This is a genomic window from Sinorhizobium sp. 6-70 (genome assembly GCF_030124375.1).
Classification (GTDB): domain Bacteria; phylum Pseudomonadota; class Alphaproteobacteria; order Rhizobiales; family Rhizobiaceae; genus Sinorhizobium.
Map to the genome: position 1 here is coordinate 230,179 of NZ_JASKLS010000005.1, position 56,226 is coordinate 286,404.

General features: G+C 62.1%; 56 protein-coding genes (2 of these 56 cut by a window edge). 23 read left to right on the forward strand and 33 right to left on the reverse strand.

What is annotated here, in order from left to right; genetic code table 11:
- The 3 genes from QN222_RS12655 to QN222_RS12665 form a co-directional block, all read right to left on the reverse strand.
- Positions 1-21: the start of a sarcosine oxidase subunit alpha gene (locus tag QN222_RS12655; protein WP_283961291.1), read on the reverse strand. Its footprint begins 2,973 nt before the window's first position; the window shows 21 of its 2,994 coding nt (coding positions 1-21); it begins with the start codon at positions 19-21; the stop codon falls past the left edge of the window.
- On the reverse strand, positions 18-359 hold the full coding sequence (locus QN222_RS12660; RefSeq protein WP_180939100.1) for a sarcosine oxidase subunit delta: 342 nt from the start codon (positions 357-359) through the stop codon (positions 18-20). The genes QN222_RS12655 and QN222_RS12660 overlap by 4 nt, the downstream gene beginning before the upstream one ends.
- Positions 360-426: 67 nt before the next feature.
- Positions 427-1,680: a sarcosine oxidase subunit beta family protein gene (locus tag QN222_RS12665; protein WP_284005457.1), complete on the reverse strand. Its 1,254-nt coding sequence runs from the start codon at positions 1,678-1,680 to the stop codon at positions 427-429.
- Positions 1,681-2,025: 345 nt separating this feature from the next.
- Here QN222_RS12665 and rpsU point away from each other — a divergent pair, with 345 nt between their 5' ends.
- The 4 genes from rpsU (at position 2,026) to QN222_RS12685 (ending at position 5,442) form a co-directional block, all read left to right on the forward strand.
- Positions 2,026-2,238, forward strand: coding sequence for a 30S ribosomal protein S21 (gene rpsU, locus QN222_RS12670; RefSeq protein ID WP_012709405.1), 213 nt, complete (start codon positions 2,026-2,028; stop codon positions 2,236-2,238).
- A gap of 274 nt (positions 2,239-2,512) precedes the next feature.
- Positions 2,513-3,379 (forward strand): tetratricopeptide repeat protein, encoded by an 867-nt coding sequence (locus tag QN222_RS12675; RefSeq protein WP_283961289.1) that lies wholly within the window; start codon positions 2,513-2,515, stop codon positions 3,377-3,379.
- Between the two features lie 148 nt (positions 3,380-3,527).
- On the forward strand, positions 3,528-4,007 hold the full coding sequence (locus tag QN222_RS12680) for a DUF992 domain-containing protein (RefSeq protein WP_283961288.1): 480 nt from the start codon (positions 3,528-3,530) through the stop codon (positions 4,005-4,007).
- Positions 4,008-4,221: 214 nt separating this feature from the next.
- Entirely contained in the window at positions 4,222-5,442 is a 1,221-nt protein-coding gene (locus tag QN222_RS12685; protein WP_283961287.1) for an adenylate/guanylate cyclase domain-containing protein, read from the forward strand.
- Positions 5,443-5,444: 2 nt separating this feature from the next.
- Here the strand turns inward: QN222_RS12685 and QN222_RS12690 are convergent, their stop codons facing one another.
- Positions 5,445-6,353: a LysR family transcriptional regulator gene (locus QN222_RS12690; protein WP_283961286.1), complete on the reverse strand. Its 909-nt coding sequence runs from the start codon at positions 6,351-6,353 to the stop codon at positions 5,445-5,447.
- Between the two features lie 113 nt (positions 6,354-6,466).
- Here QN222_RS12690 and QN222_RS12695 point away from each other — a divergent pair, with 113 nt between their 5' ends.
- On the forward strand, positions 6,467-7,207 hold the full coding sequence (locus QN222_RS12695) for an SDR family oxidoreductase (RefSeq protein ID WP_283961285.1): 741 nt from the start codon (positions 6,467-6,469) through the stop codon (positions 7,205-7,207).
- A 154-nt stretch (positions 7,208-7,361) separates the two neighbouring features.
- Here the strand turns inward: QN222_RS12695 and QN222_RS12700 are convergent, their stop codons facing one another.
- The 6 genes from QN222_RS12700 to QN222_RS12725 all read right to left on the reverse strand — a co-directional run bounded on the left by QN222_RS12700 (position 7,362) and on the right by QN222_RS12725 (position 14,419).
- Positions 7,362-8,762 (reverse strand): NAD(P)(+) transhydrogenase (Re/Si-specific) subunit beta, encoded by a 1,401-nt coding sequence (locus tag QN222_RS12700; RefSeq protein ID WP_283961284.1) that lies wholly within the window; start codon positions 8,760-8,762, stop codon positions 7,362-7,364.
- A gap of 9 nt (positions 8,763-8,771) precedes the next feature.
- A complete protein-coding gene (locus QN222_RS12705; RefSeq protein ID WP_066878745.1) occupies positions 8,772-9,182 on the reverse strand; it encodes an NAD(P) transhydrogenase subunit alpha in 411 nt (136 codons plus the stop codon).
- The gene (locus tag QN222_RS12710) at positions 9,182-10,330 is read right to left on the reverse strand and encodes a Re/Si-specific NAD(P)(+) transhydrogenase subunit alpha (RefSeq protein WP_283961283.1); all 1,149 of its coding nucleotides are present in this window, start codon (positions 10,328-10,330) and stop codon (positions 9,182-9,184) included. Before QN222_RS12710 ends, QN222_RS12705 begins: the two co-directional genes overlap by 1 nt.
- A 238-nt stretch (positions 10,331-10,568) precedes the next feature.
- On the reverse strand, positions 10,569-10,793 hold the full coding sequence (locus QN222_RS12715; protein WP_180939111.1) for an aa3-type cytochrome c oxidase subunit IV: 225 nt from the start codon (positions 10,791-10,793) through the stop codon (positions 10,569-10,571).
- A 324-nt stretch (positions 10,794-11,117) separates the two neighbouring features.
- On the reverse strand, positions 11,118-11,894 hold the full coding sequence (locus QN222_RS12720) for a hypothetical protein (RefSeq protein ID WP_283961282.1): 777 nt from the start codon (positions 11,892-11,894) through the stop codon (positions 11,118-11,120).
- A gap of 215 nt (positions 11,895-12,109) precedes the next feature.
- Entirely contained in the window at positions 12,110-14,419 is a 2,310-nt protein-coding gene (locus QN222_RS12725) for a bifunctional diguanylate cyclase/phosphodiesterase (protein ID WP_284005458.1), read from the reverse strand.
- A gap of 513 nt (positions 14,420-14,932) precedes the next feature.
- Between QN222_RS12725 and QN222_RS12730 the strand changes: the two genes are divergently transcribed.
- Entirely contained in the window at positions 14,933-15,685 is a 753-nt protein-coding gene (locus QN222_RS12730; RefSeq protein WP_283961281.1) for a gamma-glutamyl-gamma-aminobutyrate hydrolase family protein, read from the forward strand.
- A gap of 135 nt (positions 15,686-15,820) precedes the next feature.
- Here the strand turns inward: QN222_RS12730 and QN222_RS12735 are convergent, their stop codons facing one another.
- From QN222_RS12735 to QN222_RS12745, 3 genes are all read right to left on the reverse strand, one after another.
- Entirely contained in the window at positions 15,821-16,798 is a 978-nt protein-coding gene (locus QN222_RS12735; protein WP_283961280.1) for a 2-hydroxyacid dehydrogenase, read from the reverse strand.
- Between the two features lie 23 nt (positions 16,799-16,821).
- Positions 16,822-17,844, reverse strand: coding sequence for a LacI family DNA-binding transcriptional regulator (locus QN222_RS12740; RefSeq protein WP_283961279.1), 1,023 nt, complete (start codon positions 17,842-17,844; stop codon positions 16,822-16,824).
- A gap of 205 nt (positions 17,845-18,049) precedes the next feature.
- Positions 18,050-18,547 (reverse strand): MarR family transcriptional regulator, encoded by a 498-nt coding sequence (locus QN222_RS12745; RefSeq protein ID WP_283961278.1) that lies wholly within the window; start codon positions 18,545-18,547, stop codon positions 18,050-18,052.
- Positions 18,548-18,659: 112 nt separating this feature from the next.
- Here QN222_RS12745 and QN222_RS12750 point away from each other — a divergent pair, with 112 nt between their 5' ends.
- The 3 genes from QN222_RS12750 (at position 18,660) to QN222_RS12760 (ending at position 21,724) form a co-directional block, all read left to right on the forward strand.
- Positions 18,660-19,451 carry a creatininase family protein gene (locus QN222_RS12750; protein ID WP_283961277.1) on the forward strand — a complete coding sequence of 264 codons (792 nt, stop codon included), beginning with the start codon at positions 18,660-18,662 and terminating at the stop codon, positions 19,449-19,451.
- A gap of 136 nt (positions 19,452-19,587) precedes the next feature.
- On the forward strand, positions 19,588-20,691 hold the full coding sequence (locus QN222_RS12755; protein ID WP_283961276.1) for a GTP-binding protein: 1,104 nt from the start codon (positions 19,588-19,590) through the stop codon (positions 20,689-20,691).
- Positions 20,692-20,734: 43 nt separating this feature from the next.
- Positions 20,735-21,724, forward strand: coding sequence for a WD40 repeat domain-containing protein (locus tag QN222_RS12760; protein ID WP_283961275.1), 990 nt, complete (start codon positions 20,735-20,737; stop codon positions 21,722-21,724).
- A gap of 198 nt (positions 21,725-21,922) precedes the next feature.
- Here the strand turns inward: QN222_RS12760 and QN222_RS12765 are convergent, their stop codons facing one another.
- A complete protein-coding gene (locus QN222_RS12765; RefSeq protein WP_283961274.1) occupies positions 21,923-22,369 on the reverse strand; it encodes a glyoxalase superfamily protein in 447 nt (148 codons plus the stop codon).
- Between the two features lie 268 nt (positions 22,370-22,637).
- Between QN222_RS12765 and QN222_RS12770 the strand changes: the two genes are divergently transcribed.
- A complete protein-coding gene (locus tag QN222_RS12770) occupies positions 22,638-23,273 on the forward strand; it encodes a LysE family translocator (protein WP_283961273.1) in 636 nt (211 codons plus the stop codon).
- Positions 23,274-23,295: 22 nt separating this feature from the next.
- Entirely contained in the window at positions 23,296-23,706 is a 411-nt protein-coding gene (locus QN222_RS12775; protein WP_283961272.1) for a VOC family protein, read from the forward strand.
- Between the two features lie 101 nt (positions 23,707-23,807).
- On the opposite strand, the gene QN222_RS12780 is transcribed toward QN222_RS12775, so the two are convergent.
- The gene (locus QN222_RS12780; RefSeq protein ID WP_283961271.1) at positions 23,808-24,398 is read right to left on the reverse strand and encodes an N-acetyltransferase; all 591 of its coding nucleotides are present in this window, start codon (positions 24,396-24,398) and stop codon (positions 23,808-23,810) included.
- A 90-nt stretch (positions 24,399-24,488) separates the two neighbouring features.
- Positions 24,489-25,628, reverse strand: a complete 1,140-nt coding sequence (odc2, locus tag QN222_RS12785; RefSeq protein WP_283961270.1) for an ornithine/lysine decarboxylase — start codon at positions 25,626-25,628, stop codon at positions 24,489-24,491.
- A gap of 695 nt (positions 25,629-26,323) precedes the next feature.
- On the opposite strand from odc2, the gene QN222_RS12790 reads away from it, so the two are divergent.
- The 3 genes from QN222_RS12790 to QN222_RS12800 all read left to right on the forward strand — a co-directional run bounded on the left by QN222_RS12790 (position 26,324) and on the right by QN222_RS12800 (position 29,082).
- Complete coding sequence (locus tag QN222_RS12790; RefSeq protein ID WP_283961269.1) at positions 26,324-27,214, forward strand: LysR family transcriptional regulator; 891 nt, start codon at positions 26,324-26,326, stop codon at positions 27,212-27,214.
- Between the two features lie 195 nt (positions 27,215-27,409).
- Positions 27,410-28,054, forward strand: a complete 645-nt coding sequence (locus QN222_RS12795; protein WP_283961268.1) for a DUF1007 family protein — start codon at positions 27,410-27,412, stop codon at positions 28,052-28,054.
- Entirely contained in the window at positions 28,048-29,082 is a 1,035-nt protein-coding gene (locus QN222_RS12800; protein WP_283961267.1) for a nickel/cobalt transporter, read from the forward strand. The genes QN222_RS12795 and QN222_RS12800 overlap by 7 nt, the downstream gene beginning before the upstream one ends.
- 41 nt (positions 29,083-29,123) lie before the next feature.
- Here QN222_RS12800 and QN222_RS12805 read toward each other — a convergent pair whose 3' ends face one another.
- The 4 genes from QN222_RS12805 to QN222_RS12820 all read right to left on the reverse strand — a co-directional run bounded on the left by QN222_RS12805 (position 29,124) and on the right by QN222_RS12820 (position 31,795).
- Positions 29,124-29,339, reverse strand: a complete 216-nt coding sequence (locus tag QN222_RS12805) for a hypothetical protein (protein ID WP_283961266.1) — start codon at positions 29,337-29,339, stop codon at positions 29,124-29,126.
- The gene (locus QN222_RS12810; RefSeq protein WP_283961265.1) at positions 29,336-30,028 is read right to left on the reverse strand and encodes a GNAT family protein; all 693 of its coding nucleotides are present in this window, start codon (positions 30,026-30,028) and stop codon (positions 29,336-29,338) included. The genes QN222_RS12805 and QN222_RS12810 overlap by 4 nt, the downstream gene beginning before the upstream one ends.
- A 142-nt stretch (positions 30,029-30,170) precedes the next feature.
- Positions 30,171-30,875, reverse strand: coding sequence for a tellurite resistance TerB family protein (locus QN222_RS12815; protein ID WP_283961264.1), 705 nt, complete (start codon positions 30,873-30,875; stop codon positions 30,171-30,173).
- Positions 30,876-31,156: 281 nt separating this feature from the next.
- A complete protein-coding gene (locus QN222_RS12820) occupies positions 31,157-31,795 on the reverse strand; it encodes a 2-dehydro-3-deoxy-phosphogluconate aldolase (protein WP_283961263.1) in 639 nt (212 codons plus the stop codon).
- 201 nt (positions 31,796-31,996) lie between these two features.
- Here QN222_RS12820 and QN222_RS12825 point away from each other — a divergent pair, with 201 nt between their 5' ends.
- The 3 genes from QN222_RS12825 (at position 31,997) to QN222_RS12835 (ending at position 34,431) form a co-directional block, all read left to right on the forward strand.
- Positions 31,997-32,470: a CYTH domain-containing protein gene (locus QN222_RS12825; protein WP_283961262.1), complete on the forward strand. Its 474-nt coding sequence runs from the start codon at positions 31,997-31,999 to the stop codon at positions 32,468-32,470.
- Entirely contained in the window at positions 32,467-33,375 is a 909-nt protein-coding gene (locus QN222_RS12830) for a CHAD domain-containing protein (RefSeq protein ID WP_283961261.1), read from the forward strand. The genes QN222_RS12825 and QN222_RS12830 overlap by 4 nt, the downstream gene beginning before the upstream one ends.
- Positions 33,376-33,486: 111 nt before the next feature.
- Positions 33,487-34,431 carry a rhodanese-related sulfurtransferase gene (locus QN222_RS12835; protein ID WP_283961260.1) on the forward strand — a complete coding sequence of 315 codons (945 nt, stop codon included), beginning with the start codon at positions 33,487-33,489 and terminating at the stop codon, positions 34,429-34,431.
- Positions 34,432-34,516: 85 nt separating this feature from the next.
- Here QN222_RS12835 and QN222_RS12840 read toward each other — a convergent pair whose 3' ends face one another.
- From QN222_RS12840 to xylA, 8 genes are all read right to left on the reverse strand, one after another.
- Positions 34,517-34,915: a GFA family protein gene (locus QN222_RS12840; protein ID WP_283961259.1), complete on the reverse strand. Its 399-nt coding sequence runs from the start codon at positions 34,913-34,915 to the stop codon at positions 34,517-34,519.
- A 111-nt stretch (positions 34,916-35,026) separates the two neighbouring features.
- Positions 35,027-35,803 (reverse strand): MetQ/NlpA family ABC transporter substrate-binding protein, encoded by a 777-nt coding sequence (locus QN222_RS12845; RefSeq protein ID WP_283961258.1) that lies wholly within the window; start codon positions 35,801-35,803, stop codon positions 35,027-35,029.
- Positions 35,804-35,840: 37 nt separating this feature from the next.
- Complete coding sequence (locus QN222_RS12850; protein WP_283961257.1) at positions 35,841-36,506, reverse strand: methionine ABC transporter permease; 666 nt, start codon at positions 36,504-36,506, stop codon at positions 35,841-35,843.
- Positions 36,496-37,575 carry a methionine ABC transporter ATP-binding protein gene (locus QN222_RS12855; RefSeq protein WP_180939135.1) on the reverse strand — a complete coding sequence of 360 codons (1,080 nt, stop codon included), beginning with the start codon at positions 37,573-37,575 and terminating at the stop codon, positions 36,496-36,498. Before QN222_RS12855 ends, QN222_RS12850 begins: the two co-directional genes overlap by 11 nt.
- A 347-nt stretch (positions 37,576-37,922) precedes the next feature.
- Positions 37,923-39,296: a GH1 family beta-glucosidase gene (locus tag QN222_RS12860; protein ID WP_283961256.1), complete on the reverse strand. Its 1,374-nt coding sequence runs from the start codon at positions 39,294-39,296 to the stop codon at positions 37,923-37,925.
- A gap of 203 nt (positions 39,297-39,499) precedes the next feature.
- A complete protein-coding gene (locus QN222_RS12865; protein ID WP_283961255.1) occupies positions 39,500-40,684 on the reverse strand; it encodes a Gfo/Idh/MocA family oxidoreductase in 1,185 nt (394 codons plus the stop codon).
- Between the two features lie 173 nt (positions 40,685-40,857).
- Positions 40,858-41,910 carry a sugar phosphate isomerase/epimerase gene (locus tag QN222_RS12870; protein ID WP_283961254.1) on the reverse strand — a complete coding sequence of 351 codons (1,053 nt, stop codon included), beginning with the start codon at positions 41,908-41,910 and terminating at the stop codon, positions 40,858-40,860.
- A gap of 255 nt (positions 41,911-42,165) precedes the next feature.
- Positions 42,166-43,476, reverse strand: a complete 1,311-nt coding sequence (gene xylA / locus QN222_RS12875; RefSeq protein ID WP_283961253.1) for a xylose isomerase — start codon at positions 43,474-43,476, stop codon at positions 42,166-42,168.
- 134 nt (positions 43,477-43,610) lie between these two features.
- Here xylA and QN222_RS12880 point away from each other — a divergent pair, with 134 nt between their 5' ends.
- A complete protein-coding gene (locus tag QN222_RS12880; protein WP_283961252.1) occupies positions 43,611-43,970 on the forward strand; it encodes a nuclear transport factor 2 family protein in 360 nt (119 codons plus the stop codon).
- Between the two features lie 26 nt (positions 43,971-43,996).
- Here QN222_RS12880 and xylB read toward each other — a convergent pair whose 3' ends face one another.
- The 5 genes from xylB to QN222_RS12905 form a co-directional block, all read right to left on the reverse strand.
- On the reverse strand, positions 43,997-45,451 hold the full coding sequence (gene xylB, locus QN222_RS12885; RefSeq protein WP_283961251.1) for a xylulokinase: 1,455 nt from the start codon (positions 45,449-45,451) through the stop codon (positions 43,997-43,999).
- 10 nt (positions 45,452-45,461) lie between these two features.
- Entirely contained in the window at positions 45,462-46,499 is a 1,038-nt protein-coding gene (locus QN222_RS12890; protein ID WP_283961250.1) for a LacI family DNA-binding transcriptional regulator, read from the reverse strand.
- A gap of 106 nt (positions 46,500-46,605) precedes the next feature.
- Positions 46,606-47,655 (reverse strand): metallophosphoesterase, encoded by a 1,050-nt coding sequence (locus QN222_RS12895; RefSeq protein ID WP_283961298.1) that lies wholly within the window; start codon positions 47,653-47,655, stop codon positions 46,606-46,608.
- Between the two features lie 185 nt (positions 47,656-47,840).
- Positions 47,841-49,424 (reverse strand): DHA2 family efflux MFS transporter permease subunit, encoded by a 1,584-nt coding sequence (locus tag QN222_RS12900; protein ID WP_283961249.1) that lies wholly within the window; start codon positions 49,422-49,424, stop codon positions 47,841-47,843.
- Between the two features lie 29 nt (positions 49,425-49,453).
- Positions 49,454-50,665 (reverse strand): HlyD family secretion protein, encoded by a 1,212-nt coding sequence (locus QN222_RS12905; RefSeq protein ID WP_283961248.1) that lies wholly within the window; start codon positions 50,663-50,665, stop codon positions 49,454-49,456.
- A 243-nt stretch (positions 50,666-50,908) separates the two neighbouring features.
- Between QN222_RS12905 and QN222_RS12910 the strand changes: the two genes are divergently transcribed.
- The 5 genes from QN222_RS12910 to lysS form a co-directional block, all read left to right on the forward strand.
- The gene (locus QN222_RS12910) at positions 50,909-51,604 is read left to right on the forward strand and encodes a TetR/AcrR family transcriptional regulator (protein ID WP_283961247.1); all 696 of its coding nucleotides are present in this window, start codon (positions 50,909-50,911) and stop codon (positions 51,602-51,604) included.
- 270 nt (positions 51,605-51,874) lie between these two features.
- Complete coding sequence (locus QN222_RS12915) at positions 51,875-52,714, forward strand: AraC family transcriptional regulator (protein WP_283961246.1); 840 nt, start codon at positions 51,875-51,877, stop codon at positions 52,712-52,714.
- 212 nt (positions 52,715-52,926) lie between these two features.
- Positions 52,927-53,682, forward strand: a complete 756-nt coding sequence (locus QN222_RS12920) for a TerC family protein (RefSeq protein WP_283961245.1) — start codon at positions 52,927-52,929, stop codon at positions 53,680-53,682.
- 522 nt (positions 53,683-54,204) lie between these two features.
- Entirely contained in the window at positions 54,205-55,662 is a 1,458-nt protein-coding gene (gene gltX, locus QN222_RS12925; RefSeq protein WP_283961244.1) for a glutamate--tRNA ligase, read from the forward strand.
- Positions 55,663-55,672: 10 nt separating this feature from the next.
- Positions 55,673-56,226: the start of a lysine--tRNA ligase gene (gene lysS / locus QN222_RS12930; protein ID WP_283961243.1), read on the forward strand. Its footprint extends 943 nt past the window's final position; only the first 554 of its 1,497 coding nucleotides appear in the window; the start codon lies at positions 55,673-55,675; its stop codon lies off the right edge, out of view.

Below are 56,226 nucleotides of genomic sequence, written 5' to 3' on the forward strand. Positions count from 1 at the left end.
AATGCGATTGGCTCCACTCATTGCGCTGCTCCTTCCAGGGGCTCGTAGGTCTCGACCGTCGCGCTCGTCTTGGGCTTGGCATCGAGGTCGGGCTTCGGCTCGCCGGCCTTGTAGGTGGTAAGGAACCGGTCGCTCACCGTGTCACGGGCCGCATTGAAGAAACGACCGCAGCCATGGATGTGCCGCCATCTTTCGAAGATCACGCCTTTCGGATTGTCGCGCAGGAAGAAATAGGCTTCGAACTCTTCGTCGCTGATCTCGGCGATGTTGGTCGGACGGGCGATATGGGCATCGCCGGCATTGCGGAATTCGAGCTCGGAGCGCTCTTCTTCGCAATAGGGGCAGTAAATCAGAAGCATCTGGAATGTCCTCGCATTAGAGCGCCGCGCGTTCCGTCGAACGCGCAAAGGTCGCTCCACCTTCCTTCTAGTGCGCAACGGCGGCGGCGGCCGCCTCGTCGATGAGCCGCCCGGTGCGGAAACGCTCGAGCGTCAGGCCGGCAGCGAGCCTGTGCGGTTCGCCGCGTGCGATGAGATGGGCGAAGAGGTTGGCCGAGCCCGGCGTCGCCTTGAAGCCGCCCGTTCCCCAACCGGCATTGAGGTAGAGACCCGGCACCGGCGTGACGCCCTGGATCGGCGAACGGTCCTGCGTCACATCGACGATACCGCCCCATTGCCGCATCATCTTGACGCGGCGGAACATCGGGAAGAGTTCGCAGATCGCATCGAGCGTATGGGTGATGATCTGCAGGCCGCCGGTCTGCGAATAGGAATTGTACTGGTCGGTGCCGGCGCCGATGACGAACTCGCCCTTGTCCGACTGCGAGATATAGGCGTGCACCGAATTCGACATCACGACGCAGGGGAAGATCGGCTTCAGAGGCTCGGAGACGAGCGCCTGCAGCGGCTGGCTCTGCAGCGGCACGCGCACGTCGGCCATCTGCATCAGTACCGACGTGTGGCCCGCTGCAGAAATGCCGACTTTCTTCGCGCCGATAAAGCCGCGATTGGTATCGACGCCAATCACACGGCCGGTCGCATCGCGGCGAATCCCGGTCACTTCGCAGTTCTGGATGATGTGAACGCCGCGGTCGGAAGCCCCGCGCGCATAGCCCCAGGCGACCGCGTCATGGCGGGCCGTGCCGCCGCGCCGCTGCAGCGCAGCGCCGTTGATCGGATAGCGAGCGGTCTTCGAAATATCGAGCGGAGGACAATAGGCTTTGGCCTGCTCCGGCGTCAGCCACTCGTTGTCGATGCCGTAGAGCCGGTTGGCATTGATGTGCCTCTTGAAGGACTGCTGGTCATGGATGTTGTGCGACAGCATCATGACGCCGCGCGGCGAATACATGACGTTGTAGTTGAGGTCCTGCGACAGGTTCTCCCAGAGCTTCAGCGAATGCTCGTAGATGTCCATGCTCTCTTCATAGAGGTAGTTGGACCGGATGATCGTCGTGTTGCGGCCGGTATTGCCGCCACCGATCCAACCCTTTTCGAGCACCGCGACATTGGTGATGCCATGCTCCTTGGCGAGGTAATAGGCAGCACCCAGGCCATGCCCGCCCCCACCGATGATGATGACGTCATATTCCTTGCGCGGCTCCGGCGAGGTCCAATGCGGCCCCCAGCCCTTGTGGCCGCGCAGCGCCTCGCGCGCCACGGCAAAAACAGAATATTTGCGCATCCGCCTGCTACTCCATGAACCCCGAGAAAACGTATCGTTGGCGTTAGAAATCGCAAATCTGAGAGCCATGCAACGTTTCTTTTGCGACGCGATTCGGCGAACTTGGGCGGAGTTGCGACATCGTGTAAACACCCCGCGGAGGGCAAAGTTCAGGCCCGCCATGCCCAGCGGAAGCCGCGCTCGTGCATTTTTCCGGTCCACTCGCACTGTCGTCGCTGGACTTTCCCGGCACGATCTGGTATCCGCTCCTCTAATCGTAGAGCTTCCAGCTCAGCGAACACATATTCTTTGCCTCACATACCTGACGGTGAGGCTGACAACTCGAAACAAAGGAACGGGATTCACGTGCAGGTACTTGTCCGCGATAACAATGTCGACCAGGCGCTCCGCGCTCTCAAGAAGAAGATGCAGCGCGAAGGCATTTTCCGCGAAATGAAGATGCGTGACTTCTACGAAAAGCCGTCCCAGAAGCGTGCGCGCGAAAAGGCTGAGGCCGTCCGCCGCGTTCGCAAGCTGGCTCGCAAGCGCGCACAGCGTGAAGGCCTTCTGGCTCGCTGATTTGTCGTTTTTTCGACGCTTTCCAATGTAAGTCGTGGCGGGGGCGAGGTATCGCCACCGCCTTTTTAGTATGGACACCATGTCCGTCGGCAAGCTAGCGTGACGTGTCAGCTTGCGACGGTCAGCCGCCCGGACGGGATAAGCCGGTCGGATCGCCGGAGGATCTGATGAACCCCTGGCTGGAGCCCCGCGCATTCGCCGGTCTCCGTGAACGGAAAGCCGACGGCTTTCGGGATCTTGTCGCATTGAGGGATCGACTTTGACATTTGCTGCCATGACTGCGGACGTCTCCGCCATTAACGAGGCGCACCGCCGCCACCAGCGCAGGCCGAAGCTTGCTGCCATGCTCATCCTCGGCTCCACCCTGCTTCTTGCAGGCTGCCAGACCGACAACTCCGAATCGATGATCCGCGTCGAGCGGGCGCAGGGCTCGGAGGAAAACATCGCCTCGCTTTCGAACGTCATCGCCTCCAATCCGAGCGACCCCGAAGGATACAATGTACGCGGCTCGGCCTATGGCCGCGCCGGCGAGTTCCGCCGCGCGCTCGCCGATTTCGACAAGGCGATCGAGCTCAATCCGCGCTTCTACCAGGCCTTTGCCAACCGCGCGCTCGTCCAGCGCAACATGGGCAACCAGCAGGCGGCGGTCTCCGACTACAATACCGCGCTGCAGCTTAACCCGAACTACGATGTCGCCTATATCGGCCGCGGCAATCTATACCGGCAGGCCGGCCAGCTCGACGCCGCCTTCAACGACTTCAACAAGGCGATCCAGCTCGACACGACCGACCCCCGCGCCTACCACAATCGCGGCTTGATCTATCAGGCGCGCAACCAGCACGGGCAGGCGATCGAGGATTTCTCGACGGCGATTTCGCTCTCGCCGAGCTCGCCGGAACCCTATAACGGCCGCGGCATTTCCTATGTCGCGCAGGGCGACGACGACAATGCCTTTTCCGATTTCAACACCGCCATCAACCTGAACGGCAAAGTGGCGGAGTCCTGGGCAAATCAGGCTCTGATCTACGAGCGGCGCGGGGACAAGGCAAAGGCGTCGAAGTCCTATTCGCATGCGCTTTCGCTCGATCCCAAATACGAGCCGGCCCGGGCGGGTCTTGCCCGTGTGAAATCGATGACCTGATCGGAATTTCCTGATCTTTCGACGCCCGCGACAATCTCGCGGGCGTTTTTTTTGCGCGCGCTTGGGTACGGCGGCACATAACCCGCCGGTGGAACCTTCACGGTCTCGAAGCCGTTTGACCAATGGCTTCAATAACGGAGACTGAGCCATGATCAAGCAAACCTTCATCGCAGCGGCCGCCCTTGCTGCCCTTTCGGGCGCTGCACCCGCTGCTGCGCAAAGCTATGTCACGCTCGGCCGCCTTACCTGCGGCTCGGAAGGCGGCACAGGTCTCATCATCACTTCGACGAAGAACCTGATGTGCACCTACACGCCGGCCAATGGCGCACCGACGGCCGTCTATGCGGGCATGATCAGGAAGTTCGGCCTTGACGTCGGCACGACCGGCAAGAGCGTGATGGTTTGGGATGTGCTGGCCAAGACCGGCACGCCGATAACCGCACACGCCCTCGCCGGCGAGTATTACGGCCTCGGGGCCGATGCGAGCTTTGCGGTCGGCGGCGGTGCCAAGGTGATCGCCGGCGGCACCAACAAGGCCTTCATGCTGCAGCCGGTGAATGTCCAGGTCCAGGAAGGACTGAACATTGCCGTCGGCGTCGACCAATTGATACTGGCGCCCGCAGGCTGATCACCACGCTGGAAAAACCGCGATATGGCGGAAAAGACGTTCGGGGCCCCGGTCGAGACCGGGGCCTTTGTCGTTCCGCACATTCGTGCTCGCAAGCCGATCGGTCAGAGTGCACTGCAACTGGTCGAATGACCAAATCTCGAATAGTTTATGGCATCGGCCATTTGCCCACGGGTGGCAGTAAGAAGCAGATGTCATCTCGACAGGAAGAATGATGAACGACCAGCAGATCCGCGAACTGGTGCAGTGGACATCCGAGCAGGGTATCCGGGGGAGCGAGGAACCTGAGTTGCTCGCCGGCTTCTGCGAAAGGTGCCAACAGGCCGGACTTCCGATCAAGCGCGCGCTCGGCCTGATCGACACGCTTCATCCTGAAATCGAGGGCCGATCCTTCACCTGGGACAGCGAAAGCGGGGACGCCCCGGAGGTCACTCCCTATGGATCGACCGCCACCGGCGAGATGCAGGCGAGCTGGCACCGCTCGATCTTTTATCACATGCTCGTGGAGCACCAGGCCGAGCGGCGCATCCGGCTCGCTGCTGAAACGTCCGTTCCCTATAATTTCCTCGATACGCTGAAGGCGGACGGCTACACGGATTGCATCAGCATGATCCATTATTTTACCGACCAGGGCCGCGTCGGCGAGATGGACTGTTTTTATTCCTATTGGACGACGAAGAAGGCGGACGGCTTCAGCGAGGATGAGGTCGACGCGTTGAGAGTGCTGCTGCCGACGCTCGCGCTCGCCGTCAAGGCAGCCTCGTGCGTGCGCATCATCAGCACGCTTGCGGATGTCTATCTCGGTCACGACGCCGGCCAGCGGGTCGTCAAGGGCAGCATCGAGCGCGGTGCCGCCGAGAAAATCGAGACCGTCATGTGGTTTTCCGACCTGCGCAACTATACGCGGATATCCGAAACGGTCGCGCCGGAGGAGGTTATTCCGCTTCTCAACGACTATGCCGGTACCGTGATCACCGCCATACACGATCATGGCGGCAGCGTCCTGAAGCTGATCGGCGACGGCGTTCTGGCGATCTTCAACGCCGGCGACCGGGCCAGCGCCTGTGCCTCGGCCGTCGCCGCCGAGCGGCAGTTGCGGCTGATGCTGAACGAGTTGAACGCAAAGCGGCTCGAGGACGGAAAACCGACAACCGACGTCTACCTGGGCCTCCACATCGGCGAAGTCTTTTACGGCAATATCGGCAGCCAGAACCGGCTCGACTTCACGGTCGTTGGTCCGGCGGTCAACGAGGTGAGCCGGATCTCTTCGATGTGCCGGTCGGTCGAACGGCATGTCATTATGTCCTCGGAATTTGTCGAGGCCTGTCCGCCCATCCTGCGCGCCGATGCCGTTTCGCTCGGCCGCTTCGCGTTGCGCGGCATCGCCCGGGCAAAGGAGCTGTTCACCTGGGACCCGGAGATTTCCGGCACCTGATGCTACGGTGTCGGATCGGCGGAACGCTTCTCGGCGAACACCTTGACCAGCCAATCGATGAACACGCGCACGCGCGGAGAAAGCTGACGGCTACGCGGATAAAACAGCGAGACGGGCGTCGGCGTCGGCCGGCAATGCCTCAGCACCTCGACGAGCGCGCCGTTCTGCAGATCGCCCTCCACGTGGTAGCGGGGCACCTGAATGAGGCCGAGCCCCAACCGTGCCGCTGCCACGAAGCTTTCCGCCGCATTGACGGCGATGGTGGCCGGAAGCGTGGCCGTGCGAACGTCCCCCTCCTCGACGAACTCGAGCGGCAACAGGTTGCCTGTCGCCGACGAGCGAAACCCGATCATCCTGTGTCCATCGAGCTCGTCGAACGCCTTGGGCACCCCGAACCGGGCGATGTAGCCAGGCGATGCACAGGTGATCTCATCGAGCATTGCGACCCGACGCCCGATCATGTCGCTGGTTTGCGGCTCGCCGACACGCAACACGCAATCGATGCCTTCGCGGACCAGATCCACCAGCCGATCCCCCTCGCTCATGTAGAGTTCGATGTCCGGATAGGTTTCGAGAAAGGCGGGCAGACTCGGCAGAACGAAGTGCCGTGCCAGCGTGCCATGAACATCGACCCTGAGAAGCCCCTTCGGCTTCGCTCCGGCAAACGCCCCCTCGGCGTCCTCGATATCGTCCACAATGGTGATGCAGCGCTGATAGTACGCTTCGCCGTCGAGCGTCGGGCTCACATGCCGCGTCGTGCGCTGCAGGAGCCGTACGCCAAGCCGCGCTTCGAGCTGCTTGACCGCATCGGTGACGGTCGAGCGCGGCAGACCGAGATCTTCCGAAGCAAGCGTGAAGCTCCTCCGCTCAACGACGCGGGAAAAGACCCGCATGGCGTCCAATCTGTCCATTGTTCGACAAGTCCGGATAGTGTTGACGGATAACGCGTGATTATCCGCAATAGAAACCGAGGCATCTTCTCTCTGTCAACGGCGCACAGCGGTTCAATCGAAGGAGAAACGAGATGTCTGCAAACACCAACAAGGTCGCAATCGTCACCGGCGCCTCCCGCGGCATCGGCGCCGCCATTGCCGAACGCCTGGCAAAGGACGGGTTTATCGTCGTCATCAACTATTCCGGCGATCCCGAACCCGCCGAGGCGCTGGCGCGCGGGATCGAGCAGAGAGGCGGCAAGGCCCTGACCGCCAGGGCGGATGTCAGCAGCGTCGAAGCCGTCCGCCGGATGTTCGATGCTGCCGAAGCGGCCTTCGGCTGCGTCGATGTGCTCGTCAACAATGCCGGTATTCTCAAAACCATGGCGTTGGCCGACACGACCGACGAGGAATTCGACCGGCACTTTGCCATCAACGTGAAAGGCACGTTCAACACGATGCGCGAGGCCGCAAGGCGGATGCGGGATGGCGGTCGGATCGTCAACTTTTCATCGACGACACTGGCGCTGAACATGCCGGGCTATGCCGCCTACAACGGCACCAAGGCCGCGGTCGAAGCCTTTACGCCTGTCTTCGCCAAGGAGCTGCGCGGCCGCAACATTACCGTCAACGCCGTGGCCCCCGGCCCGATCGCGACCGATCTTTTCCTTGCCGGCAAGAGCGACGAATTGATCGCACAGTTCACCAAGATGCCGCCGCTCGAACGGCTCGGCCAGCCGGAAGACATCGCCAATGTCGTCGCTTTCCTCGTCGGCCCCGATGCCGGCTGGATCAATGGCCAGATCCTGCGCGCAAACGGTGGCATCGCCTGACCGGTCGTCCTACTGAAGCCGTACGCCATCGGCTGACGTTCAGGAGCTCGCGCTCGAATAGCAGGCGATTTCCGGTCCGGGATGGGCTTCGGGATGGACATATGCAAAATGCCCGCCTCTCGGCGGGCATTTTCGTCTGAATGGTACGGATCCGTCAGTGGTTGATCGCCTTGACGATTTCCTCGGTGACCTTCTTGGCGTCGCCGAGCAGCATCATCGTGCCGTCCTTGTAGAACAGCGTGTTGTCGATGCCGGCATAGCCCGAGCCGAGCGAGCGCTTGACGAACAGGCAGGTCTTGGCCTTGTCGACGTCGAGGATCGGCATGCCGTAGATCGGCGAGGTCTTGTCGTCGCGCGCCGCCGGGTTGGTGACGTCGTTGGCGCCGATGACATAGGCGACGTCGGCCTGGGCGAATTCCGAGTTGATGTCTTCCAGTTCGAACACCTCGTCATAGGGCACGTTCGCCTCGGCGAGCAGCACGTTCATGTGCCCCGGCATGCGGCCGGCCACCGGATGGATCGCGTATTTGACCTCGACGCCATTCTCCTTGAGCTTGTCGGCAAGCTCGCGGAGCGCGTGCTGCGCCTGCGCCACCGCCATGCCGTAGCCCGGCACGATGATCACCTTCGAAGCGTTCTGCATCAGGAAGGCGGCATCGTCGGCCGAGCCCTGCTTGACCGTCCGCTGGATGCCGTCGTCGCCGCCGGCAGCCGCAGTTTCGCCGCCGAAGCCGCCGAGGATCACCGAGACGAACGACCGGTTCATGCCCTTGCACATGATGTAGGAGAGGATCGCACCGGACGAGCCGACCAGCGCGCCGGTGATGATCAGCGCCAGGTTGCCGAGCGTGAAGCCGATGCCGGCGGCCGCCCAGCCGGAATAGGAGTTGAGCATCGACACGACGACCGGCATGTCGGCGCCGCCGATCGGGATGATGATCAATACGCCGAAGACGAGCGACAAGAGAACGATCGCCCAGAAGTCGAAATGGCTTTCGGTCAGCGCCAGCCCGACGATGAAGAAGACGACGAGCGCGACCAGCGCGAGGTTGATCAGATGGCGGTAGGGCAAGAGGATCGGCTTGCCGGACATGCGACCATCGAGCTTCAGGAAGGCGATGACGGAGCCGGTGAAGGTGATCGCACCGATCGCGACGCCGAGCGCCATCTCGACGAGCGCCTGGGCGTGGATCGCGCCGATTTCGCCGATGCCGTAGGAGGACGGCGCATAAAGCGCGCCGGCGGCGACCAGCACCGCGGCAAGACCGACCAGCGAATGGAAGCCGGCGACGAGCTGCGGCATCGCCGTCATCGGGATGCGCTTGGCGATAAAGGCGCCGGCGCCCCCGCCGAGCGCAAGCCCGAGCACGATCAGCAGGAAGCCGCCGATCGAAGGCATGGCTAGGAAAAGCGTCGTGGCGATGGCGATGCCCATGCCGATCATGCCATAGGCATTGCCCTTGCGGCTGGTGGTCGGATGCGACAGGCCGCGCAGCGCCATGATGAAAAGGACGCCGGAGACGAGGTAGAGGAAGGCTGCGAAATTAGCGTTCATCGGCCCGCCTCACTTGTCTTTTTTCTTGTACATGGCGAGCATGCGCTGGGTCACCAGGAAGCCGCCGAAGATGTTGACCGAGGCCAGCACCAGCGCCACGAAGCCGAAGCCGGTGGCAAGCCCCGAGGCCGAAATGCCGACCGCCAGCAGCGCACCGACGACGATCACCGACGAGATCGCATTGGTCACCGCCATCAGCGGCGTGTGCAAGGCCGGCGTCACCGACCAGACGACGTAGTAGCCGACGAAGATCGCCAGCACGAAGATTGCCAGGCGGAAGACGAAAGGATCGATCGCACCGCCGGTCGCACCGTGCGCCACTGCGCCGGCGGCATCCGGCACGTATTCGGCCGCGGTCCTGACCGCTTCGACCGCCCGATCGAGATCGGCCAATGCCTTGTCGAGAAGTTCATTCGCCATTACTTGTCCCCCTCTTTCGCGCCGCCGAAGGCCGGATGCACCACGGCGCCGCCGTGGGTCAGCGCCGTCGCCTTGACGAGCTCGTCCTCCATGTTGAGCGCCAGTGCCTTGGTCTCCTTCGAGACCATCGTCTCGAGGAAGGTGACGAGGTTCTTGGCATAAAGCAGCGAGGCGGAAGCGGCGATACGGCCCGGCACGTTCAGGTGACCGACGACCTTGATGCCTCCGACCTCCACGACCTTTCCGGCTTCCGCTCCCTCGACATTGCCGCCGCGCTCGACGGCGAGGTCGACGACGACCGAGCCGGGCTTCATGGAATCAAGCATCGCGCGGGTCACGAGCCGTGGCGCCGGGCGGCCCGGGATCAGCGCCGTGGTGATGACGATGTCCTGCTTGGCGATATGGTCGGCGACGAGCGCCGCCTGCTTGACCTGGTAGTCCTTCGACATTTCCTTGGCGTAGCCGCCGGCGGTCTCGGCCGCCTTGAACTCCTCGTCCTCGACGGCGATGAACTTGGCGCCGAGCGAGGCGACCTGCTCCTTGGCCGCGGGGCGGACGTCGGTGGCCGACACGACCGCGCCGAGGCGCCGCGCGGTGGCGATCGCCTGCAGCCCGGCGACACCTGCGCCCATGACGAAAACCTTCGCCGCCGGCACCGTGCCCGCCGCCGTCATCATCATCGGCAGTGCCCGGTCGTATTCGCCGGCCGCATCGACGACCGCCTGATAGCCGGCAAGGTTAGCCTGGGAAGAAAGCACGTCCATCGACTGCGCCCGGGTGATGCGGGGCATCAGTTCCATCGCAAAGGCAGTGAGCCCTGCTCCCGCCATCGCCGCAATCGCTGCCTCGTTGCCATAGGGATCCATGATCGCGATGACGATCGCGCCGGACTTGTAGCCGGCAAGCTCGGCGTCGGTCGGTCGCCGCACCTTGAGCACCACGTCGGCGCTCTTGGCATCTGCCGACGAACCGATGCGCGCGCCAACCTTCTCGTATTCGGCATCGAGGATGCGCGACCTGAGGCCCGCGCCTGCCTCGACGACCACGTCGAAGCCCAGCGACTTCAGTTTCTTGACGCTTTCGACCGAACCCGCGACGCGCCCTTCGTGCGCATCCGTTTCCTTCGCGATGAAGACAATCTCGCTCACAAGTCCCCTCCCGACTCGCAGTCGAGCCGAAGCCGGGCCGCGAGCATCTTGTTCGACTGCTGGAGCGCCCCCATAAGGCGGCGGCATCCGTGGTGACAGGCACTCTTCCGTCGAAGGCAGGCGCTGCCCGCCGTCGAAAATGCTCCTCACGCGGTGAGGTAAAGCCGGATTACGTCCGACGGCCGAAGGCGGGGCACCCTCCTGCCCCGCGTCCGGCAAGAAATGTCAGAGAAACCGGTTAGCGAAGAAGGAGGAAACCGGCCACGTTGAGGATGATCAGCAGCACGAGCGAGCTGAAGAAGCCCATTGTCGTGAAGAAGGCTGCAGCCATCGCAATCAGCATCGTGGCACAAAACAGCGTGCCGAATTTCGTCGCGTTCAGGAAGAGGTTGTAGGTCTTCTCATGCTCGGAATAGTCCATCGGAGCGCCCGTCTCGACCGGTCCCGAATGATGCTCTGCCATCTTCCAATTCTCCCAGAATGCTGCGGCGCGGCCAGTGGCCACATCCGCCTTTCAACCTTGATCCACGAACGGAGCCGCCTGCCAAGCGGGTGAAGCAGACAGTCCTTTAGCTCCGCATACACAATGCGCAAGCCATGCGCAACGAAAACCCGCCCACAAGGACTGCGGCATAAACGATATCCTGTTTGCGCTCTTCCGTTGGCTACGGCCGACGTACCTACGGCGCCGCGCGTTTGATCAGACGCGCAAAAGGACGCTGTAGCACTTTGAGTTACTGCGTGTTTTTGTCCTTAAATCGATACGATTTAAGGAAACATGCAATAATCAGCCGCTTGCGAATGCACGGGCGTAAGCGCGGCCGTAGCTGCCTTGCGCAATTCGCGCGGTGGGCAGGATCGTCAGCGGCGCGAACGGCACTTCGTTACGGTCCGCAAACATCATCCGGCGCTCGAACGGTTCGGAGTCGAAAATCGGATAACGATCGAGAATCGAGGGACGCTGTCCGCGAACGCGCGCGACCAGGAGGGCACCGTCGGCATTGTAGATGCCGAGGTTTTCCCGGCACGCCACGACCGTCTCCGAAGCGAAGATCCGCTTGTAGAAAGCCGTATGGCGCGGTCGGCAAGCCGTCAGGCAACGGTCGGCGGAGAAATATTCACAAGCCATCGCAACCGGCCTGAGCGTCAGATAGGGCAGCGCCCGCATCTCGTCACCGAGCACCTCGGGATCCACGGCGAGCCTGCCCGGATCGATCAACACCATGCCCGCGTCCAGGAAGGTATCGATCTCCGGACCGAAGATAATTCCGGACGTGCTTGCCCGGTGGTCCGGCGTCACATGGTGTACACGCACCGTACTGACCAGGTTCTCATCGAGATAGATGCCGAACACATAGGCATGACTATCGAAGTCAAGGTCGTCTATCAGCGTTGATCCCGTCAGCTCCATCAGGTTGACGGCCTTGTAGGCCTTGTACCTGAGCCGCGCGATGTCTTCCATGTCCTCGCCGGTTTCGACGCGCCTGTATTCGACGCGGTCGAGCAGCTGCATCAGCTTCTCGGAAAAAATTCCAGGCTCCGCCTGGCGCCCATCAGCACCCATCAATCGCCCCCATAGTTAACAAAGGGTTAACCTATTGACGGCTGAGGAGCTGGCAACAACAAAATGATACAGGCTGCACTTAACCTTTTGTTAACCTTAACAAATGGTTAAATTCCATGGTGAATCGTGGGGGCGAAGGCCGCAAATGTTGTTGGGAGCCCGATGCGGGGCAGATGGCGGAGCAGACCCGCGCCTTGAAACGAAGCGATGGGACGTCAGGCGATGCGCTGGCTGGACGACTTCGTGGTTCGTTTGCGTACACCTTGCTTGCACAAGGCGTCGATCGCGGAGGCCGGCATCGGCGCTGCGAACACAAAGCCCTGTATCAGGTCGGCGCATTTGAATTCGTTGATCAGCTGGAGCTGGTCCGCAGTCTCTACCCCTTCGACCACCGTCTTCAGGCCAAGGGCGCGCGCGAGGTTGACGGTGCCCCGCAAGAGCTTGAAGCGCCGTGCGTCTTCGCGAATGTTGCGGACGAAAGACCGGTCGATCTTGATGATGCCGGCAGGCAGCGTATCGAGATAGCTGAGGCTCGAATAACCGGTGCCGAAATCGTCGATGGCGATGGTTATGCCCCGCTCGTGCAGCTCGCTGAGTATGCCCTGGACCTTGGCCGGCTCGTCCATCAGGCAGCTTTCCGTCACCTCGAGGTGCAGTCGCGCCGGATCAAGTCCCGTTTCCTTGAGCGCCTCGGCGACCATCGCGACGATCTCGTCGCCCTTGAGATCGAGGACCGAGAGATTGACCGACACCGACACGTCCGCCGGCCAGTTCGTGCAGTCCCTGCATGCCTGGCCTAGAACAAAGCGCGTGATGTCGGTGACGACTCCCATCTCTTCGGCAAGCTGGATGAACACATTCGGGGGGACGGGCCCACGCTCCGGATGTGTCCAGCGCGCCAGCGCCTCGCAGCATTCGATCCGCGATCCATCCGGCGTGAACATCGGCTGGTAGGACAGGCTCAGGCTATTTGCGTTGAGCGCCTCGCGCAGATCGCTCTTCAGCTTCTGGCGATCGAGATAGCGGGCGTCCATCTCGGCTTCGAAGGCGGTGCAGCCACTCTTGTTCCTTGCCTTGGTTTCCGAGAGCGCCAGATCCGCCTTGATCTGCAATTCTTCGAACCGGAAATCACCACTCTGCTCAATGACGAAGCCGGCGCTCATGGTCATGGCAAAGGTGAAGCCGCCAGCCACATAAACGCCGCGCAGACCGGCATGCACGGCCCGGATCCGCTCCTCCAGATCGGCGACATCTGCCTTGTTGGGAAAGAAGACCACGAACTCGTCACCCATCAGGCGAGCGGCGATCGCATCGTCGCCGGTGAGGCCCTTGAGGCGTTCGGCGATCGCCTGAAGCAATTTGTCGCCGACGACATGCCCTCGCGTATCGTTGACATGCTTGAATTCCGCCACATCGACGAGGAGAAGGCCTATGTCGCGCCCGTGCCCGCCATTGGCAGCCATCGCATTGTGGGCAAGTTCAGAAAAATAGTCTCGGCTCGGCAGCCCCGTCAGCGTATCGAAGCGCACCATCTGCAGGACCTGCTTCTCCGCCTGCACACGCGCCGTCACGTCTTCGAAGATCAATACGATCTCGCCGTTCTCGCGGCGATTTGCCGAGAACTCGAGGAAGAGGTCTTGCGAGGTGGAGATCAGCGCGCGAGAGCGCTTTCCCTCGATCAGAAGGTCAAGCTGTCGCGCGATCTTCTCCTTGCTGTCCGCGCCAAGCGCCATGCGGTCGGCGGCGCGCTGCAGCACTTCGTCGAGCAGGCGATCCTTGAGATCGGCCTTGTCGCCGAGACTGAGGAGCTCGCAGGCGCGTTCATTCGCGACCACGATACGGTTGTGGCCGTCGAGCATGAAAAGCCCATGCGTCATATTGTTGAGTGCCGCGTCGAATTGCCCGGCAATGGTCGAGATTTCCCGCGCCGCGAGGACATTCTCATAGAGGAAGGAGCGCACATTGTTTGCCATCGTCCAGGTGGTCAGGATGAACGGCAGTATCAGCACCGCCAGGACGAGCATGTAGGGATCCCGCAAGGTCAAGAGACCGATCACGATCGGCAGGCACGCCGACGATGACAGCAAGAGGACCGCCCGTTCGGAACCATAGTTCCGGCCCACCAACGAAATCATCGATGCCAGCGTCACCGAAATGCACGCCAGTTCCGCGAAGGAATCCTGACTGACGACGATGGCATATCCGCAGGCAATGCCGCAGGTCAGCGTCACGCTGACGCCACCGACGATATACCGGTTCTCCCATTTTCTGACCATGGCGTTGTCGGCGCGGGAAAAATCCTGTCGGTCGAACCGGGCCATGTCGAGGTTGCGGAGCGCCCAAACGACGACGATGGTCGCGGCGCAGATCAGGTAGAAGGGATCGGAGGTCTTGACGAAGACAAGCAGGAAGGTCACGACGTGCGACAGCATGCCGATTACCAACGTCCGGCGATGTTCATAGAGCGAACTCACAGACGACAGGTAGACATCTGTCGGAAGAGCGCCCCGTTCATTGGGCATCATGAACCAAGCTCCGGGTTTGCCGGATTGTTAGGGTCGAGGACTTAACGAAAGATTTCGTCTAACCCCCCGAAAGATCTGCCGAATTGCAGGATAGCAGCAAAACGGCACTGGGCTACACGCACCGATTCAACCCAATATTGCAGAAGACTGGTAATAATAGCGGCTTTCTACAACCACGCATAGGTATTTGCGACTTGCACACTTCTTCAACTGACGCGGGCGCCAGCCCCGTTTTCCCGATGAGATGGTTACCCGACCTTGAAGAAATGCCCTTAATTCCTCCCGCGTTCTTATCCTACAGCGCCGCGCGTCTTATCAGACGCGCAAAGGTCGTTGTAGCATTTTGAATTGCTGCATGTCTTTGTCCTTAAATCGAAGTCGATTTAAGGAGACATGCAGTAGCCTGCCAGAAAAGCCCAGTCACCGGTGGCGGATCGTCGAGAGCGATTCTCGATAGTTGACTTTAAACGGGATCTGACTGCAAGGCTTTCCGAACAGAAACGGAGTTTGATGATGTCGAGGCCTGTCGTTGCGATTCCCTGCGACTTCCGCGAATTCGACGGCAATGTCTGGCACGTTGCCGCCCATCAATATGTGCGCGCGGCCGTCGAGGGCTCCGGCGTCATGCCGTTCCTCATTCCGGCGCTCGAAACCGGCAATGACATCGACGAGATCCTCGACCGTGTGGATGGCGTTCTCGCGAGCGGGGCGCGCTCCAATGTCCACCCTGCGCTTTACGGAAGGCAAGCGACGGATGCGGACGGTCCGTTCGATCCGGGCCGCGACGCCACCAGCCTGCCGCTGATCCGCCGTGCGCTTGATCGCGGCATTCCGCTGCTCGCGATCTGCCGAGGCATACAGGAGCTCAACGTTGCGCTCGGCGGTACGCTCGCGACCGAAATTCAGGACCAGCCCGGCATCTGGGATCATCGCAAGCCCGATGTTCCCGAACTCGACATTGCCTATGGCATTCGCCAGGACGTGATCGTCAAGGAAGGAAGCTGCCTGGCGCCCGTTCTCGGCGCCGGCCGTATCAGGGTCAATTCGCTGCACCGGCAGGCAATCGCCGCAACCGCGCCGCGCCTCGCCATCGAAGCGGTTGCCGATGACGGCACGATCGAGGCGGTGTCGGTCATCGGCGCCAAAGCCTTTGCCGTCGGCGTGCAATGGCACCCGGAATACTGGGTGAAAACCGACACGCCTTCGGCCTCACTTTTCAGGGCCTTCGGCGACGCGGTGCGTGCCTATAGAGAGGCAAAGGCCTGATCTCGTCTTCCGGGTCATTTCATCGTTTCATTGAAACAGTGAAATGACCTGAGCGCGTCGCGTTTAAAACCGCTGCACACTTTTGGGCCACATGCATTAATTCGTTGAGCCCAAGCAGTTCCGGACGGAAGACCGTTACACGCTTTTCCTGGAATTGCGCCGGAAGGGCGTTTCAACGACCGGAGTAAGGGCCTCTCCCGTCGAAAACCAGGCCTTCAGATTGTCGACGACGAGATCGGACATCGCGTTGCGGGTCGCCACCGAAGCGGAAGCCACATGCGGCAGAAGTGATACGTTCGCAAGCGTGAGCAATGCCTCCGGCACATGCGGCTCATTCTCGAAAACATCGAGCCCCGCCCCGGCGATAACGCCATTCTGAAGGGCGGCAACGAGCGCCGCCTCGTCCACCGTCGAGCCGCGGCCGACGTTGATCAACACACCGCGAGGGCCGAGCGCGGCCAGAATGTCGGCGTTGACGGCCTTCAGTGTGCTCGGCGTGCCGGGCACGATCACGATCATCGTGTCGACGGCTTCGGCAAGGCCCTTGAGGCTCGAATGATAGGCATAGGCAAGCCCCTCGCGTGGCGTGCGTGTGTGGTAGGCGATTGGAACAGCGAAAGCCTCCAGTCTCCTGGCGATTGCAAGACCGATCCGCCCCAGGCCGAAAAGCCCGACCTTGCGCCCCCTGAGCGAGAGAGGCGAGAGAGGAAACGCCCCTTCCCGCACCCAGCGCCCCTGCCGCAGCCATTGCTCGGCCTGAGGTAGGCGCCGCAGCGTATTGAGGAGCAGGCCGATCGCAGTGTCCGCAACTTCCTCCGTCAGGACATCGGGCGTATTGGTGACGGCAATCCCTCGCGCTGCCGCGCGGGCAACATCGACACCGTCATAGCCAACGCCGAAATTACCGATGATCTCGAGGTGGGGTAACGCGTCCATCAGGTCCACCGGCAGGCGGCCGGAAACTGCCACGCCGGCAACGTCTGCCATGTCCGGCGTCACCAGTTCCACATCGGCCCGCTCGATGCGCACGGTCTCGAACATTTCCGGGAGCCGGTCGAGAATGCGCTGGTTGATCTTGCCGGGCACGAGAATTCTGGGGCGGCTCTCGGACATCGTTACTCCTTCGGAAGATGCACTCAGGCGGTGACGCGGAGCGGGCCGGTCGACTGGCGTATGCGCATCTCCGGCTTTATCAGATGGATTCCATCCGGCTCGTGGCTGCCGGAAAGCTTGTCGAGAAGCGCCCGCGCCGCGCTGCGCCCGACGTCGGCCTGGCCGTTCCAGACGGTCGTCAGCGCCGGGGTCGCGATCGACGCCTCCTCAAGATCGTCGTAGCCGGTGACCGAGATGTCAACGCCCGGCACGAGCCCGGCGCGGGCAATGCCGTTCATCATGCCGATTGCCACCAGATCGTTCCAGCAGACGACCGCCGTGGGCTTTTGCGGCAGCGACAAGAGATGCACGGCCGCCTCGAAACCACCCTGCTTGGAGCGCGGTCCGGGAATGCGCAAGTCCGGATCGACCTCGATATTCGCCTTGCGCAGCGCATTCACATAACCCTGGTAGCGATCGCGGCCGGTCGAGGTCTGGTCGGTGCCGCCGACCATTGCGATGCAGCGGTGGCCAAGGCCGATAAGGTGATTGGTTGCAAGCGAAATGCCATAGGCATCGTCGCCGCGGAAAATCGGCACGTCGAGTCCCTCGATCGACCGGGCAATCAGGATTGCCGGCATGCCGTTGTCCTCGGCAAGCTGTATGTCTTCCGGCGGGGTGCCGATCGCCGGCGACATGATCACGCCGTCACCGCCAAGCTGCAGCAGCGTCTCGATGAAATCGCGCTGCTTCTCGACGGAATCATAGTGATTGGAGAGGATGAAGGTCTGCTTGTCGCGATCGAGTTCCGCCTCGATCGCCTTGAGGATTTCGCCGTAGAACGGGTTCATGATGTCGTGCACGACGACACCGATGATGCCGGACCGCGATGTCCTCAAGCTCGCGGCGCGGCGATTGTAGATATAGCCGAGCGCGCGTGCCTGTTCCTTGATCTTGTCGCGGGTGACGGTCGCCACCAGCGGGCTGTCTCGCAATGCCAGGGATACTGTCGCCGTCGAAAGGCCGAGTGTTTCCGCGATTGTCGAAAGCTTGACCTTTTGCGCCACTATGTTCCCCCTGATTTCGCCGATCTCGTCAGCCCGTTTTAAATCCTCTTTAAACTGTTTAAATCATCGCCGCAATCGGGAAGTGCCACCCTACAGCGCCGCGCGTCTTACCAGACGCGCAAAGGACGCTGCAGCCTTTGAATTGCTGCATGTTGCCTTTAATCGGCTACGATTGAAGGCGGCAATATGCCGTAGCGGCATGGGATCAATCGGGCGCCCTTGCCGCCTGCAGATTACTGTCGACCGCCTTGAGCAGTTTCAGAAGCGTACGCACCTGTTTGTCGGTCAAACCCCGTGTGGCGAGCTCTTCGGAATGCTGACCGGCCTCCGCAATGGTCTGCAGCCGTTCGCGCCCGGGCACGGTCAGATAGACCTTGGTCAACCTGGCATCTTCCTCGTCCGGCCGGCGTTCGAGGAAGCCTTGCGCCTCCATGCGACCAATGGTGCGCGTCATAGTCGGCGCCTTGACGCCAAGCTTTGCAGCGAGCGCGCCTGCCGTCAGGCCATCGGTCTCGGCCAGCGCGAGCATGACGCCGTCCTGCCCCGCATAGAGGCCGCTCTCAAGCAGATTGCGGGAAAGTACGGTGCGCATCGAGCGCGCCGCCTGCACAAGAACCGAAGCAAGATCGTGCGGCTCGACAGCAAGCTCGTCCCTCTTCTTGCCGTTCTTGCCCTTCTTTTCGGCCCTGCTCTTCTTGCCCATTGGACCTCCCGCCGAATCCCGTACACTCTGTTATAGCAATACAGCTTGTGATTACGAACTGTATGACTCAAATAACAATTTTACGACACTCGGGATGGAGAACCGAAGAGAAATGTTGATGCCCGAGCCCAACTGGAACGACAACCTCGCCGATCTCGCTCCTTCCGAGCGGCGGCAGTGGATCGCGGTGCTGCCGCTCGGCGCGCATGAGCAGCATGGACCGCATCTTCCCTTCGAAACCGATCGGCTGATTGCCGAGGGCATCGTTCGGCGCGTCACGGCCGCGCGGCCGGCGGACCTCCCGGTAACGTTCCTGCCGGTCGAGCCCGTCGGCTATTCGATCGAACATATGGATGTGTCCGGCACGCGCACGCTCGCTTTTGACGAAGCCATCGGCCGTTGGCTCGGGATCGCCGAAAAGCTCCATCGTCTCGGCATCCGCAAATTCGTCATGCTGAACGCCCATGGCGGCAACTCGCCGCTGATGACGATCGTCGCGACGGAGGCGCGGGTGCGCTTCGGTATGCTCGCCGTCGCGACGAGCTGGACGCGTTTCGGGCAACCGGAAGGCTGGATCAGCGCCGAGGACAAGGCGCTCGACATCCATGGCGGCGACATCGAGACGTCGGTGATGCTGGCGCTTCACCCCGACAAGGTGGACATGACGCGGGCCACCCGCTTTCCTTCCCGCCAGAGCGACTTCATCGCCCGGTTCACGCATTTGCGCGCCTACGGCCCGCACGCGTTCGGCTGGAAAATGTCGGACCTCAACCGGCAGGGTGTCGCCGGCAATGCCGGCGCCGCGACTGCCGCGCGTGGCGAAGTGCTCGTTGCACACGCGGTGAAAGGCATCATCGAACTGCTCGAGGACGTGGAGGCCTTCGACGTCGACGAACTTTCCTGATCGCTCTCGGCTCGCCGAATGGCGGACCGGTTCCGGCAGTGAATTCGGCTGCCGCCATTTGCGCATCGTCGCTTCATCTCCTATATGAGGACGCGACATAGATGCCCGCGGCGCATCGCCAATCCTCGAGGCTCCCATGACCGAAACATCCACGCAGAAGCCGATCCCCGTCACCGTGCTCACGGGTTATCTCGGCGCCGGCAAGACGACGCTCCTCAACCGTATCCTCAGCGAAAATCACGGCCGCAAATACGCGGTGATCGTCAACGAGTTCGGCGAAATCGGCATCGACAACGACCTGATCGTCGAGTCCGACGAGGAAATCTACGAGATGAACAACGGCTGCGTCTGCTGCACGGTGCGTGGCGACCTGATCCGTGTCGTCGAGGGCCTGATGCGCCGTCCCGGTCGCTTCGATGCGATCATCGTCGAGACCACCGGCCTTGCCGATCCGGTACCGGTCGCCCAGACCTTCTTCATGGACGACGACGTGCGCGCCAAGACCGAGCTCGATGCCGTCGTGGCACTGGTCGATGCCAAGCACCTGCCGCTGCGTCTCAAAGACAGCCGCGAGGCCGAGGACCAGATCGCCTTCGCCGATGTCGTGCTCTTGAACAAGACCGACCTGGTGACGCCGGAAGAGCTGGAGCGGATCGAGGCAACGGTGCGCGTCATCAATCCGTCCGCTCGCATCTATCGCACGCAGCGCTCCGAGATCGACCTGACGAAGGTGCTCGACCAGGGTGCCTTCAATCTCGAAAAGGCACTCGAAAACGATCCGCACTTCCTCGATCAGGATGAGCACGACGATCACGTCTGCGGCCCCGACTGCGACCATGATCACCATCATCACGACCACCATGCTCATGATCACGATCACCATCATCATCACGATCACCATCATCATCACCATGACCATGGGCCGTCGCCCATTCATGACGTGACGGTGCAGTCCATCTCGCTGCGCGGCGGCGAGATGAATCCCGACCGCTTCTTCCCGTGGATCCAGAAGATCACCCAGACCGATGGGCCGAATATCCTGCGGTTGAAGGGCATCATCGCTTTCGCCGGCGATGCCGAGCGTTACGTGGTCCAGGGCGTGCACATGATCATCGAGGGCGACCATCAGCGCGCCTGGAAGGACGGCGAGAAGCGCGAGACCCGGCTGGTCTTCATCGGCCGCGATCTCGACCGCGAGAAGCTCGAGCGCACCTTCAGGGCCTGTGAGGTCCAGGCATGATCGCCGGTAAGATCATGCTGAAACAAGAGAGCCTGACCAACTGATGCCGACAGTCGCTCCGCTCGATCTCGAAGGTCACGTCGTCGGCGTAGCCTTCCTCAAGGACACCCCCTTCTTCGCCGAAGCCTCCGGCACCATCCATCGCCTCGATCATGGTCTGAAGACCATTGAAGCCCATGACGGCCTGCTCTCGCTCGACCATGACGATGCGAGCGACAGCCTGCTGACCGGCGGCGAGGACGGCAAGGTAGTGCGCATCTCCGCCGACGGCACCATGAGCCTCGTCGCGGAAGCGCCGCGCAAATGGATATCGCAGGTCGCGGCCGGCCCTCAGGGCGCGGTCGCCTACGCCTATGGCAAGACGACCCATGTTCGCCTGGCGGACGGTACGACAAGGGATTTTCCCGAAGAGCGAACCGTCGAGGGCATAGCCTTTGCCCCGAAGGGCCTGCGCATCGCCGTTGCCCGCTACAACGGCGTGTCCATGCACTGGGTGGCGATCGCGGGCCAGCCCGCCGACCTCGAATGGAAGGGCGCTCATACCGGCATCACCTTTTCCCCGGACGGCCGTTTCGTCGTCACCTCCATGCAGGAAAACGCGCTGCACGGATGGAAGCTCGATGCCAAGGCGGACGCCGAAGCACGCCACATGCGCATGACCGGCTATCCAGCCAAGGTGAAGTCGCTGTCCTGGTCCGCCAAGGGCAAGTGGCTCGCGTCTTCCGGCGCGCCGGCGGCGATCGTCTGGCCGTTCCAGGGCAAGGACGGACCGATGGGCAAGGCCCCGCTCGAACTCGGTACGCGTGGCAACATCATGGTCACGGCAGTCGCCTGCCATCCGGCCGAAGACATCGTCGCCATCGGCTACGACGACGGCATGATCCTCGCCGCCCGCTTCGCCGACAGCAAGGAAGTGCTGCTGCGCCGACCCGGCAAGGGTGCGATCACCGCCATGGCCTGGAGTAAGAACGGCCGCCAACTCGCCTTCGGTTCGGCGACCGGTGATTGCGGCGTGGTGGATCTTGCAGGGTAGCGTCTGCACCTCTCCGGTCCGACGCAATACGATGCAATAGCCCCTCACCCTAGCCCTCTCCCCGCTTGTGGGGAGAGGAGACGCGCAACCACGGTTCGCCCCTGGTTTGATGAACGCGGCGCCACGAGTCTCTTCTCCCCGCCTGCGGGGAGAAGGTGGCGGCAGCCGGATGAGGGGCAAGCCGCAATCCGCTTCACCTCACCATTCAAGTTCCAGATGCGGACGCCCGTTCGAGGTCTTTTCGACCGTCCGTCCGGTCCCGTCTATCGTCGCCGTTACCCTCTGGCGAAAGGCCGAAAAGCTTTCGAACGTGACGACGTCGACCGGTTCATCGAACTTGAACGTCAGGCGATAGCGTCCCGGCTCGGCACCTATCGCGTGAGCCGAAAGGATTTCCGCATTGAAGGCCTGGCCGAGATAGTGGCCTTTCACCCGCGACCCCAGCACCCAGGGATTGACGGGAGGCCGGTTGCCGACGGCGGCGTGAAGCGTATTCCAGTCGCGGTAGCCGTATTGGGCGGCGACGAGTTCGAGCGATTTGGAGTGGCTGATCTGCTCGCCCTCGGACGCGAGCCGGGAGCGCAGGCGCCGTGCCTGGTCCTTCAGCGCGTCAAGCGCGGGAAGCGTCGGTTTGTCATTCGTCATGACAGGGTCTCCTGTTGCGGCATGCAATTTCAGGATGGGTGCCCGCATTGCCATCGGTTCGCATGCCGTTGCGGCGTGACCGTGTCGGAAAAGAGGGACTTCACCAAAGCTTGAAGCTCGCGGACGGCTGGGGCCCTCGCCCGCCGCCTCCATAGGGGAAGCCGGGCAGGCTGTCAAACGGGTGCGCGTCAACGATGGCCACGACCTCACCGATGCTTGCGCGCACGCCAAAGCTGTGAGACGACTTGCGTCCCGAAGGGAGGACATCATGAGCGAAGTCACCATTCTTGCATTCGCGCTCGTCGCGTTCATCGGCATCGTGACTCCGGGTCCGACCGTGCTTCTCGCGCTTACCAATGGCTCGCGCTATGGCGTGAAACCGGCGATGGCAGGCATGATCGGCGCCGTCCTGTCGGATTTCGTACTGATCAGTGCGGTGGCGCTCGGCCTCGGCGCGCTCTTGGCCGCGTCCGAATTCTGGTTCACGGTCGTCAAATGGCTGGGTGCAGCCTATCTCGCTTTCCTGGGCATCATGCTGCTGCGCTCGCGCGGCACGCTGGAAATTGCCGCCGAGAGCAAGAGCCCAGCCTGCGCCGCCACGGTACGCACGATCTTTCTCAAGAGTTTCCTTGTCGCGGTCACCAATCCCAAGGGCTATCTGTTTTTCTCCGCCTTCTTGCCGCAATTCATCGTGCCGGCCCTGCCGCAGACGCCGCAATATACCGTCCTGGCCGTCGTGTTCGCATCGATCGACCTGATGGTGATGTTCGGCTACGCCCTGGTCGGTTCGCAGGCGGTTCGTTTCCTCGAACGTTCAGGAGCGATCTGGCTCGATCGGCTGTGCGGTGGCGCCCTGTTGGTGCTGGCAGGATCGCTCGCACTTTATCGACGGGCCGCCAACTGACACGGGGAAGCGAGGACAACGCATGATCGGGTACACGATGGTCGGAACGACGGATCTGAGGCGGGCCGAGCGATTTTACGATCCGCTGATGGCCCTGATCGGCCAGGAGCGCTGCTATTGCGACGAACAGGTTTCCTCCTGGGGCCGGCGGGATGACGGCAGGGCTCCGCGCTTCTTCGCGTGTTACCCTTTCGACGGCAACAGAGCCTCGATCGGCAACGGAACGATGACGGCCTTTCTCGTTGAAAGCGCGGACGTGATCGAGCGGATGTTCGAAATCGCCCTCGAACGGGGCGGTCGGAGCGAAGGGACACCGGGCTTCCGCCCGCAATATGGCGATGGCTTTTACGCAGCCTACGTGCGTGACCCGGACGGCAACAAGCTTGCCTTCGTTTGCTACGACGCGAAGAAGGCGCTCACGCCCGACGCGTGAGAGCCGCTCGAACAAGCCCTCTCGAAAACGCTACAGCGCTCCCGCCGACGCGGCAGGAGCGCTGTTTGTTATCCGCCTCCGCAGGGTTGGAGGCGGCGAAGTCACGCGGCGCGCTTGAGCGGCGGCATGGCGAGCTTGCGGCCGCTCGCCACCAGCATCCCGGCGGCGCCATCGAGCCAGCCGCTCTTGACCTCGAGCGCCAGGAAGCGATTGCGCTCGAACGGTCCCGGCATGACGAGATGCTGTGCCCGCTCGGCGAAGAAGCCGAACCGCTCGTAGTAGGCAGCGTCGCCGACGAGCAGGATCGCCCCGTGGCCGCGATTCTTGGCCTCCTGGATTGCCGCACGCATCAGCATGCCGCCGATGCCCCTGCCCTCGTGCGCCGGATCGACGGCAAGCGGGCCGAGAAGAAGCGCGGGCACCCCATGGCCCTCCCGGTCGACACCAGCCTCGACATTCCAGAGGCGCACGGTGCCGATCACATGACCGTCCTCGTCGCGTGCGACAAGGGCGAGCCCCTCGGCCGGCACGCGGCCGCGACGCAGCTTTTCCGACGACTTGCGCCGGCGATCGGGACCCATGGCACGGTCGAGCAGGTTTTCACGCGCGACGACATCGCCCGGGTTTTCGGAGTCGATCACAAAGGTGGACGGCGCGAAGAACGCGCGCATGGCATCAACAACAGCGGCCATCGGGGCCTCCCGCCATCAAAACCGCTTCAGGCGGACCGGATAAGAATTGTGAAATCGCTGCTCCCGCGGTTGGCGCGGGAGCAGGCAGGATCAGATCACATAGGCCTTCAGCGGCTCGAAGCCGTTAAAGGCGACGGCCGAGTAGGTGGTCGTGTAGGCGCCGGTGCCTTCGATCAGGACCTCGTCGCCGATCGTCAGCGAGATCGGCAGCGGATACATGTTCTTCTCGTAGAGCACGTCGGCCGAGTCGCAGGTCGGGCCGGCAAGCACGCAGGGCTCCATCTGATCGCCGTCACGCGCGGTGCGGATCGGGTAGCGGATTGCCTCGTCCATCGTTTCGGCGAGGCCGCCGAACTTGCCGATGTCGAGGAAGACCCAGCGGTGGTTGTCGTTGTCCGACTTCTTCGAGACAAGAACGACTTCCGCCTTGATCACGCCCGCATTGCCGACCATGCCGCGGCCCGGCTCGATGATCGTCTCCGGGATGTTGTTGCCGAAGTGCTTCTTCAGCGCACCGAAGATCGCCTGGCCGTAGGCTTCCGCCGACGGGACGTCCCTCAGGTACTTCGTCGGGAAGCCACCGCCCATGTTGACCATCTTGAGCTCGATGCCCTGCTTGGCAAGTTGCACGAAGACACGCTTGGCATCGGCAAGGGCCGAATCCCAGGCATCGAGCTTCGTCATCTGCGAGCCGACGTGGAACGACACGCCGTAGGAGACGAGGCCGAGCTGGTGGGCGTAGACGAGCACGTCGACGGCCATCTGCGGGACGCAGCCGAACTTGCGCGACAGCGGCCACTCCGCGCCTTCGCCATCGGTCAGGACGCGGCAGAAGACACGGGCGCCAGGGGCGGCACGCGCGACCTTTTCGACTTCCTCATGGCTGTCGACCGCGAAAAGGGACACACCCAGCGTATGAGCACGGGCAATATCGCGCTCCTTCTTGATGGTGTTGCCATAAGAAATGCGTTGGGCGGTCGCACCGGCATCGAGCGCCATTTCGATTTCGGCGACGGACGCGCAATCGAAATTGGAACCGAGACCGGCGAGAAGGCGCAGGATCTCCGGCGCCGGGTTGGCCTTGACGGCATAATAGATCGAGCTGTCGGGCAGCGCGTGGCGAAAGGCCTTGAAATTGTCGCGCACGACGTCGAGGTCGACAACGAGGCACGGGCCTTCCGGTCGTCGGGTGTTCAGGAAGTCGATGATGCGTGCAGTGGTCATAGCCATATTCCCCGGATCCATTAGACTCCACAACTGTGGAGGACAAAGGGCGTACGCGCGCTTGCACTGGAACCAGCCGGTGGAGACCCCGGAACCATGCTGCGCTCGATGCGCGAAACAGTGAATCGAAGCCCGTGAAGGCTAAGACTCGGCTTTGTCTGCCATGGATTGGAGGGGATAACCCAACCGCACTTCCGGCAATGAAGGTGTGCCTCTTCAGTAACCCCGGCTGTTGGAAAGCCGGCAGACACCAGAAAGGCCCGCACCGTCGTTGCTTCAAGATGTCCTCGCATTTCCCGGTTGGCCGGAATAGCGACTGGAGGGGTTAGTTCCAGGTACCTTACCGATTTCCTCACCTTATTCGAGGGTCGGCGGACACCCACAGGCACGTGCGACTTTGGGCAAGGCGTAGGTAAGAAAAAACAGTGTCGTAATCAAGAGTTTTTTGCGTTCCGCGGTTGAATTTTTTCCGAAGCCGACGACATTGTCGGTGTTCACATTCACTGAACAATCGAGCCTGCTGGGGAGAATGCGCCAAGCCTTTGAAATCAATGGGATTTGCTCCGATCACGTGAGGCGAGCGCGCTGAGAGGCGGCGTCTCGGATCGAGCGCGACGGCGCGGCGTTATTCGTGACCCTTCGACAGGCGACCGATTGCGGCCGAATCAGTCCGGCGAACATGAGACGAAAGAAAGTCAGCCATGGACACCTTGACCCGTATCCGTGCCTTCATCGACGTCGTGGACGCGGAAGGCTTTTCCGCAGCCGCCCGGCGCGTTGGAAAATCCAAGGCACTTCTGTCGAAATATGTGCGTGAGCTGGAAGACGAGCTCGGCGCCCTCCTGCTCAATCGCACGACCCGGCAATTCTCGCTGACCGAGGCCGGCCACACCTATTATCGCACGGCCTCGGAGATCTTGAAGGAGATCGATAACCTTGCCGATCTCGTGCGCGCCAACAATTCCGACCTGCGCGGCCGGCTGCGCATCACCGTGCCCAGGACATTCGTGGATGCGGATATTGGCCAGTCGTTGATCGATTTTGGCAAGCAGCATTCCGAATTGTCGCTCGAAATCGTCTCGGACGACCGCTTCATCGATCTGGTGGAAGAAGGTTTCGACGTGGCGATCCGCATCACGCGGCTCGAAGATTCGACGCTGATCGCGCGCAAGCTCGATGACTTCCAGGTGCTGCTCTGCGCCTCGCCGGACTTCGTGGAAAGGATCGGCCCGCTCAAGCATCCGACCGAGCTTTCGAAAATCTCCTGCATTCTCGACACCAACGGCCGATCCTATTCGAACTGGCGCTTCGTCGAGCCGGATGGTTCACCCTTCACGGTACCGGTGGGCGGACCGATCGAAGTCAACAGTCCGCTTGCCTCTGCGCGCGCCGCGGTGACCGGTCTCGGGATTGCCCCGGTGCCGGATTTTATCGCCCGGCCGAAGATCCAGTCCGGCGAGCTGGTGACATTGTTCGATGATTTCCTGCCGAAAGACCGCGGCATCTACGCGATCTATCCGCATCGGCGCTATCTGCCGGCCAAGGTGCGCACCTTCGTCGATTTCCTCCACGGCTGGTTCCGCTCGCGGTGACGGCGCCGTGCTGCCAAGTCCCAATTCCGTCCCATTTGCAGTACATTCGAAGACGATTCGCGCGGCTTACGGCGCCGCGCGTCTTATTAGACGCGCAAAGGACGCTGTAGCAGTTTGAATTGCTGCATGTTTTTATCCTTAAATCGGCTGCGATTTAAGGAAACATGCAGTAGGCCGAAAAGGATTGCCACTCCCATGAAAACCAAATGCCTCGTCATGGCCGGCCTTGCCACGCTCCTCGCGCCCGCGCTGGCCGTGGCGCACCCGCATATTTTCGCCGAAGCGCGTCTGGAGATCGTTTCCGACGACAAAGGCGAGATCGATGAATTGCGCAATGTCTGGCGCTTCGACGAACTGTTCTCCGCAAGCGTCGTGCTCGACTTCGACAAGAACTCGAACGCGACGCTCGACCCGGACGAGCTCAAGGAGGTCGGCCAGACGGTTCTCGAGTCCCTTTCGGAATACAATTACTACACAACGATTTTCGACAACGGCAAATCCGTGAAGGTGAACAAGCCCGACAGCATTACCGTCGACTACAAGGACAACCAGCTCCTGATGATGTTTGCGGTCAAACCGGCCGAAGCGATGCCGCTCAAGGGCAAGCTCACCTTCGGCGTCTACGACCCAACCATGTATACGGCGATGGACTTCCCGACCGACGATGATCTCACGGTCGTCGGCGAGAAGATCGAGGCCTGCGAGCATCAGGTGGTGAGGCCCGATCCCGACGAAGTGCTCGCCGAAAACAAGGACACGCTGACCGACGCTTTCTGGAACGACCCGACGGGCACCGACATGTCGAAGCTTTTTGCAACCAGGATCGAGGTCAAATGCTGAACGCACGTAGGATTGGCCGACCGCTGGTCGCCGCGCTTTTGCTGGCGGCGTTTTCCGCAACGGCAGCCGCGGCCCAGTCGCCGCTCGGCATCGGCACCGCCGAACCGTCGGTCCAGACGACAGGTTTCCTCGGCGGCTTCTTTGCCTGGGTGAACATGGAGCAGCAGGGCTTCTACCGAATGCTGACCGGCACGCTCAAGGGCATGCGCGAGAACCCCTGGCAACTCTGGTCGCTGGTCGGCCTCTCCTTCGCCTATGGCGTCTTTCACGCCGCCGGCCCGGGCCACGGCAAGGCGGTCATCTCCTCCTACATGATCGCCAACGAGACGGAACTTCGCCGCGGCGTCGTTCTCTCCTTTCTCTCTTCGATCCTGCAGGGCGTGGTGGCGATCCTCCTCATCGGCGCCGTCTATCTCCTGTTGCGCGGCTCGTCGATCAGCATGACCGACGCCACCCACTCGCTTGAGGTCGCAAGCTACGCGCTGATTGCGGCGTTCGGAGCCTGGCTGGTCTTCCGCAAGCTGCGCTCGATGACGCGCCCCACTCCCGCCTTAGCCATCGGCGCGCACACGGAGCACGGCCATCACCGCCACGATCACCATGACCATGATGATCACCACCATCATCATCATGCCCACGCTCCGGGTGAGGTCTGCGCGACCTGCGGACATGCGCATGCCCCGGACCCTGGCATGCTGAAGGGTGATCGTTTTGCGCTGAGCGAAGCCTGGTCCGCGGTCGTCGCCGTCGGCCTGCGCCCCTGCTCCGGCGCCTTGATCGTTCTCTCGTTCGCGCTTTTGAACGGGCTCTATCTTGGTGGCGTTCTCTCGGTCTTCGCCATGTCGATCGGCACGGCGATCACGGTTTCCACTCTCGCCACCTTGGCCGTCATGGCCAAGGGGTTCGCGCTCCGCTACGCCTCGAGCGGTTCGGCTGCCGCGCGCATTTCCAACGGCATCGAGATTGCTGGCGCCGCGATGGTGCTGGTGCTTGGACTTGTGCTGCTGGGCGCTGCGCTGCAGGGATAGTGCAACTCCAGGACTTGTTAGCGCTTCAAGAGTAGGTGCGTTTACTGCCCGCGTCGGCGCTGATGGCGGGCGCGCAACCAGAAAATCAGGAAGAAGCCGAGGACAAAGAGAGCGCCGAAGGCAGCGGCGAGCCATGGCGAAATATCGCCCAGCCAAAGCATGATCGACGGCAGCACGAAAAAGCCGACACCGACCACCAGCAGGATGATGGCGGCGGCGATCGCCGGCGATCTTTCTTTCTTATCGGGCACGCTCACTCCTTTGCCGCAAGCTCCGCGCGGATATCCTCGAGACGCCGCTTCTGGCGCCCCTCGCCATCGAAATTGTCAGGCGAGAGCCAGCGTTCGAAGGCAGCCTTGATCAGCGGCCATTCGCCATCGATCATCGAGTACCAGGCTGTATCACGATTGGCATGCTTCGAAATCATATGCTGGCGGAAAACGCCTTCGAACGTAAAGCCGAGGCGCGCTGCCGTGGTGCGGCTCGGCTGGTTCTCACTGTGGCATTTCCATTCGTAGCGGCGATAGCCCAGGTCCTCGAAAACATGCCTCGCCATCAGATAGTGGGCCTCCGTCGATAGCGGCGAGCGCGCCATGGCCGACCCGTGAGCTACACCGCCGACTTCCACGACGCCATTGGCCGGGTCCGCTCGCATGTAATTTGCCATGCCGACGACCTTGCCGGTCGCCTTGTCGCGAAAGACCTCCGTGATCCAACCGGATTTTTCCTGAACCGCGCTAAGCCAGGCGTCAAAATCTCCGATGCCGGAAAAATCGTCCTGGGTGAAATACTTCAGGAGCGGGTTGATCGCCATGCCGCCGAATGCGTCATGCCAGAGCGCTTCGAGATGCGCCGCCCGATCATAAGGCTCCAGCCTGACGTATCGCCCCTCGATAAGAACCGGCTGTGGCGCCGGGCATCCCTTCCAATTGGCAAGGTCCCGCATCGATTGCTCCCGCGTTTTCATTTGCCTTCGCAATAGGACAGGCGCCCGGCTGTTACAAATTCAAACTGGTGATGGACCCATGAAGCGGAACGAATGCGGGAGCGACCCCCGCTCCCCGGTCTTCCGTTTGCGCGCCGCCAGATCAGGCAGGGATCTTGGCCCCCGAAACGGTCGCCTCGATGTGGTCGACGAGCGCATCGGGAAGCCCGAGACGGCCGGCGAGCAGATCGAGATAGCCGCGTTCCGCCCGGCTCTCGGGCTCGATCGCGAGGCGCGACGCAGTGTAGATCTCCACGCGCTGCTCCTCCGTCGTGGCGGCAGCGACGATCGCATCGAGATCGACTGGATTGGCGAGTTCCGCCTCGAGGAACGCCGCCGCGTCGGCCGAGAGGCCGGAAACCGACAGCTTGTCCATGATGTGGCCGCGCTCGGTCTCGTCGATATGGCCGTCGGCACGCGAAGCGGCGATCATCGCACGCACCAGGATCAGGGCAAAATCGTTGCTCACGGCTCCCGGTGCCGTGAAGCCGGAGTCGGAGGGTGGCGGCAGGAGTTCCGGTGTCGGCTGCGAAGCTGGTTCAGCGGCCGGCGTCTTGCCGGCCTGATAGTTCTTGTAGGCCTGATAGCCAAGCCCGGCGATCGCCGCGAGACCGCCCAGCACCGCAGCATTGCCTGCGAGCTGACGGCCGGATTTCGTGCCGAGGAGGACAGCAGCGATAGCGCCGGTGGCAAGCGGATTATCCTTGGCGAGCTTGGTCACTTGATCCGCGCGATCGCGGACCGTGCCGCCGGCGCCCGGCACCTGCGACCCCAAGAACTGGTCCAGCAACTTCTTCGCGTCGAACATGACTTCGCTCCTCTTCGGTTACCGCGCGACGACAAAGCAAAAAAGCGCTCTCCCGCCCCCGCGTCGTTGTCGGCGGATTGAGACATAGGAACGTTGCGAGGAAAATACAAATTGACGTTGAAGATGAAAAAGCCGGGCAAACGCCCGGCCGTTGCACGCCTGCTGCATGTTTTTATCTTAAATCGTACCCGATTAAGGATAAAAACATGCAGCAATTCAAAGTGCTACAGCGTCCTTTGCGCGTCTGGTAAGACGCGCGGCGCTGTAAGTGACCCGCAAAATCACCCCTTGAGGGCGTAGGCTTCTGCGGCAAGCTTGGTGATGCCGGCCCAATCGCCTTTCGCCACCAGTTCCTTAGGAGCCACCCAGGAACCGCCGACGCAGACGACGTTCGGCAGCGAAAGATAGTCGCGTGCGTTGCCAAGCGAGATGCCGCCGGTCGGGCAGAACAGAGTGCCCGCGAGCGGCGAGGAAAGCGACTTCAGATAGGCAGCGCCTCCGGCCTGCTCGGCCGGGAAGAACTTCATCACCTGATAGCCCTCCTCGCGCAGCCCCATGACCTCGCTCGCCGTCGCGGCCCCAGGCAGCAGCGGCACTTCGTGGTCATTGGCAACATCGATCAGTTCCTGGGTCGTGCCGGGGCTGACGATGAACTGCGATCCTGCCTCCACCGCCTGCTCGAACTGCGCGGCATTGAGAACCGTGCCGGCACCGGCGACGGCGCCCTCGACCTCGGCGGCGACCGCACGGATCGCATCCAGCGCCGCCTGCGTGCGCAGCGTGATCTCGATCGCCTTCAGGCCACCCGCGACAAGTGCGCGCGCCAGCGGCACGGCGGTTGCGGCATCGTCGATGACCAGCACCGGGACCACCGGTTGCAGCTTGAGGATAGAGAGAAGCTTGTCGGTTTTCGCGCTCATGCCGGTCACCTTTTAAAACGATTGAATACTGCGCTCCGCATACTCCCCCCGGCCGCCCTTGTCGAGACCGAAGGTCGTGAACACAACCTCGACTTATAGCGGCGGAAAATAAAATACCATCGATAGCAGAGAGATGGCTTGAGCGTTGGCGATAAAGCGATAACTTATCCGCGATCCACCTCTCGATATGGCGGGAAATCCATGGCGAAGGAGATAGAACGCAAGTTCCTGGTCGCTTCCAGCGATTGGCAAGACCGTGCGGACAAGGGCATAAAACTCCAGCAGGCCTACATAGTCACCATGGACGACCGCTCCGTACGCGTGCGAATCCATGGCAACAAATGGGCGCGCCTGACCATCAAGATCGGCAAGTCGGCGCTGGTCCGCAACGAATACGAATACGATCTGCCCATGGGCGACGCCCGCGAGCTGCTGACCCAAGCGGTCGGCATCGTCATCGAGAAGCGACGTTACCGCGTGCCGCACAGGGGCTTTACCTGGGAAGTCGACGTCTACGAAGGGGCGCTCTCCGGGCTTGTCGTCGCCGAGGTCGAGATGAAGCGGGAAACGGATTTGCCGGCCCTGCCGCAATGGCTGGGTCGCGAGATTACTGGTGACCGCCGCTATTCCAACCAGGCGCTTGCCACGGAGGGGCTACTGGAAGCGCAGTCATGAGTTATGCGTTTCGTCCTGACCGGCCTTTCACCGAGGACTTTCGGACCGTCGGGGCCGAACAGATCGAGCGGGCGGTGGCGGCGCTGGAACAGCGACCGCAAGGCGTTCATGAAGCTATTCACGACGCGCGCAAGAACTTCAAGCGCCTGCGTTCGCTCTATCGCCTGGTTGCTTCCGATGCGCCTCTCTTCCAGAAGCAGGAAAACGCTCGTATCCGCGCCATGGGGCGAAATCTTTCGACCGTCCGCGACGCGGCGGCACTCGTAGAGAACATCAACTACCTGCGAGGGCAAACGCAGAGCGACGAACAGGGTACGGCGCTTGACCAGATCTACACGATTCTCGCGGAGCGCCGCGACCGGGTTGCCGAGAGCGAGACAGACATAGAGGGGAAGATCGCCGCGACGATTGTCGACTGCGAGCAGGCGCTTGACGCACTCGCACAGGTTTCCTTCGACGACGGCAAACGAAAGTCCGCGGCCCGGCTGAAAAAAGGCTGGCGGCGCACGCTGAAACGCGCCGCGCGCGCGAGAGCGGCCTGCGAAGCGCACACCGAAGCCGCGCTCTTCCACGAATTGCGCAAGCGAGCCCAGGATTACCGATTGCAACTGGCACTGATGCGGCAGGCCTGGCCGTCGGCAATGGAGGCAAAGAGGGCGGAAGCCAAGGCGCTCGTCGATGTGCTCGGCCATCTGAACGACCTCGCCACTCTGACATCGCTCGTCAACGAGGAGCCGGGAGTTGCCGGCAGCAGCCAGAACCGGGCGCATCTCATGTCCGCGGTCACTACGCGGGAAGAGGCGCTGAAGAAGGAGGCGCGGCAACGGGCGGCGGCTGTCTTTCGCGATAAGCCGAAGAGCGAAAGCCGGACCGTCGCACTGCTGTGGCTTGAAGCCGGCCGGTAGGACCGGCGAAGAGCCCCGCGACCCGCCCCTCGTCCGGCGTGACGCCAACGGGACAATTGGGCACGGCCTGATCGATTGCGCTCGGCGCTCGAAAGCTGTATTTGCGAGCCCATGACCGACATTTCCATGACCCCGCGCCCGGAGACACAAGGCCAGTTTCTGGTGGCAGCGCTTTACCATTTCGTTTCCTTCCCGCGCTTTGCCGATTTCCGCGAACCGTTGCAGGCCGTCTGCGACGCCAATGGCGTGAAGGGCACGCTGCTCGTCGCGCATGAGGGCATCAACGGCACGATTGCCGGCCCCGACGAGGGTATTGCCGCGGTGCTCGCCTATCTGCGCCAGCAACCGGAATTCACCCGTCTCGAATACAAGGAAAGCCGCGCTTCTCAGATGCCGTTCCTGCGCATGAAGGTGCGGCTCAAGAAGGAGATCGTCACCATGGGGGTCGAAAACATCGACCCCAACAAGGTGGTGGGCACCTATGTCGACCCGAAGGATTGGAACGCGCTGATCTCCGATCCGAACACCCTTGTGATCGACACGCGCAACGACTACGAAACGGCAATCGGCCTCTTCCGCGGCGCCGTCGATCCGAAAACCAAGACTTTCCGCGAATTCCCCGACTGGGTACGAAACAATACCGGCCTGCACAACAAGCCGAAGATCGCGATGTATTGTACCGGCGGTGTCCGTTGCGAGAAGGCGACGGCCTTCATGAAGGAGCAGGGCTTCGAGGAGGTCTATCACCTGAAAGGCGGCATCCTCAAATATCTTGAGCAGATCCCTGAAGAGCAGAGCCTCTGGGACGGTGCCTGCTTCGTCTTCGACGAGCGCGTTTCCGTTACCCACGGCCTCGCAGAAGGCGAGCACACGCTCTGCCATGCCTGCCGCCAACCCCTGACGCCGGAAGACCTGCTATCTCCTCTGCACGAGGAAGGCGTCGCCTGCATCCATTGTCATGAGATCCGCACCGACGAGGACCGCGAGCGCTATCGCGAACGGCAGAAGCAGATCGCACTGGCAAAGAAGCGCGGCGAGCGACACCTCGGAAGCTGAGTATCGCCGTTATCTACCCCTCATCCCGCTGCCGCGACCTTCTCCCCGCAAGCGGGGCGAAGGAGACTCGTGGCGACCGCTTAAATCACCCCGGCAGCGTCTCATACTCGTCCAGGCCAACAGCCAGTCGGTCCCAATGCGGGCGACTGCGGGTGAAGACAGCATTGCTGGGCTCAAACAGTGACATATCGTCGAGCGTGCCGGCATAGACCGTCCAACGGTCGGCACCGGACGAGAAGATCTGGCTGGCGCAGGTGGGGCAGAAATAGCGGATCGTCACGTTGCCGTTTTCGGCGAGCTTCTCGTAAGCGCGGAGCTCGCCGGCGACTTCGACGTCGGCACGCGAGAAGATCATGTAGCAGGAATGACCGGTACCCGTGACCCTCTGGCAATCACGACAATGGCAGAAACCGGAATAAAGAGGCGCTTTCCTTGCCTCATAGCGCACCGCGCCGCACAAACATCCGCCCTTCATAGCACTCATATCACGCCCTCCCAAACCGAGCGGAGGATAGCGAAGCGGCTCTCGCGGTCAAAGAAAAACCGCACGCCGAGGTTGCGGCGCGCGGTTCCCATCTGCGTTCAACGGACAGGCTTACCAGCTGGGGATGAGTGCTCCCTTGAAGGTATCGACGATGAAGGCCTTTACGCTCTCGTCGTGATAGGATTCGACGAGCGTCTTGACCCAGGGCGCATCCTTGTCCGCCGCACGCACGGCAATGACGTTGGCGTAAGGAGACTTCTCGCTTTCGATGGCGATGGCGTCCTCCTTGGGATGAAGGTCGGCCTCGAGCGCGTAGTTGGTGTTGATCACGGCCGCGTCGACATCGGCGAGCGAGCGCGGAAGCTGGGCCGCATCGAGTTCGGCAAACTGGATGTTCTTCGGATTTTCCGTCACGTCCGCCGGGGTGGCCTTCAGCCCGGCATCCGGATTGACCTTGATGAGGCCCTTCGACACGAGGACCAGGAGTGCGCGGCCGCCGTTGGTCGGATCGTTCGGAATGGCGATCGTCGCACCGTCCTGCAGCTCATCGAGGCTCTTCACCTTGTTCGAATAGACACCCATCGGCGTGGTGATGGTCAGGCCCACGCTGACGATATCGTAGCCGCGATCGGCGATCTGGTTGTCGAGATAGGGCTGGTGCTGGAAGGAATTGGCATTGAGTTCACCATCGGCGAGCGCCTGGTTCGGAACCACATAGTCGGAGAATTCGAGGATCTCGATGTCGAGCCCCTTGGGAGCGGCGACTTCCTTCACCTTCTCCATGATCTGGGCATGTTCGCCCGGCGTTACGCCCACCTTGATGGTCTCTGCGAGCGCGGTGCCGGCGGCAAGGGCGGCGAAGGCCGCCGCTAGAATAAGCTTTTTCATGATGTCTCCTTTTTTGCTGTTTGGAGTCCTGGGAGGATCAGTTCTTGCGGCTGCGCTTGTCGAACCGGCGCGCCAGGCCATCGCCGGCGCTCTGGACGACCTGCACCAGCACGATGAGCACGACGACGACGATCAGCATCACATCCGGCATGAAGCGCTGGTAGCCGTAGCGGATGCCGAGATCGCCGAGACCGCCGCCGCCAACGGCGCCGACCATCGCCGAATAGCCGATGAGGCTGACGATGGTCATGGTGAGCGCCAGCGTCAGCGCCGGACGAGCCTCGGCCAGAAGCACCTTGAAGACGATCTGCGTCGGCGTCGCGCCCATGGCGCGGGCGGCCTCGATCAGCCCCTTGTCGATGTCGCGGATCGCCGCCTCGACCAAGCGCGCGAAGAACGGAATGGTCGCGATGGTCAGGGGGACGATCGCCGCTTTCGTGCCGATCGAGGTACCGGTGACAAGCCGCGTGAAGGGAATGATCGCGACGACGAGGATGATGAAGGGCGTCGAGCGCGTGGCGTTGACGATCAGCCCGACGATGCGGTTGATGTTGGGCGCCGGAAACAGTTCGCCCTTGCCGCTGGTCGCGAGGAAAATGCCGATCGGCAGGCCGATCAACGAGCCGATCAGGCCGGCGATCGCCACCATGCGCAGCGTGTCGAGCGTGGCCTTGCCGATGAGCAGCAGAAGATCAGGCGACATAGCCGAGCACCTCCGTGACCAGTCCGTTCTCGGTAAAAAACCGCTCCGCCCTGCCCGATGTTTCCGCGTCCGCAGCATAGGCAACGACGAGCGAGCCATAGGGTTTGCCGCCAATCTCGTCGATCGTTCCGGCGATGATGTTGACCTCGGCGCCGACCGACTTGATTAGCTGCGAAATCAGCGGCCGTTCCGCCGTCGCGCCGAAGAAGGTGAGGCGCACCACGGCACGATCGCCGGCACTCGCCGCCGGTTTCAGGCCACGCGCAACGGCATCCGGCAGCTTCGAGCCAGGCAGACCCGAGAGCAGCGCACGCGTCGTCTCGTGCTTAGGATGGGTGAATACATCGAAGGTATGACCGCGTTCGACGATTTCGCCCTTGTCTATGACGGCCACATCCGACGTCACCGCCTTCACCACTTCCATCTCATGGGTGATGAGCAGCACGGTCAGCCCCAGTTCGGCATTGATCCGCTTCAAGAGCTCGAGGATCGACTGGGTCGTTTCCGGGTCGAGCGCCGATGTCGCCTCGTCCGAAAGCAGCAGCTTCGGCTCCGTCGCCAGCGCGCGGGCAATGCCGATGCGCTGCTTCTGGCCGCCCGAGAGTTCGGCCGGATAGCGGGCGTGTTTGTCGGCTAGGCCGACGAGATCGAGAAGCGGCCGCACGCGCGCTTCGATGGCGCGGCGATCCATGCCGGCAATCTCCAGCGGCAGCGCGACGTTGCCAAAGACAGTGCGCGAGGAGAGCAGGTTGAAATGCTGGAAGATCATGCCGACGGAACGCCGGAGGTTGCGCAAGCCCGCCTCGTCAAGCCCTCCCACATCGACCCCATCGACGAGCACCTTGCCGCTCGACGGCTTCTCGAGGCCATTCACCAGCCGGATCAGCGTCGACTTGCCGGCGCCGGAACGGCCGATGATGCCGGTGATCGAACCACGCCCCACGGCAAGGCTGACATTGTTGAGGGCGGTGAAGGCACCGCTCTTGCCGGACGCGGCAAAACGCTTGGAAACGCCGTCGAAGACGACGGCAGCGTCGCCGGCAGAGGGTTCGGAAGAAGGAAACGTCATTGTCCGGTCGCCCCCGTATGAGGGATCACAGCGATGGAAGGATACATGATGCTCTCGGATGTTCGAAATTCTGGTCCCGGACGAATAGGCGGGGAAGGGAAAGCGTGTCTGGTCAGGCCGACATTCGACAACGCATTCGGAACACGGAGCAACTCTCTATCATCGGACAACCGGTCGGTTCAACGCCTCCACGGCATGGCAGCCATGCCATGGAACATGGCTTCTTATGACGGCAGGCAGGCCCGTTTCACAGGTACATTTTTGCGAAGCCACGCGGGCTGGAGCAAAAGTCTACTCTTTTTATACAGAACGGTCGCGGCCGGAGAGGAGATCACTGTCCACACAGCCTAAGCCGTCTTGTGGTTGCCCTTCGGGAACTGTTCTGCCAGGTCCTTGTACCAGTGGCCGCTCTTCTTGATCGTGCGGACCTGCGTCTCGTAGTCCACGTGGACGATGCCGAAGCGCATCCGGTAACCCTCGGCCCATTCGAAATTGTCCATCAGGCTCCAGGCGAAATAACCACGCATCGGATAGCCCTTGGCAATCAGATCCGCGGTGACCGACAGGTGGTCGGCTATGTAGTCGAGCCGCGGCTGGTCATCGACGGCGCCGTTTTCTAACCCCATGTTGTAGCAGGCGCCGTTCTCGGTGATGTAGCAGTCGGGCAGCTTGTAGCGGGCATTGAGCGTTTCGACGAGCGTGCCGAGCGCCGGAGCATAGACTTCCCAGCCGATATCCGTTTTCACGTCACTGACCGGCTTGGCATTCACCGTTGCCGGATATTCCGCACCCGCGGTCGGATCATCCGAAACCCGCATCGGCGTATAATAGTTGAGGCCCCACCAATCGAGCGGCTGCGAGATCGTCGCCATGTCGCCGTCCTCGATCAGCGGCATGCGGCTGCCGAGTGCCGCCAGGAAGCCTTCGGGATACTCGCCCTTGAAGATCGGACCGAAGAAGACGCCATTGTGGAAGTCGAAAGCGCGCTCGGCCGCGGCCTTGTCCTTAGCGCCGGTGCTGCCCGGATAGACCGAGTGCGCGTTGATGACGATGCCCGTCGGCAGGCTCGACCTCTCGGAGCGGATCGCCTCGACGCCGAGGCCATGCGCGAGATTGGTGAAGTGGAGGGCGGCGAGCGCCGCATCCATATTGCGCTCACCCGGTGCGTGGATGCCGTAGAGATGGCTCAGCCATACCGAGCACCAGGGCTCGTTGAAGGTGGCGACCGCATCGAGCCTGTCGCCGAGGCGGGCGATCACGGTCTTGGCATAGCGTTGGTAGGCATAGGCGGTCGTACGCGCCGTCCAGCCGCCGTCGCCCATCAGCGCGAGCGGCAGATCCCAATGGTAAAGCGTCGCGAAGGCCTTGATGCCGCGCGCCTTCAGCCCGTCGACGAGCCGGTCGTAGAAATCGAGGCCCTTCTCGTTCACCGGTCCAGTGCCTTCCGGAATGATGCGCGGCCAGGCGATCGAGAAGCGATAGGCCTCGACGCCCAGGCCCTTGATGAGATCGAGGTCTTGCTCCAGCCGATTGTAATGATCGCAGGCGACGTCGCCGTTGTGGCGCTCGAAGACGCGGCCCGGCATGTTGGAGAAGGCATCCCAGATGGACGGCTTTCGCCCATCCGCCTTGCTTGCCCCCTCGATCTGGAACGATGCGGTTGCTACTCCGAAGACGAAGTCGCCCGGAAAGCGCTCTGCCAGCTTCTTGGCTTCGATCATTGTTCAGCCTCGTCGTCTGCGCAGCCGGACGCCGAAACCGACGCTGCTGCATTCAATTCATCGGGTAGAGCGGGAGCCGCCGGAAAGCCGCACGCGCTTTCCTCATCCAGCTCCCGGTTTCGAAGTGGCCTAAAGGCACACCGGCAAATGTCAACCCGCGAAAAGGGCGAGGTTGCCCCCGCCCTTCATTTTGGCAGGAGAAGTCAGACCTTGATCCAGGCACCGTTGCGCTTCGAGGACTGCACGCAGGCATCGACGAAGACCATGCCTTTCATGCCGTCATCGATCGTTGGATAGGTGACCGCCGCATTCACCTTTTCGCCGTTGCGCTTGGCGAAAATCGCCCGTGCAGCCTCCGAGTAAATATTGGCGAAGCCTTCGAGATAGCCTTCCGGATGGCCGGAGGGCACGCGCGAGACGCGGGCGGCGGCCGGACCTGCCCCAGCACCGGCACGCGTCAGCAGGCGCTTCGGTTCACCAAACGGCGTATGCCAGAGATAGTTCGGGTCCTTCTGCGTCCATTCGAGGCCGCCCTTGGTGCCGTAGATCCGAACCATCAGGCCGTTCTCGTGGCCGGGCGCCACCTGGCTGCACCACAGCATGCCCTTGGCGCGCGCGCCGTCCTTCGCCTTGAAGCGCATCATCACATGGGCATTATCGTCGAGCTGGCGTCCACCCACGAAGCTGTCGAGATCGGCCGAAAGTTCCTCCAGTTCGAGGCCGGAAACGAAGCAGCCGAGGTTGTAGGCGTGGGTGCCAATGTCACCGGTCGAGCCGCCGGCACCGGACCGGGCCGGATCGGTGCGCCACGCGGCCTGCTTCTGGCCGGATTGCTCGATGTTCTCGGTCAGCCAGTCCTGCGGATATTCCATCTGCACGAGCCGGACGGCGCCGATATCGCCGTTCGCCACCATCTCGCGCGCCTGGCGCACCATCGGATAGCCAGTGTAATTGTGCGTCAGCACGAACAGCGCATCGCTTTCCTCCGCCGCCTTCTTGAGCTTTTTCGCATCGGCAAGCGTCGAGGTCAGCGGCTTGTCGCAGATGACATGGATGCCGCGCTTCAGGAATTCCTTGGCGGCGGCGTAGTGAACATGGTTCGGCGTCACGATCGCAACCGCCTCGATACCGTCCTTGAGCTTCGCCTCGCGGATCGCCATCTCCTTGAAGTCCGAATAGACGCGCTTCGGATCGAGCCCCAGTTCACGGCCGGAGGCTTGCGCCTTGTCCGGCGTCGACGACAGCGCGCCGGCCACCAGCTCGTAATGATCATCGAGCCTTGCCGCGATGCGGTGAACTGCGCCGATGAAGGCGCCGGAACCGCCACCAACCATGCCAAGCCGGATGCGCTTTTGACGACTTTCCGTGCTGCTTCCCTCTATAGCCATCCTGTTTTCCTCTCCTGAAGTGTTTGGTGTGCGGTTGCCCCCTCATCCGCTTGTCGGCACCTTCTCCCCGCTGGCGGGGAGAAGGGACTCGTAGCGACGCCTCCCCTTGCCGCAGCGGAAAGTGGGGCAAGTTCCCTCGCCCCGCCTGCGGGAAGAGGGTGAGGGGTGGAGGACTAAATTCCCAGCATCCGCCGGTTGGCCGCCTCGTCCGTCCCGCTGTCGGCAAAATCGTCGAAGGCCTTTTCGGTGACGCGGATAATGTGGTGCTTGACGAAGTCGGCGCCTTCGCGTGCGCCGTCTTCCGGATGCTTCAGGCAGCACTCCCACTCGACGACCGCCCAGCCGGCAAAATCATTGGCGGCCATCTTCGAGAAAACCGCCCCGAAATCGACCTGGCCATCGCCGAGCGAGCGGAAACGACCGGCGCGGTTCACCCAGCCCTGATAGCCGCCATAGACGCCCTGCCGACCAGTGGGATTGAACTCCGCGTCCTTGACGTGGAACATCCGGATGCGGTCCTTGTAGATGTCGATATTGTCGAGATAGTCCAGGCACTGCAGCACGTAGTGCGACGGATCGTAGAGCATGCAGGCGCGGGCGTGGTTGCCGGTGCGTTCCAGGAACATCTCGTAAGTGATGCCGTCATGCAGGTCTTCACCCGGATGGATCTCGTAGCAGACGTCGACACCGCAATCCTCGGCATGATCGAGGATCGGCTTCCATCGCCGGGCAAGTTCATCGAAGGCCGTTTCCACGAGGCCAGCGGGACGCTGCGGCCAGGGATAGACGAAGGGCCAGGCGAGCGCTCCGGAGAAACTCGCCATGGCATTGAGGCCGAGGTTCTTCGACGCTGTCAGCGCCATCTTCACCTGTTCCACCGCCCATTGCTGGCGCGCCTTCGGATTGCCGCGCACTTCCGGCGCGGCAAAGCCGTCGAAAGCCTCGTCATAGGCCGGATGCACGGCGACCAACTGGCCCTGCAGATGGGTCGAGAGCTCTGTGATCTCGACGCCGTTGTCGCGCGCTTTCCCGGCGACCTCGTCGCAGTAGGTCTTGGACTCGGCAGCCTTCTTCAGGTCGAACAGCCGTCCGTCCCAGCTCGGAATCTGCACGCCCTTGTAGCCGCAGTCGGCCGCCCATTTGGTGATCGCGTCCCAGGAATTGAACGGAGCCGTGTCACCGGCGAACTGCGCAAGAAAAAGCCCTGGACCCTTGATGGTCTTCATCCCGATTTCCTCCCTAGATCACGATTCCGGCCCGTACGACCGGTTGCTGGAAAGGTGCGGCTGCACCCAATTTTCGCGATTGCTGATAGACCTGAAACGTTGCAGGAGGCAGAAGCTAACAGATTTTTCACGAGGGGCAATCCCGCTTCTACGTGACATGCAAGCCGCATTTTCGGTCCTCGCCAAAAGCGCATGGCCATGTTTTGGAGTGAGAGGATGGGCGCCCCATGACGGGAGCGCCCATCCTCGCAGCGATCAGACGTAGCGATTGACCACGTTCTCCAAGAGTTCCTGCTTGCCGGATTTCGGCTGCGGATTGAGGTCGGCCTTGCGCACCCACGCCTCGATCTCTTCGAGCGAGAAGCCGCCGTCGAGCATCTTCTTCGCCTCGGGCACGCTCCAGCCGGCATAGCGCTTTTCGAGCGGCGCCGAGAGCGCCTTGTCCTCAATCATCTTCGCCGCCGCCCTGAGACCGCGCGCGCAGCAATCCATGCCGCCGATATGGCCGATCAACAGGTCTTCCGCATCGAGCGACTGACGGCGCAGCTTCGCATCGAAATTGGTGCCGCCGGTCTTGAAGCCGCCGCCCGCAAGCACGTGGTAATAGGCAAGCGCCATTTCAGGAACATTGTTCGGGAACTGGTCGGTGTCCCAGCCGGACTGGTAGTCGTTGCGGTTCATGTCGATCGAACCGAAGATGCCGAGCGCATTGGCAAGGGCCAGCTCATGCTCGAAGGAGTGGCCGGCGAGGATCGCATGGCCCTGCTCGATATTGACCTTCACCTCGTTCTCAAGACCGTACTTCTTGAGGAAGCCGTAGACGGTCGCGACGTCGAAATCGTACTGGTGCTTGGTCGGCTCCTGCGGCTTCGGCTCGATCAGGATCGTACCCTTGAAGCCGATCTTGTGCTTGTACTCGACGACGAGATTGACGAAGCGGCCGAGCTGATCGAGCTCGCGCTTGAGGTCGGTGTTAAGCAGCGTCTCGTAGCCTTCGCGTCCGCCCCAGAGCACATAGTTCTCGCCACCGAGCTTCTGCGTCGCGTCGATGCAGGTCTTCACCGTTGCCGCGGCGAAGGCGAAGACGTCCGGATCCGGATTGGTCGCTGCACCCGACATGTAGCGCCGGTTCGAGAAGAGGTTCGCCGTGCCCCAGAGCAGCTTGACGCCGGTTTCGGCCTGCTTCTTCGCGAAATAGTCGACGATCTCGTTGAGGTTGCTGGTGTTCTCCGCGAAGTTGCTGCCCTCCGGGCGCACATCCGCGTCATGGAAGCAGTAGAACGGCACGCCGAGGAGCTGGAAGAATTCGAAGGCGACGTCGGCCTTCAGCTTCGCGGCGTCCATCGTGTCCTTGAACCACGGACGCTCGAAGGTCTGGCCGCCGAAGGGGTCACCGCCCGGCCAGACGAAGGTGTGCCAGTAGGCGACGGCGAAGCGAAGGTGATCCTCCATCCGCTTGCCGAGAACGATTTCGTCCGGATTGTAGTGGCGGAAGGCGAGCGGATTGGCGCTCTCCGGTCCCTCATACTTGATCTTGGCGATATCGCCGAAAAATCCCGTGCTCACGGTCTTGCTCCTCTCATGGATGATGGATTGCCGGCGCCGAGCGGCGGCCGGCCATTACGTGGAAGGTAATTGGTTTCATTCCCCCGATCGCCGACAGTCGGCCCATCGAAACACAAACCGAAGGGAAGATTCCGATGCACGACCTCGATCACATTGCCGAAGCCTATATTGCCGCCTGGAACGAGACCGATGCCGCAAAGCGCGGCCCTCTTGTCGAAAGGGCGTTCACGCCGGAGATCGGCTACCGCGACCCGGTCATGCGCGGCTACGGCCACGAGGCGATCGACACGCTGATTGCCGGTGTGCAGCATCAGTTCCCCGGCTTCCGCTTCGCCCTCAAGGGCAAGCCGGATGGGTTCGCCGACACGATCCGCTTCTCCTGGACGCTCGGGCCGAACGGAACCTCGGTCATCGAGGGCACGGATTTCGGCCTCATCGAGGATGGCCGGCTGAAACAGGTGACCGGCTTCCTCGACAAGATCCCGGCGCAATAAGCGACGGTCGGATGGGACGCCGCAGATCATAGCGTCGCATCCCTGATCGCCGGATAGAGGCGGCGATAACTCTGATAGGCATCCTCATAGGCCGAAACCAGCGACGCTTCCGGCTCGATGGTTTCGGCCGTTGCGGGTGCGAAGCAGGTTGCGACCGGATCGGCGCCGGTTGCGGCGATAAGGCCGAGCCGCGCCGCGCCGAAGGCCGCGCCGAAATCGCCGTCCGCCGGCAGGTCGACCGGCAGGTTGAGCGCCGTCGCGATCGACTTCAGCCAGTAGCGTGAGCGCGAGCCGCCGCCGATCGCGGTCACATGGCTGAGCTTCGTGCCGGCCGCGCGGAGCGCCTCCAGGCTGTCGCGGATCGCAAAGGAAACCCCTTCGAGCACCGCCTGCGTCAGGACCGCACGCGCGCTTTCGTGGCCGAGACCGGCAAAGGCGCCGCGGATCGCCGCATCGTTGTGGGGCGTGCGCTCGCCGGAAAGGTAGGGAAGAAAAGTGACGGAACCGGGCGCGTTCAGCACGTCGCCAAGTTCGCCGGTGAGCTCTGCCGCACTCCTGCCGGTAACGCCCGAATGCCAGTTGAGCGCATCGGTCGCCGAGAGGATGACGCCCATCTGGTGCCAGGTATTCGGCAGCGCATGGCAGAAGGCATGGACGGCGCTTTCCGGATTGGGAAGGTAGCTCGCATTGGCGGCGAAGAGCACGCCGGAGGTGCCGAGCGACACGAAGGCCTGTCCCTCGGCGACCGTGCCCATGCCGCAGGCAGAGGCGGCGTTGTCGCCGGCGCCGCCGGCAACGACAACGCCAGCGCCCATGCCCCAGCGGTTGGCGAGGTCCGGCCTCAGCGTGCCGGCGCCCTCCGTGCCTTCGACGAGATCCGGCATCTGCCGCTCCTCAAGCTGCGTGGCGGCGAGCAGGCTTTCCGACCATTTGCGCTTACCCGTGTCGAGCCAGGATGTGCCGGCGGAATCGGACATTTCCGACATGTGTTCACCGGTCAGCCACAGGCGGAGATAATCCTTGGGGAGCAGGACCCAGCGCACCTGGGTGAAAATCTCCGGCTCGTTCTCGCGCACCCAGGCGAGTTTCGGCGCGGTGAACCCCGGAAAAACGATATTGCCCGTTAGCGCACGGAACTGCGGATCACTGTCGAGGGCAGCGGCCTGGCGGAAGCTGCGGGTATCGTTCCACAGGATGCAGGGACGAAGCACGGCATCCGTGTCGTCGAGCAGCGTCGCGCCGTGCATCTGGCCGGAGAGGCCGATGCCGCGGACCGCGGCAAGCGCGTCCGGATGCGCTCTCTTGAGGCCGGCGATCGCTTCCTCCGTGGCGCGGACCCAGTCGGCCGGATCCTGCTCCGACCAGCCGGGATGCGGCCGCGAAACCTCGAGCGCTCCCGATGCCGAGCCGATGATCTTCTGCTCGCCATCGATCAGCATTGCCTTGACGCCGGACGTGCCGAGATCCAGTCCGAGATACATGAGTGCCCTCCTATGCCTGCTCGATCGGCAGGTTGTCCTTCAGGAAAATGTCGATGCGGATGCGCTCCTGCGCCTCGATCACGGCAAGACCGTCGGCCTTGGCCTTCAGCACGCGGATCGCGCTTCTCACCTCGTGCCCGGCGTCCTGGTTGAGCACGGCGTCGATCGTGCCGGAACGAAGCGCGGCGCGGCTGTGCGGCGTCAGTTCGTGGGCAATCGTGCAGATTGTCTTGCTCTTGCCGGTCTTCTCGAGCGCGGCGACGAGACCGCGATTGCCGGCGCCGAGGCTGTAGATGCCGGCCAGATCCCGCTCGCGCTCGACGAGCGCGCGCACGAGCTTTTCGACGAGAGCCGGATCGTCCTGTCCTTCGATCACCGGAAGGAGGGGGCACGCGGGAAATTCCTCGGCCATGACGGTGGTAAAGCCCTCCAGCCTGTCGCGATGGTCGCGTACCAGCATCGAGCCGGCCAACACGGCGATCGGACCTGCGCGGCCACCGGTGAAGCGGCCCATCAGGGTACCGGCTGTGCGGCCTGCCGCAAGGTTGTCGACACCGGCAAAATGATCGCGTCCCGATCCCGGCAGGTCGGAAACGAGCGTGACGACGGCAATACCATCATCGCGAAGCCGCATTACGGCCTCGGCCACCTCGGGGGCGTCGACGGCGACAACGGCCACCCCGGCCGGCCGGCGCTGACGCGCCTCCGAAAGCGCCTGCACGAGGGCCTGCGCGTCAAAGGCCGGAACGGGAAGAATGGTGATCTGCGTTCGCTCGGAAGCCGAACGCGCCATCGCGGCCCGCACCTCGCTCTCGAGTCCGCGCATGAAGGAGTTGTCGCCCGCCGGCAGAATGAAAACGAGGGGGTAGTTGCGACCTTTGGCGAGGTTGGCGGCGGCGACATCGCGCACATAGCCGAGCGTGACAATCGCGCGCTCGACCTTGTCACGTGTGACGTTCCTGACGCCTGGGCGGTTGTTCAGGACCCGGTCGACGGTCGCCAGGCTGACGCCCGCTTTCGCGGCGATATCGTGAACCGTTGGTCGCATCGCTTCCTCCCGGGGGGAACCCTTAGAGGAATTTCTGATGTACGTAAATCAAAAATGTCGCCGCCCGCAGACGGAACCGGATCCGCCATCTTCCGGTGAAGGTTTTTCAGGTGAAGCGTTTGCTGAAGGCGTGAGTAAAAACGACGCGGCCGGCCTCGCCCTGTGCTTCGCCGAAAGCGACGTCCATGAAGGCGTCGGTGATGCGAACGACGGCGAAGCCGCCGAGATAGGCCGCCTTGGGCTTGAAGAGATCGAGGCCGTCGGCGCGATAGGCCATGACGCGGTCATGTTCATGCCCGTGGAAAAGGCCAATGATATTGTAGCCTTTCAGCGCGTCGAGCAACGTCCGGCGCTGCTCCGGGCTCCACCAATGCGGCTTCCCCTCTCCCCGATCGTCGAAGATGTCCGCCGTCGTGTCCCAGACCTCCGTCGAAAACGCATCCCAGCCATAATGCTGGAACAGCACGACCGGTCGACCGTCGGCGGCGTAGTACGCAAGGTCCCCCTTGAGCCAGCCGAGACCGCTCACCGCGCCCTTGTTCTGGTCACCGCCAAAGCGCTGCAACTGGACGAGATGCAGGCCGCCCCAGTCCCAGGAATAGTTGTCCGACAACGGATCGTAATTCGTCACCGGCACCGGCGGCTTGTAGAATACGGTCTGGCGGTGCGTAAGCTCGACATAGTCACGCAACTCCCGACGGTACCAGTCGACATTCGGCGGTGTGCCATCCTGGTCGAGATCGTGGTTCCCGAGTCCGACATAGACGGGAAAGTGAATGTGCTGCGGGCCCGGGCCTTGCTCGTATCGGCTCTGGAACTGCTGCAGCTGCCGTCCCTCGTGCGGCTGGCGAACCTGACCGCCGCCATCGTCGGTGATGTCGCCGCCGAAAACGAGGCCGAGCGGCCGCTCGATTTTCTGCCCGGCACTGGCGAGGCCGCTTGGATCCCCATCGATCGTGGCCGGCCAATGCTGCACGGCAATCGCGTTCAGCGCCGCGACATGGCGCAAGAGGTTCGCGTCGGTCTTGCCCTCCTCCTCGCATTTCGGCGCCAGCCCTTCGGTGGAAACGATGCAGGCATGGACGTCGTTGGAGAAGAGAAAAGTTGCGTCGACGGGAGGCCATGCATTGGCGGCACGGACGCGACCGGCGACGATCGAAAGACCTGCGCCCGCGGCCGTCGCGAGAAAAGTGCGTCGGGACAGGCCGCGGCAATCCGCATTGCTCACCTTGGACACCTCCCCGCAGCCAAGTCCGCTTCTGCGGAACCGGACAGCCCATCGGCTTCAGCCGTCATGGAGTGTGCAGCAGGGAATGCGGCACGTAAAGCGTGCCGCTTCCGTCAGTGGCCGCTGCCGCCGGCGCCCTGCGGCTTGCTGATCATCATGACCCCGATGATCAGTGACAGGAAGAGCACCGTCAAGATCACGAAGACGTCGACGAAGGACAGGATCACCGCCTGCGTCTGCACCATCGCTGCGAGTTGCTTGACCGCGATCGTCGTTCCGTCGAGGCCGTGTGCGGTGAAGCTCGAGGCCATGTTCCGGAGCCGTTCCACCGCCTCCGGGTTGCCCCACTGGATATGCTCGGCAAGCCGGGCATAGTGGAAATCCTGGCGCTGCGTCAGAATGGTGTTGATGACCGCAAGACCAACGGCACCGCCGAGGTTGCGCGTCAGATTATAAAGGCCGGACGCATTGCGGATGCGGGCGGGCGCCAGCGTGCCGAGCGCGATGTTGTTGATCGGCACCATGCAGAGCATCAGCGAGCAGCCGCGCAGGATCTGCGGCACGAGCAGCTCCCAGAAGTCCCAGTCGGCAGTCAGTTGGCTCATCGACCAGGTACCGGCTGCAAAGCCCGCAAAACCAATGGTCATCATCACCCGCGGGTCGAGGCGGCCGGAAAGAAAGCCGGCGACCGGCGCCGTGAAGAACATGGCAAGGCCGGAAACGAACATGGTCTCGCCGATCATCAGCGAGTCGTAGCCCCGGATGCGCCCGAGATAGAGAGGGTAGAGATAGGTAAGACCATAGAGGCCGATACCCATGACGAAGGAGAAGAGCGAACCGAAGGCGAAGTTACGATTGGCGAAGGCCCTGAGATCGACCACCGGGAACTCGACCTTGAAGGCGCGATAGAAGAACACGGCGGCAGCAAGCGCCGCGGCAACCGCGCCGATGACGATGTGCTCGTCATTGAACCAGTCGTTGGCGTTGCCCTCCTCCAGCACATATTCGAGCGAGCCGAGGAAGACCGCCATGGAGAGCAGCCCCCACCAGTCGAACTTCTTCATCAGTCCCAGTTCGGGCTTGTCGAAGTCGATGAAGGTCCAGGTGAGCGTCGCGACGATGATGCCCGGGATGACGTTGACGAGAAACAGCCAGTGCCAGGAGAAGGCGTGGCTCAAATAACCGCCGACGGTCGGGCCGATGGTGGGCGCAAGCGTTGCGATCAGGCCGATGATCGGCGAGACGACATTGCGCTTCGAGGGCGGGAAGATCGTGAAGGCGGCGGCGAAGACCGACGGGATCATGCCGCCGCCGATAAATCCCTGGATCGCCCGGTAGATGATCATCTGGTCTATATTGGTGGCGGTCGCGGCAAGTGCGCTCGACGCGGTGAACCCGGCCGCAGCGACGGAAAACAGCACCCGCGTCGAAACGATGCGGGCGAGCGTGCCCGACAAAGGGATCATGATGACTTCGGCGATGAGATAGGCGGTCTGCACCCAGCCGATCTCGTCCGATCCGGCCGAAAGGCCGGCCTGGATTTCGGCGAGCGAGGCCGACACGATCTGAATGTCGAGGATCGCCATGAACATGCCGACCACCATCGCAAAGAAGGCGATCAGCCGTCTCGGGTCCATACGCTCCTCGGCTCTGGGCGCGATTGCCGCGACCGAGCCTGCCGTTGCCGTTGCGGCCATCTCCGCCACTCCTCGTCCGCTATGCGGCCTTACTTTGCTGCAGCCACTTTCGACTGATCGGGCGCCGTGCGGGTATCGACGTCGACGACGACGCTCAAGCCAGCGCGCAAGTGCCCTTCGGCCAGCACGTCGGCCGGGATTTTGATGCGCACCGGAACGCGCTGGATGACCTTGGTGAAGTTGCCGGTCGCATTTTCCGCCGGCAGCAGCGAGAAGACCGAGCCGGACGCCGGCGCAATCGAGGCGACAGTGCCTTCGATCGGATGGTCGTCATAGGCGTCGACATGGATCTGGACTTTGGAGCCCGGTACCAGATGCGCGATCTGCGTTTCTTTGAAATTGGCATCGATATAGAGCTGGTCCACCGGCACGAGGGCCGCGAGACGCTGCCCGGCGGAGACGAGATCTCCGACCTGAACCGCGACATTGCCGACGACGCCGTCATAGGGTGCCTTGAGCACGGTAAAGCCCAGGTCGCGATCGGCCTTGTCGAGCGCGAGCTCCAGCGAGCGGATCGTGCTTTCCGCTTCGGTACGCTGCGCCTCGAGCACGGTGATGTTCGCTCTGGCCGCGGCGATGTTGGCCTCGGCCCCGACGAGATTTGCGCGCGCCTGATCGAGCGCGACATCGGCATTGTCGCGTGAGGCGACCGTTCCGACGGCCTTGGACTGAAGGTCGCTGGCGCGCTTCTGCGTCAGTTCGGCGCCGCGGACGGTCGCCTCAAGGGCTGTCTTCTGGGCTTCGGCCTGGCTGAGGCTCGCCTTTGCCCCGGCGATCTGCGCATCGAAGCGGCTGAGCGCCAGTTTCTGCGTGGAAATCTGCGCCTCGGCCTGCTCCGCAGCGATGCGATAGTCGCCGTCGTCGAGCGTAACCAACGGATCACCTGCCTTCACATGCTGGTTGGCGACCACGTCGACCTTGGCGACATAGCCGGACACCTTCGGCGAGATGGTCGCGATATCGCCTTCGATATAGGCGTCATCGGTCGATACCATGAAACGGCCGTTGGTCCACCAGTCGTAGCCGTACCACGCAGCGGCAGCGAGCAGTGCCAGCCCCAGGACCGGCAGGATCGGCTTGCGGCGCCTTTTCTGTGGCGCGGCAACGTCAGCGGCCTTGTGCTCCACGACGGACGGGGCCTCGCTTGTGGGTGCGGGCGCTTCCGGCTTCGGAGTCCCGACTTCAAAATCATCGCCGACGGGACGGACACGGGCAGCGCTGGAGGTGCTGGTAGCGGACATATGACACCGGTTTTTGCTGGGATTGAACTGAACCGTTCGGTTCGATTGAGGTTGACATAATGCCTTTTGCATCGCATATCAAGAGGCAATCGAACTGGCCGGTTCGATTGCTTGTTCAAAGGCAAACAAAAGTGCCCGCGGGCCCTGCCTGCCTCTTGTCTTTGTTCGAAGCGGCCGTGTTTATGGTTTTGGATAAATTCGTCTAAGATCATCTTGATGAAAGGAGTGGAACTTCCGGCAGCCATGACGTCAGCGAAAAGCCTAGAGCAGGAAAAACCCCTGCAGGATCAGCAACAACACCTTTCGAGCGGTGGGCGACACGCCGCCGGCGAGGATCCGGCCAAACGCGAGCAAATCCTCGAAGGCGCAAAGCGCGTTTTCATGAGGAGCAACTTCGACGCTGCCAGCATGAATGATATCACCCGCGAGGCAGGCGTTTCGAAAGGCACGCTCTACGTCTATTTCGAGAACAAGGAGGACCTGTTCGAGGCGCTGATTGCGCGCGAGCGCAGCCGCATCGTGGACAGCGTTAAGCAGTTGCTGAACGAAAACGCGCCGCTCGAAGACACGCTTTATGATTTCGGCGTGACGCTGGTGACAAGCATGACGTCCGACTACACGATCCGGGCCATGCACACTGTGCTCAGCGTGATCGATCGGATGCCGCGGCTGGCCCAGCGGTTCTTCACCTCAACACCGGAAAACGGCTACACGGTCCTGAAAGCTTATCTCGACCAGCAGGTCGAGGCTGGCACTCTATCGATCGACGATACGGAAATAGCCGCGAAACAGTTCATCGAACTGTCCTCGGCCGGAATCTTCAAAGGCCGCCTCTTCGGCATGTGCGAGGCACCCTCCGCCGAGCGGATCGACAAGAACGTGAGATCGGCCATCCGCGTGTTCTTGGCCGCCTACGGCCAGAAATCGAACGCCGGCTGAAACCCGGCCTGCAGCGCGGCGCGTCTTACCAGACGTGCAAGGGATGCTGTAACACTTTGAATTGCCGCACCGCTTCTCGCGGGCGCCGTTCTCTGCCAATCCAGCAATTGCGATCAAACGCGCCCGCCCGCGAGGCCGTAAGACGTGCATGTCCACTGCATGACTCCGCAAAACCGAAATCGGTCTAAGGACAAAATCATGCGGCGAGTCAAAGTGCTGCGGTGACCTTGCGCGTCTCACAAGACGCCCGGGCGCTGCAAGGGAGTGAGCATGAGTTCAATCGGCAGGGCGATCTGGTTCATCGAGAGCCATTTCGCAGAGGATATATCGCTGGACGAGATCGCCGAGGCCGCAGGCCTCTCGCGCTACCACCTGTCACGCTTGTTCGGGCTTTCGACCGGCTGTTCGATTAGCGCCTATATCCGCGGCCGACGCCTCAGCGGCGCCGCGCAGGCCCTCGCCGATGGCACATCCAGCATTCTCGAAGTGGCCCTCGATGCGGGCTATGGCTCGCACGAGGCCTTCACCCGTGCCTTTCGCGAACAGTTCGGCGTGACACCCGAGTCTGTCCGCAAGCAAGGGCACGTCCGCAATGTCGAACTGATGGAGCCGATCAGGATGGACGACGCACGCACATTGAAGATCGAACCGCCCCGTTTCGAGGAGAGCCCCGGACTTCTCCTCGCCGGTCTCGCTGAAACCTATGCCTACAATCGCACCGAGGGCATCCCTTCGCTCTGGCAGCGCTTCAACGCCCATTTCGGCAATGTGCCCGGTCAGCGCGGGAATGTCGCCTATGGTGTATGCACCCAGTCGGACGGCGAGGCCGGGCGCTTTCGTTACATGGCCTCGGTGGAAGTCGGCGATACAGACGGGTTGCCGGCAGACTTTGCCGTTCAGAAATTGCCCAGGCAACGCTATGCGGTATTCCTCCACAAAGGACACATATCGGCGATCTCTACCACCGCCCATTACATTTTCGGGTCATGGTTTCCGCAGTCCGGGCTGGAGCACGGCCGACTTCCGGACCTGATGGAAAAATATGACGAGCGCTTCGATCCCCGCACGGGAATGGGCATTGTCGAAATTTGGGTGCCGATAAAACAGTAAACGGTAAAACGCGGCCGCGAACGGCAGCGGCGCTTGCCACTGCGGCGATGATCCTTAAATACTCCGGCGAATCCTGGGCGACGACGCCCAGAGCGGGCGAGGAGAACTTCGCGCGGTTTTCCTCGCCCGCTCAAATTTGTCAGAACCGGTCATGTTGAATGATTTGGTCGTTTCGACCAAGATCCTCGTGATCAAGGAGAGGAAGATCGCCGATGCAGGAAATCCTGACGCTTGCCCAAAGCCTCGAGGCTTGGGTCGCTCTGGTTACGCTCATTGTCATGGAAGTCGTGCTCGGCATCGACAACTTGATCTTCATTTCCATTCTCACGAACAAGCTTCCCGCCGAAAGCCGCGTCAGCGCCCGCCGCATCGGCATAGGCCTTGCACTGATCATGCGGCTGGCGCTGCTCGGCACGGTTGCCTGGATTGTGCAACTGACCGAACCGGTTTTCGAGGCCTTCGACCACCCCTTTTCCTGGAAGGACATGATTCTCATCGCCGGCGGTCTTTTCCTCGTCTGGAAGGCGACCAAGGAAATCCACCACAATGTCGATCCGAGCGATCATGGGGAGGACTTCATCGCGACGTCGGCGATCAACGGCTTTGCCGCGGCGATCGGCCAGATCCTGCTGCTCGATCTCGTCTTCTCCGTCGACAGCATCATCACCGCCGTCGGCATGACCCCGCATCTGCCGATCATGGTTGCAGCCGTCATCGTCGCGGTGACCGTCATGCTGCTTGCAGCGACGCCGCTTGCCAACTTCATCGAGCGGAACCCGACGATCGTGATGCTGGCGCTTGCCTTCCTCTTGATGATCGGCACCACGCTGATTGCCGAAGGTATGGGCTTCCACGTACCGAGAGGCTACGTCTACGCCGCCATGGCGTTCTCGGCCCTCGTCGAAATGCTGAACATGATGGCACGCAACGCCCGGCTGCGAAAGCAGCAGGCGAAGAAGCTGCACTAAAGCAATTCCAGGAAAAGGGCGCAGTGTTTCCGTCCGGAATTGCGTCGTCTTAAAACGTCAGACTGTTCAAATGAACGTACAAGACGATGCTCTCGTGCAGTCATAGCCGCGCGAAACGCCAAAAGAAGAAGCCTGCATTCGCCGAATGCAGGCTTCTTTGACTGCGGGAGACAAGTGAGGATACGAACCGGACGGGTTGGGAGTTCGACTACCGTTTTCGTTGGTTGCGGGAGGAAACCGGAAAAATTCCCGCATTCTCCACTTCCGTCGCGTCCGGTTGACACGGTCCGCGTCCTCGATTGAATAAACGCCTGACGACCGCAAACGTTCCAACAAAATGGCCTGTCCACTTTCCGTTGACACGCGGGGCTTTCTATGGTCTCACGCCAGCCGACTGGAATTGCCCGCCGATACCGCTGGTGCGGCACCCTTGTGGGCCTTTCCTTCCCATAAAATGCGCGCCCATACGCCGGAAATGCACTCCGGCAAGGGCCTAAAAGCACGTCGAAACGGGCAAAGACCATGGCAGATTCAGCAGTCCGGGTGCGCATTGCACCCTCTCCCACCGGCGAACCGCATGTCGGCACGGCCTATATTGCGCTGTTCAACTATCTCTTCGCAAAGAAGCACGGCGGCGAGTTCATCCTGCGTATCGAGGACACAGACGCGACGCGCTCGACGCCGGAGTTTGAACAGAAGGTGCTCGACGCGCTGAAATGGTGTGGGCTGAAGTGGTCCGAAGGCCCCGATATCGGCGGCCCCTACGGGCCCTATCGCCAGAGCGACCGCAAGGACATCTACAAGCCCTACGTCGAGAAGATCGTCGCGAATGGTCACGGTTTCCGCTGCTTCTGCACGCCCGAACGGCTGGAGCAGATGCGCGAGGCGCAGCGCGCCGCGGGCAAGCCGCCGAAATATGACGGCCTGTGCCTTAGCCTCTCGGCCGAGGAAGTGACCTCGCGCGTCGCCGCCGGCGAGCCGCATGTCGTGCGCATGAAGATCCCGACCGAAGGCTCGTGCAGGTTCCATGACGGCGTCTATGGCGACGTGGAGATCCCGTGGGACGCAGTCGACATGCAGGTCCTGCTCAAGGCCGACGGCATGCCGACCTACCACATGGCGAACGTCGTCGACGACCACCTGATGAAGATCACCCACGTCGCGCGCGGCGAGGAGTGGCTGGCCTCCGTGCCGAAGCACATCCTGATCTATCAGTATCTCGGCCTTGAACCGCCGAAGTTCATGCACCTGTCGCTGATGCGCAATGCCGACAAGTCGAAGCTGTCGAAGCGCAAGAACCCGACGTCGATCTCCTACTACACGGCGCTCGGCTACCTGCCGGAAGCGTTGATGAATTTCCTCGGCCTGTTCTTCATCCAGATCGCCGAAGGCGAAGAACTTCTCTCGATGGAGGAACTGGCGGAGAAGTTCGATCCGGAAAACCTCTCGAAGGCCGGCGCGATCTTCGATATTCAGAAGCTCGATTGGTTGAACGCGCGCTGGATCCGCGAGAAGCTCTCAGAGCAAGACTTTGCCGCGCGGGTCTTCGCCTGGGCGATGGAAAACGACCGTCTCAAGGAAGGCCTGAAGCTCGCCCAGTCGCGCATCTCGAAGCTCGGCGAACTGCCCGACCTCGCGGCCTTCCTGCTGAAGTCGGATCTCGGCCTGCAACCGGCGGCCTTTGCCGGCATGAAAGCGTCGCCGGAAGAAGTGCTCGAGATCCTCAATACCGTTCAGCCGGATCTTGAAAAGATCCTCGAATGGAACAAGGAATCAATCGAGGCGGAACTGCGCGCGGTCGCCGAGCGCATGGGCAAGAAGCTGAAGGCCATTGTCGCGCCGCTCTTCGTCGCCGTATCGGGCTCGCAGCGCTCGCTGCCGCTGTTCGATTCGATGGAACTGCTCGGCCGCGCCGTCGTGCGCCAGCGCCTGAAGGTCGCGGCTCAGGTGGTCGCGTCCATGGCGGGCAGCGGAAAGTAAGGACAGGACCATGAACGAGAAGACAGCAACGGCCAGCCTTTCCTCCGACGCAACGGAAGTGCGCGCACAGAAGCTGAAGCTGCTGCGCGAGCAGATCGGCGACGTCTATCCGGCGCACTTCCACCGGACGATGACCAATGCGGAACTCGCGGCGAAATATGAGAGCCTGGAGCCGGACACCGAAACGCAGGACGTCGTGACCGTCGCCGGCCGCGTCTTTTCCTCGCGCAACTCCGGCATGTTCATGGATATCCATGACGCCTCCGGCAAGATTCAGATTTTCTCGCACAAGGACACGACGCCGGAAGAGGCGCGTGCACTGCTGCCGATGATCGACATCGGCGATATCATCGGCGTTACGGGCGTTGTCCGCCGCACCAAGCGCGGCGAGCTCACGATCAACGCGCAAGCGATCACGATGCTGACCAAGTCGCTGCTGCCGATGCCGGAGAAGTGGCACGGCCTCTCCGATATCGAATTGCGCTACCGCAAGCGTCATCTCGACATCATGACCAACGAGGAGTCGAAGCTCCGCTTCCAGCAGCGCAGCCGCATCGTATCCGG

Bases quoted from the DNA above. Each gene is read 5' to 3' on its own strand.
- QN222_RS12840 (WP_283961259.1), bottom strand. From the start codon at position 34,915: ATGAGTGCTATGAAGGGCGGATGTTTGTGCGGCGCGGTGCGCTATGAG.
- QN222_RS12810 (WP_283961265.1), bottom strand. From the start codon at position 30,028: ATGCGGGACCTTGCCAATTGGAAGGGATGCCCGGCGCCACAGCCGGTT.
- QN222_RS12825 (WP_283961262.1), top strand. From the start codon at position 31,997: ATGGCGAAGGAGATAGAACGCAAGTTCCTGGTCGCTTCCAGCGATTGG.
- QN222_RS12820 (WP_283961263.1), bottom strand. From the start codon at position 31,795: ATGAGCGCGAAAACCGACAAGCTTCTCTCTATCCTCAAGCTGCAACCG.
- QN222_RS12700 (WP_283961284.1), bottom strand. From the start codon at position 8,762: ATGAACGCTAATTTCGCAGCCTTCCTCTACCTCGTCTCCGGCGTCCTT.
- QN222_RS12850 (WP_283961257.1), bottom strand. From the start codon at position 36,506: ATGTCGCCTGATCTTCTGCTGCTCATCGGCAAGGCCACGCTCGACACG.
- QN222_RS12920 (WP_283961245.1), top strand. From the start codon at position 52,927: ATGCAGGAAATCCTGACGCTTGCCCAAAGCCTCGAGGCTTGGGTCGCT.
- QN222_RS12745 (WP_283961278.1), bottom strand. From the start codon at position 18,547: ATGGGCAAGAAGAGCAGGGCCGAAAAGAAGGGCAAGAACGGCAAGAAG.
- QN222_RS12765 (WP_283961274.1), bottom strand. From the start codon at position 22,369: ATGACGAATGACAAACCGACGCTTCCCGCGCTTGACGCGCTGAAGGAC.
- QN222_RS12660 (WP_180939100.1), bottom strand. From the start codon at position 359: ATGCTTCTGATTTACTGCCCCTATTGCGAAGAAGAGCGCTCCGAGCTC.
- QN222_RS12900 (WP_283961249.1), bottom strand. From the start codon at position 49,424: ATGGCCGCAACGGCAACGGCAGGCTCGGTCGCGGCAATCGCGCCCAGA.
- gltX (WP_283961244.1), top strand. From the start codon at position 54,205: ATGGCAGATTCAGCAGTCCGGGTGCGCATTGCACCCTCTCCCACCGGC.
- QN222_RS12910 (WP_283961247.1), top strand. From the start codon at position 50,909: ATGACGTCAGCGAAAAGCCTAGAGCAGGAAAAACCCCTGCAGGATCAG.
- QN222_RS12870 (WP_283961254.1), bottom strand. From the start codon at position 41,910: ATGAAGACCATCAAGGGTCCAGGGCTTTTTCTTGCGCAGTTCGCCGGT.
- QN222_RS12800 (WP_283961267.1), top strand. From the start codon at position 28,048: ATGCTGAACGCACGTAGGATTGGCCGACCGCTGGTCGCCGCGCTTTTG.
- QN222_RS12855 (WP_180939135.1), bottom strand. From the start codon at position 37,575: ATGACGTTTCCTTCTTCCGAACCCTCTGCCGGCGACGCTGCCGTCGTC.
- QN222_RS12680 (WP_283961288.1), top strand. From the start codon at position 3,528: ATGATCAAGCAAACCTTCATCGCAGCGGCCGCCCTTGCTGCCCTTTCG.
- QN222_RS12815 (WP_283961264.1), bottom strand. From the start codon at position 30,875: ATGTTCGACGCGAAGAAGTTGCTGGACCAGTTCTTGGGGTCGCAGGTG.
- QN222_RS12755 (WP_283961276.1), top strand. From the start codon at position 19,588: ATGACCGAAACATCCACGCAGAAGCCGATCCCCGTCACCGTGCTCACG.
- QN222_RS12830 (WP_283961261.1), top strand. From the start codon at position 32,467: ATGAGTTATGCGTTTCGTCCTGACCGGCCTTTCACCGAGGACTTTCGG.
- QN222_RS12770 (WP_283961273.1), top strand. From the start codon at position 22,638: ATGAGCGAAGTCACCATTCTTGCATTCGCGCTCGTCGCGTTCATCGGC.
- QN222_RS12790 (WP_283961269.1), top strand. From the start codon at position 26,324: ATGGACACCTTGACCCGTATCCGTGCCTTCATCGACGTCGTGGACGCG.
- QN222_RS12705 (WP_066878745.1), bottom strand. From the start codon at position 9,182: ATGGCGAATGAACTTCTCGACAAGGCATTGGCCGATCTCGATCGGGCG.
- QN222_RS12860 (WP_283961256.1), bottom strand. From the start codon at position 39,296: ATGATCGAAGCCAAGAAGCTGGCAGAGCGCTTTCCGGGCGACTTCGTC.
- QN222_RS12845 (WP_283961258.1), bottom strand. From the start codon at position 35,803: ATGAAAAAGCTTATTCTAGCGGCGGCCTTCGCCGCCCTTGCCGCCGGC.
- QN222_RS12780 (WP_283961271.1), bottom strand. From the start codon at position 24,398: ATGGCCGCTGTTGTTGATGCCATGCGCGCGTTCTTCGCGCCGTCCACC.
- xylB (WP_283961251.1), bottom strand. From the start codon at position 45,451: ATGTATCTCGGACTGGATCTCGGCACGTCCGGCGTCAAGGCAATGCTG.
- QN222_RS12695 (WP_283961285.1), top strand. From the start codon at position 6,467: ATGTCTGCAAACACCAACAAGGTCGCAATCGTCACCGGCGCCTCCCGC.
- QN222_RS12835 (WP_283961260.1), top strand. From the start codon at position 33,487: ATGACCGACATTTCCATGACCCCGCGCCCGGAGACACAAGGCCAGTTT.
- QN222_RS12665 (WP_284005457.1), bottom strand. From the start codon at position 1,680: ATGCGCAAATATTCTGTTTTTGCCGTGGCGCGCGAGGCGCTGCGCGGC.
- QN222_RS12685 (WP_283961287.1), top strand. From the start codon at position 4,222: ATGAACGACCAGCAGATCCGCGAACTGGTGCAGTGGACATCCGAGCAG.
- QN222_RS12735 (WP_283961280.1), bottom strand. From the start codon at position 16,798: ATGTCCGAGAGCCGCCCCAGAATTCTCGTGCCCGGCAAGATCAACCAG.
- QN222_RS12880 (WP_283961252.1), top strand. From the start codon at position 43,611: ATGCACGACCTCGATCACATTGCCGAAGCCTATATTGCCGCCTGGAAC.
- QN222_RS12730 (WP_283961281.1), top strand. From the start codon at position 14,933: ATGTCGAGGCCTGTCGTTGCGATTCCCTGCGACTTCCGCGAATTCGAC.
- QN222_RS12795 (WP_283961268.1), top strand. From the start codon at position 27,410: ATGAAAACCAAATGCCTCGTCATGGCCGGCCTTGCCACGCTCCTCGCG.
- QN222_RS12760 (WP_283961275.1), top strand. From the start codon at position 20,735: ATGCCGACAGTCGCTCCGCTCGATCTCGAAGGTCACGTCGTCGGCGTA.
- QN222_RS12715 (WP_180939111.1), bottom strand. From the start codon at position 10,793: ATGGCAGAGCATCATTCGGGACCGGTCGAGACGGGCGCTCCGATGGAC.
- QN222_RS12675 (WP_283961289.1), top strand. From the start codon at position 2,513: ATGACTGCGGACGTCTCCGCCATTAACGAGGCGCACCGCCGCCACCAG.
- QN222_RS12690 (WP_283961286.1), bottom strand. From the start codon at position 6,353: ATGGACAGATTGGACGCCATGCGGGTCTTTTCCCGCGTCGTTGAGCGG.
- QN222_RS12720 (WP_283961282.1), bottom strand. From the start codon at position 11,894: ATGGGTGCTGATGGGCGCCAGGCGGAGCCTGGAATTTTTTCCGAGAAG.
- QN222_RS12750 (WP_283961277.1), top strand. From the start codon at position 18,660: ATGTTGATGCCCGAGCCCAACTGGAACGACAACCTCGCCGATCTCGCT.
- QN222_RS12725 (WP_284005458.1), bottom strand. From the start codon at position 14,419: ATGATGCCCAATGAACGGGGCGCTCTTCCGACAGATGTCTACCTGTCG.
- odc2 (WP_283961270.1), bottom strand. From the start codon at position 25,628: ATGGCTATGACCACTGCACGCATCATCGACTTCCTGAACACCCGACGA.
- QN222_RS12905 (WP_283961248.1), bottom strand. From the start codon at position 50,665: ATGTCCGCTACCAGCACCTCCAGCGCTGCCCGTGTCCGTCCCGTCGGC.
- QN222_RS12890 (WP_283961250.1), bottom strand. From the start codon at position 46,499: ATGCGACCAACGGTTCACGATATCGCCGCGAAAGCGGGCGTCAGCCTG.
- QN222_RS12865 (WP_283961255.1), bottom strand. From the start codon at position 40,684: ATGGCTATAGAGGGAAGCAGCACGGAAAGTCGTCAAAAGCGCATCCGG.
- QN222_RS12915 (WP_283961246.1), top strand. From the start codon at position 51,875: ATGAGTTCAATCGGCAGGGCGATCTGGTTCATCGAGAGCCATTTCGCA.
- QN222_RS12775 (WP_283961272.1), top strand. From the start codon at position 23,296: ATGATCGGGTACACGATGGTCGGAACGACGGATCTGAGGCGGGCCGAG.